At 63.8% G+C, this 41,886-nt stretch carries 36 protein-coding genes, 1 tRNA gene and 2 pseudogenes (1 of these 39 running past the window's edge); 32 read left to right on the top strand and 7 right to left on the bottom strand.

Annotated features, from left to right (window positions below; genetic code table 11):
* The 23 genes from RM2_RS07220 to RM2_RS25080 form a co-directional block, all read left to right on the top strand.
* Window positions 1-1,619 (top strand): Rv1355c family protein (locus RM2_RS07220; RefSeq protein WP_072688134.1); only part of this gene is annotated, 1,619 nt, incomplete at its 5' end.
* 14 nt (window positions 1,620-1,633) lie between these two features.
* On the top strand, window positions 1,634-3,490 hold the full coding sequence (locus RM2_RS07215) for a bifunctional diguanylate cyclase/phosphodiesterase (protein WP_072688133.1): 1,857 nt from the start codon (window positions 1,634-1,636) through the stop codon (window positions 3,488-3,490).
* Window positions 3,491-3,656: 166 nt separating this feature from the next.
* Window positions 3,657-4,070 (top strand): holo-ACP synthase, encoded by a 414-nt coding sequence (acpS, locus tag RM2_RS07210; protein ID WP_072688132.1) that lies wholly within the window; start codon window positions 3,657-3,659, stop codon window positions 4,068-4,070.
* Between the two features lie 20 nt (window positions 4,071-4,090).
* Window positions 4,091-4,333 carry an acyl carrier protein gene (locus RM2_RS07205; protein WP_072688131.1) on the top strand — a complete coding sequence of 81 codons (243 nt, stop codon included), beginning with the start codon at window positions 4,091-4,093 and terminating at the stop codon, window positions 4,331-4,333.
* Window positions 4,330-5,538, top strand: coding sequence for an acyl-CoA dehydrogenase family protein (locus RM2_RS07200; protein WP_072688130.1), 1,209 nt, complete (start codon window positions 4,330-4,332; stop codon window positions 5,536-5,538). Before RM2_RS07205 ends, RM2_RS07200 begins: the two co-directional genes overlap by 4 nt.
* Complete coding sequence (locus RM2_RS07195; RefSeq protein WP_072688129.1) at window positions 5,535-6,485, top strand: amino acid--[acyl-carrier-protein] ligase; 951 nt, start codon at window positions 5,535-5,537, stop codon at window positions 6,483-6,485. Before RM2_RS07200 ends, RM2_RS07195 begins: the two co-directional genes overlap by 4 nt.
* A complete protein-coding gene (locus tag RM2_RS07190) occupies window positions 6,482-7,447 on the top strand; it encodes a DUF1839 family protein (protein ID WP_072688128.1) in 966 nt (321 codons plus the stop codon). The genes RM2_RS07195 and RM2_RS07190 overlap by 4 nt, the downstream gene beginning before the upstream one ends.
* Entirely contained in the window at window positions 7,447-9,930 is a 2,484-nt protein-coding gene (locus tag RM2_RS07185) for a glycosyl hydrolase 2 galactose-binding domain-containing protein (protein ID WP_072688127.1), read from the top strand. Before RM2_RS07190 ends, RM2_RS07185 begins: the two co-directional genes overlap by 1 nt.
* Window positions 9,931-10,049: 119 nt before the next feature.
* A complete protein-coding gene (gene mfd, locus RM2_RS07180; protein WP_072688164.1) occupies window positions 10,050-13,700 on the top strand; it encodes a transcription-repair coupling factor in 3,651 nt (1,216 codons plus the stop codon).
* Window positions 13,701-13,704: 4 nt separating this feature from the next.
* Entirely contained in the window at window positions 13,705-14,571 is an 867-nt protein-coding gene (locus RM2_RS07175; RefSeq protein ID WP_072688126.1) for a nucleoside triphosphate pyrophosphohydrolase, read from the top strand.
* Between the two features lie 284 nt (window positions 14,572-14,855).
* Window positions 14,856-15,719: a glycosyltransferase family 2 protein gene (locus tag RM2_RS07170; RefSeq protein ID WP_084721667.1), complete on the top strand. Its 864-nt coding sequence runs from the start codon at window positions 14,856-14,858 to the stop codon at window positions 15,717-15,719.
* Window positions 15,720-15,725: 6 nt separating this feature from the next.
* Complete coding sequence (locus RM2_RS07165) at window positions 15,726-16,676, top strand: glycosyltransferase family 2 protein (RefSeq protein ID WP_072688125.1); 951 nt, start codon at window positions 15,726-15,728, stop codon at window positions 16,674-16,676.
* The gene (locus RM2_RS07160) at window positions 16,673-17,983 is read left to right on the top strand and encodes a glycosyltransferase family 2 protein (RefSeq protein WP_072688124.1); all 1,311 of its coding nucleotides are present in this window, start codon (window positions 16,673-16,675) and stop codon (window positions 17,981-17,983) included. The genes RM2_RS07165 and RM2_RS07160 overlap by 4 nt, the downstream gene beginning before the upstream one ends.
* Window positions 17,967-19,766 (top strand): serine aminopeptidase domain-containing protein, encoded by a 1,800-nt coding sequence (locus RM2_RS07155; protein WP_072688123.1) that lies wholly within the window; start codon window positions 17,967-17,969, stop codon window positions 19,764-19,766. The genes RM2_RS07160 and RM2_RS07155 overlap by 17 nt, the downstream gene beginning before the upstream one ends.
* A gap of 2 nt (window positions 19,767-19,768) precedes the next feature.
* Window positions 19,769-21,142 (top strand): lipopolysaccharide biosynthesis protein, encoded by a 1,374-nt coding sequence (locus tag RM2_RS07150; RefSeq protein ID WP_072688122.1) that lies wholly within the window; start codon window positions 19,769-19,771, stop codon window positions 21,140-21,142.
* Entirely contained in the window at window positions 21,129-22,391 is a 1,263-nt protein-coding gene (locus RM2_RS07145; RefSeq protein ID WP_245813759.1) for a hypothetical protein, read from the top strand. The genes RM2_RS07150 and RM2_RS07145 overlap by 14 nt, the downstream gene beginning before the upstream one ends.
* A 2-nt stretch (window positions 22,392-22,393) precedes the next feature.
* Entirely contained in the window at window positions 22,394-23,065 is a 672-nt protein-coding gene (locus RM2_RS07140) for a DUF998 domain-containing protein (RefSeq protein WP_072688121.1), read from the top strand.
* Window positions 23,058-23,894: a glycoside hydrolase family 16 protein gene (locus RM2_RS07135; protein ID WP_072688120.1), complete on the top strand. Its 837-nt coding sequence runs from the start codon at window positions 23,058-23,060 to the stop codon at window positions 23,892-23,894. The genes RM2_RS07140 and RM2_RS07135 overlap by 8 nt, the downstream gene beginning before the upstream one ends.
* A complete protein-coding gene (locus RM2_RS07130; RefSeq protein ID WP_072688119.1) occupies window positions 23,887-25,992 on the top strand; it encodes a hypothetical protein in 2,106 nt (701 codons plus the stop codon). Before RM2_RS07135 ends, RM2_RS07130 begins: the two co-directional genes overlap by 8 nt.
* Window positions 25,993-26,049: 57 nt before the next feature.
* A complete protein-coding gene (locus tag RM2_RS07125; protein ID WP_072688118.1) occupies window positions 26,050-26,874 on the top strand; it encodes a glycoside hydrolase family 16 protein in 825 nt (274 codons plus the stop codon).
* Window positions 26,875-27,276: 402 nt separating this feature from the next.
* On the top strand, window positions 27,277-27,579 hold the full coding sequence (locus RM2_RS25090; protein WP_245813758.1) for a hypothetical protein: 303 nt from the start codon (window positions 27,277-27,279) through the stop codon (window positions 27,577-27,579).
* A gap of 7 nt (window positions 27,580-27,586) precedes the next feature.
* Window positions 27,587-28,264: an RNA-guided endonuclease TnpB family protein gene (locus tag RM2_RS25085; protein ID WP_245813756.1), complete on the top strand. Its 678-nt coding sequence runs from the start codon at window positions 27,587-27,589 to the stop codon at window positions 28,262-28,264.
* 9 nt (window positions 28,265-28,273) lie between these two features.
* A complete protein-coding gene (locus RM2_RS25080; protein WP_245813766.1) occupies window positions 28,274-28,435 on the top strand; it encodes a zinc ribbon domain-containing protein in 162 nt (53 codons plus the stop codon).
* A 41-nt stretch (window positions 28,436-28,476) separates the two neighbouring features.
* On the opposite strand, the gene efeB is transcribed toward RM2_RS25080, so the two are convergent.
* Window positions 28,477-29,757 carry an iron uptake transporter deferrochelatase/peroxidase subunit gene (efeB, locus tag RM2_RS07115; RefSeq protein WP_072688117.1) on the bottom strand — a complete coding sequence of 427 codons (1,281 nt, stop codon included), beginning with the start codon at window positions 29,755-29,757 and terminating at the stop codon, window positions 28,477-28,479.
* A 110-nt stretch (window positions 29,758-29,867) separates the two neighbouring features.
* Between efeB and RM2_RS07110 the strand changes: the two genes are divergently transcribed.
* The 6 genes from RM2_RS07110 to RM2_RS07085 all read left to right on the top strand — a co-directional run bounded on the left by RM2_RS07110 (window position 29,868) and on the right by RM2_RS07085 (window position 34,500).
* Complete coding sequence (locus tag RM2_RS07110; RefSeq protein WP_084721666.1) at window positions 29,868-30,653, top strand: lytic transglycosylase domain-containing protein; 786 nt, start codon at window positions 29,868-29,870, stop codon at window positions 30,651-30,653.
* Between the two features lie 193 nt (window positions 30,654-30,846).
* Complete coding sequence (gene eno / locus RM2_RS07105; protein ID WP_072688116.1) at window positions 30,847-32,133, top strand: phosphopyruvate hydratase; 1,287 nt, start codon at window positions 30,847-30,849, stop codon at window positions 32,131-32,133.
* Window positions 32,134-32,158: 25 nt separating this feature from the next.
* Window positions 32,159-32,869 carry an FtsB family cell division protein gene (locus RM2_RS07100; RefSeq protein WP_072688115.1) on the top strand — a complete coding sequence of 237 codons (711 nt, stop codon included), beginning with the start codon at window positions 32,159-32,161 and terminating at the stop codon, window positions 32,867-32,869.
* Window positions 32,866-33,420, top strand: coding sequence for a DUF501 domain-containing protein (locus RM2_RS07095; protein ID WP_072688114.1), 555 nt, complete (start codon window positions 32,866-32,868; stop codon window positions 33,418-33,420). Before RM2_RS07100 ends, RM2_RS07095 begins: the two co-directional genes overlap by 4 nt.
* The gene (locus RM2_RS07090; protein ID WP_072688113.1) at window positions 33,417-34,361 is read left to right on the top strand and encodes a Ppx/GppA phosphatase family protein; all 945 of its coding nucleotides are present in this window, start codon (window positions 33,417-33,419) and stop codon (window positions 34,359-34,361) included. Before RM2_RS07095 ends, RM2_RS07090 begins: the two co-directional genes overlap by 4 nt.
* Before the next feature lie 65 nt (window positions 34,362-34,426).
* Window positions 34,427-34,500, top strand: a tRNA-Leu gene (locus RM2_RS07085).
* A 15-nt stretch (window positions 34,501-34,515) separates the two neighbouring features.
* Here RM2_RS07085 and RM2_RS07080 read toward each other — a convergent pair.
* From RM2_RS07080 to RM2_RS07070, 3 genes and pseudogenes are all read right to left on the bottom strand, one after another.
* A pseudogene (locus tag RM2_RS07080) lies at window positions 34,516-34,842 on the bottom strand (tyrosine-type recombinase/integrase); the annotation flags it as partial.
* 266 nt (window positions 34,843-35,108) lie between these two features.
* Window positions 35,109-35,705: pseudogene (locus tag RM2_RS07075) on the bottom strand (hypothetical protein); the annotation flags it as partial.
* Window positions 35,706-35,939: 234 nt separating this feature from the next.
* The gene (locus tag RM2_RS07070; RefSeq protein WP_072688111.1) at window positions 35,940-36,353 is read right to left on the bottom strand and encodes a VOC family protein; all 414 of its coding nucleotides are present in this window, start codon (window positions 36,351-36,353) and stop codon (window positions 35,940-35,942) included.
* Window positions 36,354-36,526: 173 nt separating this feature from the next.
* Between RM2_RS07070 and RM2_RS07065 the strand changes: the two genes are divergently transcribed.
* Together RM2_RS07065 and RM2_RS07060 are read left to right on the top strand one after the other, a co-directional pair.
* The gene (locus RM2_RS07065) at window positions 36,527-36,727 is read left to right on the top strand and encodes a hypothetical protein (protein WP_072688110.1); all 201 of its coding nucleotides are present in this window, start codon (window positions 36,527-36,529) and stop codon (window positions 36,725-36,727) included.
* A gap of 123 nt (window positions 36,728-36,850) precedes the next feature.
* A complete protein-coding gene (locus tag RM2_RS07060; RefSeq protein ID WP_072688109.1) occupies window positions 36,851-37,648 on the top strand; it encodes an alpha/beta fold hydrolase in 798 nt (265 codons plus the stop codon).
* 133 nt (window positions 37,649-37,781) lie between these two features.
* Here RM2_RS07060 and RM2_RS07055 read toward each other — a convergent pair whose 3' ends face one another.
* The 3 genes from RM2_RS07055 to RM2_RS07045 all read right to left on the bottom strand — a co-directional run bounded on the left by RM2_RS07055 (window position 37,782) and on the right by RM2_RS07045 (window position 41,257).
* On the bottom strand, window positions 37,782-38,423 hold the full coding sequence (locus RM2_RS07055) for a hypothetical protein (RefSeq protein WP_169846684.1): 642 nt from the start codon (window positions 38,421-38,423) through the stop codon (window positions 37,782-37,784).
* Complete coding sequence (locus RM2_RS07050) at window positions 38,420-40,384, bottom strand: multicopper oxidase domain-containing protein (RefSeq protein ID WP_084721664.1); 1,965 nt, start codon at window positions 40,382-40,384, stop codon at window positions 38,420-38,422. The genes RM2_RS07055 and RM2_RS07050 overlap by 4 nt, the downstream gene beginning before the upstream one ends.
* A 408-nt stretch (window positions 40,385-40,792) precedes the next feature.
* Window positions 40,793-41,257, bottom strand: a complete 465-nt coding sequence (locus RM2_RS07045) for a hypothetical protein (RefSeq protein WP_072688106.1) — start codon at window positions 41,255-41,257, stop codon at window positions 40,793-40,795.
* A 490-nt stretch (window positions 41,258-41,747) separates the two neighbouring features.
* Here RM2_RS07045 and RM2_RS07035 point away from each other — a divergent pair, with 490 nt between their 5' ends.
* On the top strand, window positions 41,748-41,886 hold the 5' end (the start) of the coding sequence (locus RM2_RS07035; protein ID WP_072688104.1) for a hypothetical protein. The gene runs 545 nt beyond the window's last position; 139 of the gene's 684 nt are visible here — the first part of the coding sequence; the start codon lies at window positions 41,748-41,750; its stop codon lies beyond the right edge, outside the window.

Here is a 41,886-nt window from a genome sequence, read left to right as displayed (position 1 = left end):
ACATCGCCGTCACGTTATGGGAAGACGGACTGAACACCGAATCGGTGGCCGAATTCCTGAAGGGTGCTGACGTGGTGATCGACGAGTGCGATTCCCTAGACGTCAAGGTGTCTCTGCGACGAGAGGCTCGGCGCAGGGGTCTCCCGGTCCTGATGGCGACCAGCGACAGAGGTTTGCTGGACGTGGAACGATTCGACGAGGAACCGGATCGTGCGATCTTCCACGGCATGGTCGGCGATCTCGATGTGGACATGCTGGCGGACCTCGGCTCTCGCGACAGGATCCCGCTGATTCTTCAGATCCTCGATGCCGATCAGTTGTCCCCGACGATGGCGGCGTCCCTGGTAGAGGTGGACGAGACCATATCGACTTGGCCGCAACTCGGCGGAGACGTGCTGCTCGGCGGAGCAGAAGTCGCGGCGGCCGTTCGTCGTATCGGGCTCGGACTGCCGCTCGCGTCGGGTCGATGCCGGATGGATCTGGACGAAAACCTCGAAGAACTCACCGATCCGCCGCGGCCGGCCGTGCTCCCCAGTTCGGAGGTGTCGGAGTCCGCAGCGAGGGATGCGCCGAGGGGCGACGTCGAGTCGATCCTGAACTCGGCGGCCCGGGCACCTTCCGGCGGCAACGCCCAGCCTTGGACGATTATCGCGGCGGACGAGGGGCTGAGCCTGTCCGTTGCTCCGGAGTGCACGACGGCCATGGACGTGGGCTACCGCGGGAGTTGTGTCGCCGTCGGCGCTGCACTCCACAACGCCCGGATCGCCGCGTCCGCTGCTGGACTGCTCGGTGCCGTGACGGTTCACGATGCGGAACCGGGGCGGCCGATCGCCACCTTGAAGTTCGGCAGCGGGAACGATCGAGAACTGTCGGGCCGATACGAGCACATGCTGGACCGGACCACCAATCGAAGGTTGGGGGTGCCGCGTCGACTGGACGACGACCAGGCGGGCGCCCTCGCGGAGGCGGCATCTCGTGAGGGTGCCCGTCTGTGCCTGGCGACCGACCGTGACGACATCGCGTCGATCGGCGCCATTTTGGCGGAGTCGGATCGAATCCGATTCCTCACGCCGACTCTGCACCGCGAGATGATCGGTGAGTTACGGTGGCCTCCCACCGATTCTGTCGATACGGGCATCGATATCCGCGCACTCGAGCTTGATCCTGCGGAACTGTCGACCTTTGCGTTACTCCGTCGGCCGGAAGTCATGGAACACTTGGGTGTGCAGGACGGGGGGCGCACGCTGGGCAGGTTCACCCAGGATCGGGTGGTGTCAAGTTCGGCCGTCGCCGTGATCGCCGTTCCGGGCAACAGCGCCCGCGACTACGTGCGCGGCGGGGAGGCGACCGAAAGTGTGTGGATTCAGGCTCAGTCGCTTGGACTGGCCGTCCAGCCCATTTCCCCGGTTTTTCTCTACGCCGTGGAAAGAGCGGAACTTGAACAACTCTCACCTCGATATGAGGCATCATTGGTTAGCCTGCAGCAAGAACTCCGCGATGTCGTTCGGGCGAAGCCAGGTGAGACCCTCGCCATTGTGCTACGCCTCAGCCATGCCCCGACTCCGTCGGTGCGGAGCGAGCGCCGCGCCGATCGAGTTCGAAGGCGGAGATCGTTATAGTAACTGGAGGGCCAGTGCACAGCGAGAAGCGAACCGAGAAGCGAACCGAGAAGCTCGAGACCCTGGTAACGACTGTTGCGTCCCGGCTTACACCTGTCGATGCGGTCTCGTTCGTGTCTGTGGCCACGCGGGTGCTGCAGGATCTCGTCGAACATTTCGAGGTCGACACCTGCTTTCTCCGGTTCACCGATCACGAGATTGCGGCGACCGTGCTGATCGCGGAATATCCGCCCAGACCCTTCATTCCCGACCCGGATCCCCTCGGTGTCGTGTACTTCGAAAACGCGGACTCGACGTTCGTGCAGATCGAGCGCCAGAAGGAAGTTGCCATCTTCCGCCCAGAGAAGTCCGGCCCCGACTACAACGATCGGGTACGTGAGGCGTCGGGCGTGCCCCAGGTGTCACTCGCGGCGGTTCCGCTGCTGTCGGGGGAGACGACGACTGGCACGCTCGGATTTATCAAATTCGGCGACCGCGACTGGACGCCGCCGGAACTAGACGTCCTCAAGGCGATCGCCGCCCTGCTTGCACAGGTACAGGCGCGCATCGTGGTCGAGGAGCAGTTGCGGCACTCGGCCGATCACGATTCCCTCACCGGACTTTGTAACCGGCGAGCGCTCTACCGTCACCTGGACGCCCGGTTGAATTCTTCCGAGCCCGGTCCGATCGCGATTCTCTTCCTGGACTTGGATCGACTGAAACCCCTCAACGACTTCTTCGGCCACGGGGCCGGCGACGGGTTCATCTCGACGATCGCGGAGCGGCTCCGTGCGACAAGCGCGGCCGACGACCTCGTCGCGAGACTGGGCGGCGACGAATTTGTGCTCGTTCTAGGTGGTTCCGTCGACCTCGACGATGCGGAGGCGCGGGCACGGCGCATCCGCGATGTGGTGACCGAGCGTGTCCATCTCGGCCGTGAGGTGGTCAGTCGCAGTGTCAGCATCGGCGTCGCCGCGGGATATCCGGGTGCGGCCACCACGAGTTCTCTCCTGAGTCAGGCGGACCAGGCCGTCATGCTGGCGAAGACCAAGGGCGGTAACGCGATCAGCGTCTTCACCGACGAGATGCAGGAGAAGAGCGAGAAACGCAACATGGTCGAACTCAGTCTGCGCGCCGCCATCGCAGACGAATCGCTGTTCCTCGAGTATCAGCCGGAGGTCGACCTTCGGACTGGGCGGATACTCGGGGTAGAGGCTCTGGTCCGCTGGAATCACCCGCTCCTCGGATTGCTGCAGCCCGCATCGTTCATCGACGTCGCCGAGGCCACCAATGTGGCGGGGGAACTCGGCCGCTGGGTGATCCGGACCGCTTGCCGACAATGGGCTCAATGGCGGTCGCAGCTACCCGGGCTCGATCTCGGCCTTCGTGTCAACGTGTCCCCCGGACAGTTGGCCGGGCTGGATTTCCTCGATGTCGTCGCGAAGTCGTTGACGGAGTTCGATCTTCGGAAGGGTGCGCTGTGCCTGGAGATCACCGAGAACGCTGTGCTGAGTGATCTGACATGGACCCGTCAGGCACTCGAAGGATTGCACGCGATGGACGTGGAGGTTGCGATCGACGACTTCGGAACTGGTTACAGTTCGCTCAGCCACCTCAAGGCGTTGCCGGTGAGCACCCTGAAGATTGACAAGGGTTTCGTGATGAACCTGGACAGCAATCCCGAGGATCGGGCAATCGTCAAGTCCATCGTCGGGCTCGCCGAGTCTTTCGGACTCGAGTTGGTGGCGGAAGGTGTCGAGAACGTCGAGTCTGCCCGCCAACTGCTCGACATGGGATGTCGCCGTGCGCAGGGATTTCTGTTCAGCCGTCCGGTCTCGGCGGAGAAAATCGGGAAGTTGCTGGCCGCCGGATCGATCGAGGTGGGGCTGTAACTGGTTGCGCGGTGGTCCTGAGCGTTTCCTACGCGACGCAACCGCAGACTTAGGCTACGTTAGATGCATTTCACCGCGTTCCTAGCCGTGAACTGCCGTTATGTGGCGCCCGCTCGCACAGTTTGTCCGCACAGTTTGCCTTCGAGTAGTCGAGGAGTGGAACAGGATGTCTGATGATTCGGGTCCGTCGACCCATGAGTCCCGCATCGGGTGCGACGTGATGATGGTCGAGCATGTCAGGAGCAGCGTCGAGCGCTTCGGTGATCGCTATCTGACCCGGATTTTCACACGCCACGAATTGGAGACCTGCGGAGGACCTGCCCGAGATCAAAGGCTGGCCGCCCGATTCGCCGCCAAAGAGGCCGTCGTCAAGGTGTTGCGGCCCGGGGATATTGCGCTGCCGTGGCAGTCCATTGAGATCCGGCGCGAGAGTTGGGGAGGTTGCGGCGTGTACCTGTCCGGCAATGCGTCGAATCTTGCCGAACGACAGGGTCTCGGCGGATTCCATGTGTCGATATCGCACGAGGCCGACGTCGCGTTCGCTATGGTCACCGCATCCAGGTTCGGCACGCCCGACTAGTACCGAGGAGAACCCCGACCATGAGTGAGCTGACGATCCGTAAGGTTCTGGGCGATCACGCCCGTTTGTCGATCGATGCCGGTGGCGTCGCTGTCGGTGCCGATCTCTACGAACTGGGTTTGACATCGCACGCGAGTGTCAACGTTATGCTGGCGCTGGAAGATTCGTTTGACATCGAGTTTCCCGACGAGTTGCTGCGCAAGAGCACGTTCGCCAGCGTCGAGGCCATCCGCGATGCACTTGTCGAACTCGGTGTGGCGTGAGTATCGCTGTCACGGGCGGCTCGGGAATTGAGTCGGCCGAGGCGCTCGGACCGTTGGGACGGGCCGAGGCCGGAGTCGCAGCAGCGGCTGCACGCTGGGCCGGAGACGTCGATCGCGACGCGCGCTTTCCGCAGGAGTCGGTCGACGCACTTCGTGACCAGCGCTTGTTGGCGTGTGCTGTTCCGCCGGAACTGGGCGGCGAGGGCGCCTCACTCCAGGAACTGTGTACCATCGCTCGGATGCTCGGTCGGCACTGCGCCGCTACCGCGATGGTGTTCGCTATGCACCAGACTCAGATCCTCTCACTGGTACGGCATCACAGCGGCGGCCCCGTCGAGGACTTCCTACGCGAGGCTGTCGCCAGACAGTACCTGCTGGCCTCCGCGACAACGGAACTCGGCATCGGCGGTGACGTTCGCCGCAGCACGTGTGCGGTCGAGCAGTCGGACGGAGTGGTGTCGCTGGTCAAGAACGCGCCCGTGATCTCCTACGGGGAATACGCCGACGCGATCCTCGCGACGGCACGCCGCACGCGCGACAGCCCCCCGAGCGACCAGGTTCTCGTCATCTGCCGCCGCGCCGACGTAACGCTCGAACCCACAGGCGACTGGAACACTCTGGGGCTTCGTGGAACCTGCAGTCCCGGATTCGTGCTGCGGGCTACCACCACACCCGACCTCGTCGTCGGCGCCTCCTATTCGGAGATCTCGGCCGAAACGATGCTGCCGGTTTCACATTCGGTGTGGTCGGCGGTGTGGCTCGGTATCGCCGACGCGGGGGTGGAGAAGGCGCGCCGATACGTGCGAGCGGCGGCGCGGAAACAACCGGGTGTCACTTCTCCGGCCGCGCTTCGGTTGGCAGAGGCGGCGGCTGTGCACCAGCAGTTTTCCGACCTCGTGTTCTCGGCGGCCCGCAGATTCGACGACGCGATCTCCGCGCCTACGGGGTCAGCTGAGTCCGAAATTGCAGGAGGGATGGGCTATTCGCTTGCGATGAACAACCTGAAGGTGACCGCATCGACCCTGGCAGTCGATCTGGTGGGCAGGGCTCTGTTGATCTGCGGAATCGCCGGATATCGCGAAGACACGGAGTACTCGCTCGGCCGGCACCTGCGCGATGCGCACGGAGCGGCCATCATGGTCAACAACGACCGAATCATGGCCAATTCGGCGCAAATGGCCACGGCGTACAGGGGGACTATATGAGTGTGGGTTCAGCGGTGGGACGAGAAGACACCAGCGAACTCGAACGAGTCCGGCGAGACTTCCGGGCGGAACTGCTCGAGTCGGGGCTTCTCATAGGCACGTCCGTCGCGGGACTCTACGGACGGTCGGGATTGTTCGAGGACATCGTCGACGGCATAGACCGGGCCGTCAGCGATGTGGGTCCGGGGAAAGCCGCCGCACGGTTCCGGTTCCCTCCGGTGTTTCCGCGCACGACTTTCGAGCGCACCGACTACATCGCGTCCTTTCCTGACCTGACGGGCGCCGTCCACACGTTCACCGGCACCAACGCCGAGCACGCCCAACTGCTGGCGGCGCGAGCCGTAGGCGACAGTTGGGACAGGTGGCTCGAGCCCGCCGACACCATGCTGGTGTCGGCGGCGTGTCATCCGGCGTATCCGATGTTCACGGGTGTGTTGCCCGGCGATGGCGCGCTCCTCGACGTGTACGGCTACTGCTTCCGGCACGAACCCGCCTTCGATCCTGCACGCATGCAAGTGTTCCGAATGCGCGAATTCGTTCAGATCGGAACGGCAGATCAGGCAGTGCGGCATCGTGATTTGTGGATCGAGCACGGTCTGGAAGTGTTGTCGGATCTGCGACTCGAGGCCACACCGGTGGTCGCCAACGACCCGTTCTTCGGCCGCGTCGGGCGTATGCTCGCAGCCAACCAGCGTGAGGAGAACCTCAAGACCGAACTCACGGTGCGTCTGTACGGCGATTTGGACGAGGGAACCGCGGTGGTCTCGTGCAACTGCCACCAGGACCACTTCGGTGGCACCTTCGGCATCGCCACCGCGGACGGGAATGTCGCCCACAGCGCCTGTGTCGGATTCGGGATGGAACGGATCGCCCTGGCCATGCTCCGAACCCACGGCACCGACCCCTCGCGCTGGCCGAGCCCGTTGAAGTCGCGGATGTCGTTGTGACCTCCCGTCTGATTGACATCTCGCCGGAGGGGTACGAAGCGCACGCAATCCATGCCGATGGCCGGACCTGGGCCGAGACCAACTGTTACCTCGATCTGTGGGTTGAGATACTTCATTCGCTCGGCCTTGACCCGGTTCCCGCCGCTGCATGCGCGCTTTCCGCCCGGTTCGACGGATCTCAGTGGACCTTCATCAAATTCAAGACTGAGGACCTCTTCGCGCTGTACGGAATCGACGTGGGGGAGATGAACGTCTGGCGCCCGGTCCTCGCGCATGTCGAGGACAATCTCGCGGCCGGAATGCTGTCGACCGTCGAAGTGGATGCGTACTGGCTTCCTGATACGGCGGGCATCGGATACCACGAGGCGCGCACCAAGACCACGATCGTGGCGAATTACGTCGACCGGGAGGCCCACGTACTCGAGTACTTCCACAACAGCGGCTACCACCGGTTGGTGGGCGAGGACTTTCGCGGGGTGTTCGGTCTCGATCACCCAGGCGAGACGACGTTCACGCCTTACGTCGAGCAGATCAGGTTCGAGGGGAACCCTCGATATCACCCGGAGCGTTTCGACGCCGTGGTGCGACGTCACGTCGATATGAGACCGACCGGAAATCCGGTGCGTGATCTCGGCAAGCGGGTGGTCGCGGACGTACCCTGGATCCGCGAATCCGGCGTCGAGACCTTTCATCTGTGGACGTTCGGAGTGCTACGTCAGTGTGGCGCCGGCGCGGAACTTGCTGCGGACCTCTGCGAATACCTGGGGCGCAACGGGTTCATCGGCGCAGCAGAGTTCGCGCCAGGATTCCGGGAGGTCGCGCAGGGGGCCAAGAGCGTCCAATTTCAGGTGGCACGTGCCGCTCGGGGACGCAGTGTCGACCCGTCCGCTCAACTCGATGCGATGGCCGACGCGTGGGAGTGTTCGATGGACGGCGTGGCGCACACACTCGGACGCGTCTAGTGGATCTGCTCGTTGGTGCTCGATGGAGCTGTGTTGCAACAGAACCCGGGGAAATTACGGACCCGGCAGGGCTTGCGAATACCACGGGTCGGTGGTATCCCGCCGAGGTACCAGGTACCGCGGCGGGTGCTATCCGCGCGAGCGACGGCGTCAAGGCGGCGCGAGCAGCGAAGACCGACGCGATGGACTGGTGGTTCGTCGCCGAATTCTCCCGCGGCGGGCCGGGACCGTGGCGGCTCGAATTCGACGGACTCGCCTCGCACGCGGACGTGTGGGTGGACGGCGACCGAGTGCTGTCGTCCGAGTCGATGTTTGTACCTGCCGTGGTCAAACTCGGCGATCTCCCTGGCACCGGTACGCTCGCGATTCGATTCGGCTCGCTCGACGCCGTGCTGCGTAGGCGTAGGCCGCGCGGGCGGTGGCGCTCTACGTTGGTGCATACACAGGGGTTGCGTTGGATTCGAACGAGCCTGCTCGGGCGCGCGCCACTCTTCGCAGGTGTGCCGGCCCCGGTCGGACCGTGGCGGGCAGTGCGGCTGCTCGACTCCTCCGAGCCCGTTCTGTCAGATCGCCGCGTGGTGGCGGCGGTGCAGGACGGAACCGGCGTGCTGGACCTCGAGTTGCGGGTTCACGGCGCAGTCGGATCGAACCCCGTCGGATCGAACCCCGTCGTGAGACTCGGCGACCAGACCGTGGAGGCGACTGTTGTGAAATCCGGACCTGGTGTGCAGGAGGTACGCGCGCACATCCGCGTCCCCGACGTCCGGTTGTGGTGGCCCCACACGCACGGTGCCCCGGCGACGTATCGACTGAGTTTCGTACTGGGTGAATTCGTCGTGGACCTGGGTGCGGTGGGTTTCCGCACCGTGTGCGCCGACCGGGGCGACGGCGGGTTCCGGTTGTCCGTCAACGGGGTCGACGTGTACTGCCGCGGCGCCGTGTGGGTCCCCGTCGATCCGGTCGGACTCGGTGACAAGGCGCGGACGCGGGCTACCCTCGAGCGGGTCGTCGAGGCCGGGCTCAACATGATCCGGGTGCCGGGCACGAGCCTTTACGAGGATGCCGCGTTCTGGGATGACTGTGCCGAACTCGGCATCATGGTGTGGCAGGACGCCATGCTCGCCACGTTCGACCCACCAGACGACCAGTCGTTTCTGGACCTGGTGGGCGCCGAGGTCGAGGCGCTGCTGAGGCCACTGTCAGGGAACCCTGCGCTCACCGTCTTCAGTGGGGGCAGCGAAACGGAACAGCAGCCGACGATGCTCGGTTTACCCGCCCCGCACATGGCGGCGGTGCACGACGTGATCCCTGCCGCTGTCGCCGACATCGTGCCGGGTGTGGTGTCAGTGTCTTCGTCGCCGACCGGGCCGCCGGGTACGGATGCTCTCGCTACCCATGTGGGTTCGGGGATCGCTCATTACTTCGGGATCGGTGGATATCGACGCCCGCTCGAGGATGTTCGCGGTGCGGGGGTGCGGTTCGCGGCCGAGTGCCTGGCGTTCTCGATCCCTCCGTCGGACACCGTGATCGAGAACGAGTTCGGCGGCCTCGCCGTCGTTGGGCACCACCCTCGATGGAAGGCGGCGGTGCCCAGGGACAACGGTTCGCCCTGGGACTTCGAGGACGTTCGCGACCATTACGTGCGCATGTTGTTCGGCGAGGAGCCTTCGGCGGTCCGCTGGGGTGACCCCGCGCGGTATCTCGACCTCGGCCGTGCCTCGATCTGTGAGGCCTTCGCTGCGACGCTCGGGTACTGGCGTCGGCCGGATTCCGGTTGCGACGGCGCACTGGTGCTGTCGCTGCGTGACCTCGAACCCGGCGCCGGGTGGGGATTGCTCGATTCGGACGGGCATCCGAAGGCACCCTGGTACGTGATGCGACGGATGTCGCAAGCGGTCGCTGTGCTCGTCGGCGAGGACGGGATGGACGGTCTGCGAATCGACGCGGTCAACGACTCCGTGCGTCCGATTGTGGGGGCGCTGCGGGTGCAGGTGCACACCCGGGCGGGCACGTGCGCGTTCGATGTCGTCGAGCCGGTGACCCTGGCTGCGCACGCCGCCCGCCGATGGTCGCTCGATGCATTGTTGGGGCACTTCACCGATGTCACGCACGTCCACCGGTTTGGTCTGCGGGGGTACGACAGCGTGACGGTCACGCTGTCGGGTGAAGACGGGGTCGTCACCGAAACCGTCCACCTCGTCGGAGGCATCTCACGTCCACTCGAACGCACCGTCGGTCTGACGGCGGTCGCTCGGCGGACGAGCGCTGGAGACTGGGTCGTGGTGGTCGCAACCGACGGTGCAGCGCAGTACGTCCGTCTCGAACTGGGCGGCTTCGAACCGCTGGACTCGTGGTTCCATCTACCACCCGGAGGCACCCGAGTGGTATCGGTGCCCGGGAGCGGGACAGCCAAGGAGATCACCGGGCGCGTGGGGGCCCTGAACTCGATTGCGACGACGCAGGTCGTCCCGGCTCGGGACTGATACGGACCCCGGCTCGCTCGTGTGCGATATCGACTAGGCTGGCTCAGTCCGCAACTAGCCGTTCGTCCCGGCCCAAGCTGTTCGCCGGCAGTTCGTCATCACTGCTCAGGAGTGTGTCGTTGTCTTCCCCGCTCATCGCTGCCGAGCCCTCGTCCGTCGACACGCCGCTCGCCGGTTTGGCGAAGATTGCGCTGGGCGACGGCGTCATCGCGCAGGTGACCCAGGCGCTCGGGCGGCAGCATCTGGACGTCGTCGCGCCTCGATCCGTCCGTCCGTTCGTGGCTGCGGCGCTCGCCGAGCGCACTCACCTGCTGCTGGTCACCGCGACCGGCCGAGAGGCCGACGACGTCACCGCCGAACTGAAGGAGATGATCGGCGACGGCGCGGCACAGTTCCCCTCGTGGGAGACGCTGCCGCACGAGCGGTTGTCACCGAGCGCTGACACGGTCGGTCGTCGCATGGAGGTACTCCGCAGACTCGCGCGGCCCGATGACCGCGTCTACGGTGCGCCGCTCCGGGTCATTGTCACGACGGTCCGGTCACTGGTGCAACCCATGGCGCCCGGGCTCGGCGAGATCGAACCCATCACCCTGCGTGTGGGTGTCGAACACGACTTCGACGGGCTGATTCAGCGGCTCGTCGAAATGGCGTACACCCGGGTCGACATGGTGGGTAAGCGCGGCGAGTTCGCCGTCCGCGGCGGCATTCTGGACTTGTTCTCGCCCACCGCTGACCACCCGGTCCGCATCGAGTTCTGGGGTGACGAGGTCACCGAACTACGCGCATTCTCAGTGGCTGACCAGCGGTCGCTGCCCGAACTCGAGATTGAGGCCGTGGTCGCGCCGCCGTGCCGCGAACTACTTCTCACCGAGGACGTCCGGGACCGCGCCGCCCAACTCGCGGTCGACAACCAGGCCGACGCCTCGCTCGTCGAGATGCTCGACAAGATGTCGGGCGGCATCCCGGTGGAGGGCATGGAGGCGTTGCTGCCGGTACTGCGACCCGGCCAACTGCAACTGCTCACCGATGTGCTGCCCGATGGCGCACACGTACTCCTGTGCGATCCGGAGAAGATCCGGACACGGGCCACCGACCTGGTCCGCACCGGTCAGGAATTCCTCGAGGCGTCGTGGACGGCGGCTTCGATCGGCGGCGCCGCGCCGCTCGACACTTCGGTACTGGCGGGAGGCGGCATCGACCTCGGTGCCTCCGCGTATCGCTCGCTACGCCAGGTTCGCGAGTCGGCGGAAGCTGCCGGAATTGCGTGGTGGAGCCTGAGTCCGCTCGCCTCCGGAAGTGGCGAGGAACTGGAGCTGGCGGTCACCCCGGCACCGCAGGTGCGAGGCTCCGACGATCTGCTGTCGGAGCTGTTCGTGAGCCTGCGGGCCCATGTGACTACCGGCGGGCGGGCCGTCGTCGTGGTCGCCGGTTCCGGCACCGCGCATCGCGTGCTCGAGCGGCTTCGGGAGGCGGAGGTGCCCGCGGCGGAGCTCGCGCCCGGATCGGAGCCCGCCCGCGGTCAGGTAGGGGTGCTGCGGGGTTCGCTCCATGATGGACTCGTGCTGCCCGGGGACGACTCGACTCCGGGTCTGGTCATCGTCACCGAGGCCGATCTCACCGGCAACCGGGTGGCTGCGGTCGGCGACGGCAGGAGGCTGCCGGCGAAGCGTCGCAACCAAGTGGACCCGCTCGCACTGACGGCCGGGGACATGGTGGTGCACGACCAGCACGGAATCGGACGGTTCGTCGAGATGGTCGAGCGGACCATCTCGGGCGCGCGCCGCGAATATCTCGTGATCGAGTACGCAGCCGGCAAGCGTGGACATCCGGGCGACCGTCTGTTCGTTCCGATGGAGTCCCTCGACCAACTCTCGCGGTATGTCGGCGGCGAACTTCCTGCCCTCAGCAAGCTCGGCGGTTCCGACTGGGCGAACACCAAACGCAAGGCGCGAAAGGCGGTCCGTGAGATCGCCGGGGAACTCGTGCAGTTGTATGCGGCGCGGCAGGCGGCACCCGGCCACGCGTTCGGGCCCGACACCCCGTGGCAGAGGGAGATGGAGGACGCTTTCTCGTTCACCGAGACCCACGATCAGCTGACCGTGATCAGCGAGGTCAAGGCCGACATGGAGAAGGCTGTCCCGATGGACCGCGTCGTCATCGGTGACGTCGGCTACGGCAAGACCGAGATCGCGGTGCGGGCCGCATTCAAGGCTGTGCAGGACGGCAAGCAGGTGGCGGTTCTGGCACCTACGACGCTCCTCGCGCAGCAACACCTGCAGACCTTCACCGAACGCATGGCGGCGTTCCCGGTCACAGTGCGCGGGCTGTCCCGCTTCACGCATGCTACCGAGTCCAAAGAGGTCATCGCCGGTATGGCCGATGGCGATGTCGACGTGGTGATCGGCACGCACCGGCTACTGCAGACCGCGGTTCGCTGGAAGGATCTCGGTCTCGTGGTCGTCGACGAGGAGCAGCGCTTCGGTGTCGAACACAAGGAGCACATCAAGGCGCTGCGCACCCACGTGGACGTTCTGACCATGTCGGCCACTCCGATTCCGCGAACCCTCGAGATGAGCATGGCGGGCATCCGAGAGATGTCGACGATCCTGACGCCGCCGGAGGAGCGGCACCCGATCCTCACCTACGTCGGCGCGTACGCCGACAAGCAAGTGGCCGCGGCCATCCGGCGCGAACTGTTGCGCGACGGGCAGGTGTTCTATGTCCACAACCGCGTCAGCTCGATCGACAAGGCGGCCCAGCACATCCGTGAACTCGTCCCCGAGGCGCGCGTGGTGGTGGCGCACGGCCAGATGAACGAGGGCACCCTCGAGCGGACCGTGCAGGGGTTCTGGGAACGCGACTACGACGTGTTGGTGTGCACCACCATCATCGAAACAGGTCTCGACATCTCCAATGCCAACACCCTCATCGTCGAGCGCGCAGATTCTCTCGGGCTCTCGCAGTTGCACCAGTTACGGGGCCGGGTCGGGCGTAGTCGCGAGCGCGGTTACGCGTACTTCCTGTACCCGCCGGAGAAGCCACTCACCGAGACTGCTTACGACCGCCTCGCGACCATCTCGCAGAACTCCGATCTCGGTGCCGGTATGGCCGTCGCGATGAAGGACCTCGAGATCCGGGGTGCTGGAAACGTGTTGGGGGCCGAACAGTCCGGCCACGTGGCAGGTGTGGGATTCGACCTGTACGTCCGATTGGTTGGGGAGGCCGTCGAGGCGTTCCGTGCGGCAGCAGATGGCAAACCGATCGACGCCACGGAGCCCTCTCGGGAGGTCCGCATCGATTTGCCCGTAGACGCGCACATTCCGCCCGACTACGTCACCAGCGACAGGCTCCGCCTCGAGGGCTACCGCAAGCTCGCGGCGGCGGCGGAACTCGACGCCGTCACTGCGGTGGTGGACGAACTGGTCGACCGGTACGGACCGCTGCCCGAGCAGGTACGTCGACTGGTGTCCGTGGCCAAGCTGCGCTTGCTGTGCCGCGAGTACGGCCTGGAGGAAATCGCGGTGGTCGGCACTCAGTTGAAGATCTCCCCGATGGCGTTGCCGGATTCGAAGCAGTTGCGTCTCAAGCGGATCTATCCGAGCGCGCAGTACCGTGCGACGACCGGAATGGTGCAGCTCCCGCTACCCAGAGCCGGTTCGGGCGGAATCGGTGCGGATCGGGTGCGCGACGTGGAGTTGCTGCAGTACATAGCTAATCTCGTGCTCGCGGTGGACGGCAAAGCCGCCGGGTCCGTGGTTGTGGAGGCTTGACTCGATGACGGTGGTTCTGCTCGATCCTCTGCGCCCGACGATGATCCCGATGGAGGCCGTCGGGGTCATCGGTGACGGTGTGGAGTTCACCGCAGAGGTGCCCGAGCAGGTGCGGCGGTTGCTGACCTCGGCGCCCGGAGCGAAGGTCCTGGTCACTACCGATCCCGACCATCCTGCCCTTCACGCGCTGGCCGCGGCGGGGGCCCGGGTCATCGCGGCACCGAAAGTTCCCGGCGACAATCTTGTCGAGGCAGTCGACGTCATGGACAGGTTATGGAGTTACGGCGGTTGGGAAGTCACGCAGACACACCGCACCCTGTCGCACTACCTCGTAGAGGAGACTTACGAAGTACTCGACGCCATCGAGTCCGCCGACTCCGATGATCTCCGGGAAGAGTTGGGTGACCTGCTGCTGCAGGTACTGTTCCATTCGCGCATCGCGGCGGCGGCCGGCACATTCGACGTCGACGACGTGACTGCGACACTGGTCGCGAAACTTGCGAACCGCAGTCCTCACCTCGGTGAGGATGTCGTCGGGCCGATCGACATCGCCGAGCAGGAGCGGGCGTGGGAGATCCGTAAGGCCGCAGAGAAGGCGCGGAGTTCGTGCCTCGACGGTATAGCGGCGAGTCAGCCGGCTGCGTCCCTCGCGGCCAAGGTAGTGGCCCGTGCGAACAAGGCCGGCCTGCCGCCGGAGTTGGTGCCGGTCGAACTGGAGGCCGGACTATTGGTGGAGGCCGAGGCCGAGGCGGCGCTGCGTGCCACCACGCGCGCGTTCATTGCGCGAATCAGGGCGGCCGAAAATTCCGCTCGAGAACAAGGGAAATCCGTGCTCCGAGAGGCAGACTGGGCCGACTACTGGCCTTCGTGAGGCCAGGCTGATTCGCACATCCACCGTCGTTGGTTGAAATGTAACTCATCCAGGATTTCTCCGTGTTGCAGACCAGAAAATGGCCGCATTCGATATACCTTTTGTCTCGTAGTGAAGTCCGACGGCTGCAGCGGGGGGAGGCTTCTAGACCGCGGGATCTCCGCTGGTCTTTGCACGCTGAACATTGTGAAGACGTCGCTCCCGACGTGGGGATGACTGGTGCTCGAATGGGCTGACTGTGATGCAGACGGACCGATTCGGCCCAGGGAAGAAAGGACGGCCATATGAGTTTGCACTCGCCCGATCGCCTGGACCTCTCCAACAGTACGGCCCGGGTCGAGGGCACCAACGGCGACTACCACCTGCGCTGCGACGGAGACCGCACTCGGCGACCGACGGTCACCGTCATCGTGCCGGCCATGAACGAAGCCAAGAACCTCCCGCACGTCGCGGCGCGCATGCCTGCCGGCATCGATGAGATCGTGTTCGTGGACGGGCATTCGGTGGACAAGACGGTTGAGGTGGCCAAGAGTCTCTGGCCGTACGCCACATTCGTGACGCAGACCCGAACGGGTAAAGGGAATGCGCTGGTTTGTGGTTTCTCGGCCGCGACTTCCGACATCATCGTGATGATCGACGCCGACGGTTCCACCGACCCGGCCGAGATCCCGCTGTTCGTCGACGCCCTTGTGGCAGGTGCGGACTTCGCGAAGGGAACCCGATTCGCCAACGGCGGTGGAAGCTCGGACATCACGTTTGGTCGCAAACTGGGAAACAAGGCGTTGAATACGCTCGTCAATCTCAAGTTCGGCTCGAAGTTCAGCGACCTGTGCTACGGCTACAACGCTTTCTGGCGCCGACACGTACCGGTGATGTCACTACCAGCGATCGACGAGCCCGAGTCGCAGTGGGGTGACGGATTCGAGATCGAGACTCTCATCAACGTCCGGGTCGCCAACGCGGGCCTGCAGATCGCCGAGGTGCCGAGTTTCGAGAAGGATCGCATTCACGGCGAGAGCAACCTCAACGCAGTCCGGGATGGGTTTCGCGTGCTGCGCACTATCAGGAGCGAACAGCGCGTCGCCGCGACAACCGGCGGAGCCATCACCGTTGCTGACGCTGCAACGGCTACCGCACGGCAGATCTGAGTAGTGATGACAGTGTCCACACTCGTATCTTGTTCCGTCGTCATCTGCGCCTACACCACCGAACGGTGGAGTGATCTGTGTGCGGCGGCCGACTCGGTTCTCAAGCAGAGCTTGCCGGTGCTCGAAGTTATTCTGGTGGTGGATCATTCCGACGAACTGTTTAGTCGGGCAGATCTGCACTTCGCGGGCGAACCCCGTGTCGCGGTGCTGCGCAATACCGACGCGCCGGGTCTGTCGGGCGCCCGCAATACCGGCGTCCGCGCCGCACGTGGTGACATAGTCGCCTTCCTCGACGACGATGCGCGCGCGGAGCCTGATTGGTACCGCGTGTCTGCCACTCACTACGCCGATCCCGACGTCGTTGGGGTCGGGGGATACGCGACTCCGGTATGGCCGGACGTTCGCCCAGTGTGGATGCCCGCAGAATTCGACTGGGTCGTCGGCTGCAGCTATGTCGGTCAGCCGACACGGATCGCTCCGGTCCGGAATTTCATCGGCTGCAACATGTCTCTGCGGCGATCGGTCTTCGATGCCGTGGACGGTTTCAACGACGGAATCGGTCGGGTCGGTAGGACACCTGCGGGGTGCGAGGAAACCGAACTGTGCATCCGGATCCGGGCAAATGAGCCCACCTCGCGGCTACTGTTCGACCCCGCGATGAAGGTAGCGCACCGCGTCACTGACGACCGAACCAAGTTCCGCTATTTCCTCTCCCGATGCTTCCACGAGGGCGTGTCGAAAGCGCTGGTTTCCCGCCTCGTGGGGGCCCGCGACGCGCTCAACAGCGAACGCACGTACACGGTGCGCGTGCTCCCGCGGGCGGTCGCCGCAGGGGTTGCATCCCCACGAAACGGAGGGCTGGTCCGCGCCGGTGTGGTGATCGCCGGGCTGGCGGTGACCCTCGCTGGCTACGCCCGCGGACTGGCCGGTCTCCGAGGGAAGAGGGTGCTGGCATGACCGGAGCGCTCGATCGCCGGATCCCCCTCGTCCCAGCGCTCGCGAGCGAAGAGGCCCCCACTTGGAACGGGGCTGTTTGGGTAGGCGCACTACACCTCCCTGCCCCGGAGAATGCCGAATATTACCTCGAACGGGCCGAGGGGTACCGGCGCGCCCGGTTTCTGGTTCGACAAGAGCGCATGGTTCTGGGGTTCGTCGAACTGGGAATCGAAGGCGGACAGATCGACACTGCAGAGTTGCGACGTGAAGTAGCCGGTCTGCTCACGGCCACGGTTTCCGACCCTGCCTGTGCAGAAGCCGGAATCGACCCAACCGTAACTGTGGTGGTGTGCACCCGCGACCGGTTGGAGAGTCTGAAGGTCGCGCTCGCATCGATCCTGATGCTCGACCACCCCGACTACGAGGTGATCGTGGTCGACAACGCCCCGCGTACGGATGCGACACTGCGGTACGTGGCCGAACTCGGCGACCCGAGGGTGCGGGTCGTCACGGAGGCCAGGCCAGGACTGTCCCGGGCGCGCAACGCGGGAATCGCAGCGGCGAAAACGGAGATCGTCGCCTTTACCGATGACGACGTCGTGGTTGACCCTCACTGGCTCACCGAACTCGTGGCCGGATTTCGCATCGGCGATGCGGTGGGGTGCGTGTGCGGGATCGTTCCGAGCGGTGAGATTCGAACGCCCGCACAATCGTACTTCGATCAGCGCGTGGGATGGGCGAGTTCCTGCGTTCCGCGGTTGTTCGATCTTGCGGACCCGCCGGCTGACGTTCCGCTCTTTCCGTTCCAGGTCGGCATCTATGGCACCGGCGCGAATTTCGCCGTCGACCGGCGGGTCGTATTCGACCTCGGCGGTTTCGACGAGGCACTCGGGGCCGGAGCCCCCACCGACGGCGGAGAAGATCTCGACATGTTTTTTCGCGTACTCCACTCCGGCCGGCAATTGGTCTACCGGCCGTCTGCGGTGGTGTGGCATCGGCACCGAGCGGACAACGACGCGCTCGCCGTCCAAGCACGCGGATACGGACTCGGTCTCGGTGCCTGGCTGGCCAAGATTGCTCTGAACCCCCACACGAGGTGGCTCGCACTACGCCTCGCGGTGACGAAGGCGCCGACGTTTTTTAGTCTGTCAAGGAAGATGTCTCACTCGGCAGCACCTCCGAGCGGTCTGGCCGGCGAACTCCCCGCGGGAATCGGTGCGACCGAACTTCGGTCGATGGTGCGTGGCCCGTATGCGTACCTGAAGGCGCGACGGGAGGGCCGAGACCCGGCACCTATGAGAGGGGTGGCGCATGACTTTGCGTCCTGACATCGGCTGCAACACTTCTCGTGGCGGACGCTCCGACGGCACGAGGTTCGCGACCTGGTTCGGGGCTGAAGACACACCGCTGTTCGGTGTCGTTGACCTGCCCGCAGAAAGGAAATGCCGTGGTGCGGTAGTACTGTGCCCGCCGATCGGTAAGGAACAGGTCGATGCGTACCGCGGATTGGTGTATCTCGCCGAGCGCTTGCGGTCCCATGGCTTGCTGGTGCTGCGGTTCGATTACCGCGGCACCGGTGATTCTGCCGGGAACCAGGACGACCCCGACGCGGTCGCCGGGTGGCTCGACAGTATCCGGACGGCTGTCGGCTACGTGCGCAAGTGCGGCATTACCGATATCGGACTCGTCGGCCTCCGCGTCGGTGCCCTGCTGGCCGCGCAGGTTGCGGCGACGTGTGGTCCGGTGCGCGCTCTGGCGCTGTGGGATCCGGTGCAGCGCGGCCGCGCCTACGTGCGCAAGCAGACCGTGCTCCGCCAAATGGTCGCCGGAGCCGAGGCCGAGGACGACCCTCGGGTCACCCTCATCGGTACGGTACTCGCGCCTGCTGCGGCAGCGGGACTGTCCGCGATGAGCCTGCAATCGGCGATCCCGCCCCCGGGCGCGCGAGTCCTTATGGCGTTGCGGCAGAGCGAGTCCGATTCCAAAGTGACGAGTGAATCTGTCGCAACCTGGAATTGCGACGAATTGATCGTCCGCGATCACGAACTGTTTCTCGAGCCGCAGGATTTCATGGTCCAAACACCATTCGACGACATCGACCGGATCGCGGCTTGGATGGCTTCGTCCTTCGGTGACAGCCTCATCGATGCCGATCTCGATATCTGCACCACAGCCGCGGTGGATCGGACCGCCGACGGCCGCCAGATGGTCGAGACACTGGGTTTTGCGGGCGCATCGGAACTCTTCACCATCTGCACGTCTGTCGCGGCCGTACCGGACTCGCAGGTGATCGGCGCAAGCGCGACGCCCACCGTCATCTTCCACGGCACTGCCAACGAGCACCGTGTCGGACCGGTCAGGTTGTGGGTCGAGGCAGCGCGTGAACTGGCGGCCCACGGCATCGTCAGTGTGCGCTTCGATCGCCGCGGGACCGGCGACACCGGCGTCGTACCGTACGGCGAATGCACCACGACGTACACGGATGAATCCCGCGCCGATGCCGTCGAGGTCATCTCCGTCAGCGGGGCGCAGCCCGATTCGCTGGTACTTGCCGGCATGTGCTCGGGTGCTTGGCATTCGAGCTACGCCGCACTCCAGCGACCGGTTCGGGCAGTGGTCCTGGTAAACATGGCGGACTGGGCCGTCACCCGCAAGGCATTCGTGAAGCAATCGATGGTGAGTGCCGACCAGAAATCCCCGAAGGGCCGAGCGCTTGGGCTGCTACACCGGAATGCGGCGGAGACGAAGAAGCATCTGCGGTCGTGGTTGCCGTACCGAGGCTGGATGTGGTTGGGCCGTGCAGGTCTGCTGCAGGTACCTGAATTGATGCTGGGTCCGCTGAACGATCGTGGTGTGCGCACCACCCTCCTTTTTTCACCCGGTGACTACGCGTCTTTCACGGCGAACAGCGGCGAGCGCAGTATCCGCCGACTCCGACGTGCCGGCTGGAAGGGGCGACTGGTGACATACCGAACCGGTGACCATTCGCTCTACAGCACGGCGTTGCGGGAGCAGATCCTGCCGGACGTGGTCGCGACCGTGCTCGGAGAATTTGCCGAGGACCGTGCCGACGGATTTCCTGGCGAATCCAGATCTGCGTTGGTCGGGTAGCCATGGCCCATCCGACAGCAGCGAAGGTGCAAACACAGGCCGAGCACCGCGCGGAGCGGCCACCGCGCTCCGCTGGGCGGAATTTGCAACTCAACTCGCTGGCGTTGATGATCTCGAGTGTTGTCACCGGTGCGCTCGGTCTTGTCTTCTGGGGCGTGGCGGCGCGATTGTTTCCTCCCGACCAGGTGGGCGTGGCGTCTGCCCTCATCACGACGGCGATCATGCTGTCGACCCTGTCGAATCTCAGCCTCGGGTCCATGTTCGAGCGCTTCATTCCTGTTGCGGGTCATCGGGCAGGACCGCTGTTGGTCAAGGGTTTCGCCTCCGTAGCCCTTCTGGCTCTCGCCGCTGCCGTCGGATTCATCGCTCTGGGACCTCGGGACACGCTCTTCGAAAACCGGCTGGAAATCGCGATCTACCCGCTGTTCGTTGTCGTTCTCGCCCTGTTCGCGTTACAGGATCAGACGGTCTCCGGCCTGGGAGTGGCCCGATGGGCCGCGCTGAAGAACGTCTTCCACGCGTTGGCCAAATTGCTAGCGGTCATCGTACTGGCAGCCACTGGATCGGCTCTTGCGATCGTCGCGTCCTGGGGAATCACCGCAGCAATCGCCGTGATCGTGCTGCTGGTGTCGATGGGTTTGCGTATCCGTTCCGACTCGAGGTACCGGCAGGAGCCTGCTCTCCCGTCCAACAAAGAGCTCGGCGCGTATTTCGGTTCCTCGTACGGAATCACGGCTCTCGGTGCGATCGCACCTCTCGTCGTTCCGCTGATCGTGGTCACCAAGGTCGGAACAGCTGCGAACGCCTATTTCACCGTCACGTGGTCGATCGTCAGTGCCCTCTACATCATGATCTACATCATGGTGGGTCCGTTCGTCGCTGAGGTCGCCGCGCATCCCGACAAGATCGCGGACCTGTCACGCCGCTTCGTTCGCACCATTTCCGCGGTCGCGGTCGTCGGCGGTGTCGGCCTCGCGTTCGTCGCGCCGATCGCTCTCGGATTCATCGGTGACGAATACCGTGCGGAGGGAACACCTCTGCTCCATCTTGCTGCGGTATTCGTTCCTTTCACCGTCGTCGGCGCCGTCTACAGCGGTCTTGCGCGGGTGTACCGCCGACTTGCCCTCGCCGTCGTCACGCAGTGCCTGGCCGCAGCGGTCATCATTGTCGGAAGCGTGGTGCTCAGCGCATCGATCGGTGTAGCAGGCGTGGGGTGGGCATATCTCGCCGCGGAAACCCTCACCGCAGTGATCCTGGCGGGCCCGCTCATTTCCTGGCTCCGGCAACTGGAGCTTCGCTCGAGCCGGGAGCGGCGGTCGGCGAAGAACAATGCGAATCATTCACCTGTACGGAGGATGTCCGATGGCGACGCGTAGGACGACCAAGACCACGCATAGGGCTAGTACCCGAGACATGATGGGCAGCGGAAGCCGAATGATCACCGCGATCGGTCCGGTCCATCTGCCCGATACCGGCGAGATCCGGGACACGCTCATGCTTCTCGCACGCGCGGGCGGACGCCACACCCCAGTCGGAATCTTCCCTTCGATGCAATCGCGCCGGTGGGACTATCGGCCGCACGACTTTCTCGGCGATATTCAGGATCTGGGACCGTGTACTACGGCAGAGGTGCCGCGTTTGCTCACTCGACTAGCGCGGTCGAATGACTCGACGCGCCCGCTGAACGTCGCAGTCGCAGGAGACTTCTTGATGCTCGACATCTCGCACGGCCTCGGTGACGCCGCACTCGCGTTGTCGCTCCTCCGGGCAGTTGCCGGTGGATATGCAGGGACGGCGGTTCCGACGTGGGCGCAGACTCGTGACACCGCGGTCCCACTCGTCCGCGCGCTGGCGCGGACCTTCGGTTCGTCTCCGGCGCGCGTAGCCCGGGTCCTCGAATCCCGGCAAAGTATGGAGCACGCGCCCAGGCAGATGGGGGTCGTGCCCTGGCGTGCCTCGCCCGCGGTGGTCGTCGCCTCCGCGGTTGCGGGCACGGCTGCAGAACTGCGTCGTTGGCGGGATCAGGAACTGCCCGCAGCATCGGTGTCGTCGTTGCTGTTCGCGGCAATCGCGCGCTCGATGCAGAACCGCGGTTTCGGCATCGACAACACGGTGAACGTCATGTTCGACTGCCGTCGGTACCTGCCGAGGGACGCGACCGTGAACGGCAACTTCTGTGCGGGAGTGCAATTCTCCCTCACCGATCCGACGGACGGAGCTGAGATGAGCGCTGCCGTCTCGCGGGCCACGAGTTCGGGCCGACCACTCGCCTCGCTTGCGCTCAGCGCCGTCACGCCCCGCCGGCGACTCCGCGCGGGCATCGCGCACGAACGCGCCACCCACGTGGCTGCTGCGCCTCGGGCAAGGCTCATGCACTCCGACGTAGGGGAGGCCGCCATGCTGACTGATCTCGCCTGGACCGACGGGCCAGGCGAGCGCCTCGTCACCGCGCTCAGTGAGCCTGCTGAGCCGACGTCCATCGTCTTCACCTCGGTGCGCCGCGGCGTCGAACTAGACGTGTCGGCATCGCTGCACGACAACGTCTTCGATCCCGAACTCGTCCGCGCGGCCATCGAAGACGCGCTGTGTGACCCTTTCGCTCTACTGTCGCGAATGGCTGTCTAGTCATGCCCGCACACGCTGTGGAGACGTCGAACCGGACTTCAGTGAGTCTGACCCTTGCTGTACTGCAGTTCTTTGTCATCGAGTTCCTCGTCGCGGGAACCTGGCGCGGACAGTACAGCTATTCGGCCAACTCCATCAGCGACCTCGGGGTCCCATTCTGCGGCGCAGACGGGAACGAGCCCTGCAGCGCAACATCATTGATCATCGATGCAGCTTTCGTGACGGTCGGGATTGCGTTCGTCGTCGCCGCTCTTCTCTGGTATCGCGCCTACAGGCTTCATCCGCTCGTTCCGTCCGTTTTCCTGCTGGTGGCCGGGATCGGTGGAGTTGTGGTCGGTCTGACTCCGGCGAACACGCATTGGGATGTCCATTCTCTCGGCGTGACACTGTTCGTTCTCTTCGGCAGTCTCTTCACGCTGACCGCGGCATTCCACGTGCAGCCTCAGATGTCCGGTCCGGCACCGTACGTCGCGCTCGCCCTGGGGGTTCTCGGACTCGTCGGCTACATCAGTCTCACTCACTCTTGGGATCTCGGTCTCGGTACCGGCGGCATCGAGCGAGTTGGGGCCTATTCGATCCTCCTCGGGTTCATCGTCTGCGTTCATCTGATGACGCAGTTGCATTCGGTTCGGCGCGCGTCCGTCGTCTTGGTCGGAGGAGTTACCGGTGAGTAAATCGTTGAACCGCCCTGGAACAAGTCGCCTCGTCTCGACGTTGCTGGTGTTTATCGCACTCGCCTGCATAGGGGTCGCAGGGTGGTACGTGGGTAGTGAAATGGCGCAGGCCTCCGAAAACGGGGAATCGGTGCACATGTTCGACGACTTCTCGGGCCCCGCCGGCGCTCGGCCCGATCCTCGCTACTGGGGGTACGACCTCGGGGGTGGAGGATGGGGAAATGACGAGCAGCAGGTATACACCGACGATCGCGCGAATTCCCGCCTCGACGGCGAGGGGCACCTTGTCATCGAAGCACGCTCTGCCGGGGCTGAATATACGTCCGCCCGACTCGTGACGCTCAACCGTTTCGCATTCCAGTACGGACGCGCCGAGGCACGCATCAAGCTGCCGAGTGGTCAGGGACTTCACCCAGCATTCTGGCTGATGGGTACGGACCTCGAGCGGGTGGGCTGGCCGCAGTCTGGGGAGATCGACGTGATTGAGACGCTCAACGACGCCCCGTTCTATCACAGCGGTTTACACGGACCGTCAGCCGATGGCACGACGTGGGAGGTACAAGCAGAAGGCCCCGGAAACATGTCGGAGGACTTCCACAACTACTGGGTGGAGAAATCCGCAGACCGGATCACGGTCGGCATCGACGATTCCGTCACGGGCGAATTCTTGCGAGCCGATTTGTCGCCGGGGCAGGAGTGGGTGTTCGACAAGCCGTTCTCTCTGCTACTGAATGTCGCCGTCGGCGGACGTTGGCCAGGCCCTGTCGATTCGGGCACCTCGTTTCCTGCGACAATGCTGGTCGACTGGGTCGAAGTGACGGGTGAGTAGTCTGCTGACGCCGGAACTCGGCGATACGAAGACACCAGACCTACGTCGGTATTTTGATGTTGCAGCGCTGGCCGCCTCCGCCGCTGGACTCATGTCGCTTGCGCCGCTTCCCTCTCCGCTGAGCGCGGTGCTGCTCACGGTATTCGTGTTGAGCGGACCTGGTCTCGCCACCGTCACGTGGATGCGCATTCCGACTGTAGCGGCCCTCGCGGCCGTTCCCGTCATGGGGCTGTCGGTGGTAACTGCGGCCACTACCGTCCTGGCATGGTTCTACCGATGGCCGGCCACTGCACTGCTGCTGGTGATGGTCGTGGGTGTCGTCGCGTCTGCACTGAGACATCGGTGGCAAGACACCGGAACCGATCTACCCCGTCCGGTGACTGTCCTGGCGTCGCTGCGGACGGAACGGTGGTGGCACGACGCGCGTCGGAACGGGCCACTGATTCTCGTTGCCATGACACTGGTGCTGTGGGTGCCCGTGCTGTGGGGTCTCGATTCCACCGAGTATTCGCAGTTCGGTCTTCTGTTCGTCGGTAGCGGTCCCGGCCTGGTTATCTGCGCTGTCACCATGGTCTGCGCGTTCGTTTGGGCGCTTCGTGAGAACCGGATCGCTACCGCGGGTGCGGCCATCGTCGGCGTGATCGTGGTAGAACGCGTCACCCCGACGCTGATCACCGAGATCCCCATCTACGGGTGGACGTACAAGCACATCGGCGTCGTGGACTACATCCAGCAGTTCCAGACATTGCCGCCCAAGGGTATCGACATCTACAGTGAGTGGCCGGGCTTCTTCACTGCGGCCGCGTGGTTCGGGGATGTCACATCGGTGGACATCATGTCGATCGCCCACTGGTTCGCGCCGGTGATTCACCTGCTGCTCGCAGTCCTCGTCGGCTCGATCTCTCGCCTACTCGGCTTCGGGGTGCGCGTCGCGTTAACGGCTGCGATGGTGGCGGAGTTGGTGAATTGGGTAGGGCAGGACTACTTTTCGCCGCAGGCCGTGGCCATGGTCATGGCGCTGGGCATCATGGCGCTTCTCGTGGTCTCGACGGAGCATCGGTCGGCGGCGTATCTGTCGATCTTCGTCTTCGCGGCGTTGGTCGTCACTCACCAATTGACGCCGTACTGGTTGTTCGGCGTTGCAGCACTACTGGCGGTGACACGGAAGTTGCGTCCGTGGTGGCTTCCGGTTCCCTACTTCGCGATCCTCATCGCCTATCTGATACCCAGACTGGATATCGTGGCGCCCTACGGACTGCTGTCAGGCTTCAACGTCGTCGACAACGCCACCAGCAACGTAACCGCAGTGGGAACGTTGGGAAAGCTCTTCACCTCCACCGTGGTCCGTTCCCTCTCCGCGGGAATAGTCCTGCTCGCGGCGATCTGTGCCATCCTTCTGTGGCGCAGCGGGCGCCCCGCCTGGACTGCCACCGTGATGGCATTCAGTTCGTTCGCGTTGCTCTTGGGCCAGAGCTACGGCGGTGAGGCAATCTTCCGGGTATACCTGTTCGCGCTGCCGGGGTGCGCAATTCTGATCGCCCCGATCCTGCTGGACGCCCTCATCATCCGATTACGATCGGGGTGGCGCCGACGCGTCCTATCGATCGGACTCGCCGGCGGTATGTCGTATGCGACTTTCGCAGGCTTGCAGGGCTATTTCGGTCTGTGGTCGCTCGTGGTCGAGCACCCGTCCCAGGCGACGTTGGCAAAGGACCTCCTCGCGAACGCGACCGCGCCGGCCACCTTTGCAACCCTGGATCCGGCGGGGTTCCCGACGCGGGTCAGCGGCGACTACGTCAAGTTCGCCTCCGTCGACAAGAATTTCGATCTTCCGTTGTTGGCGCTCCCCCCGGAGATTCTCGAGGGTTTCGCGCGCGACCGCAAGATCGAGATGCTTACCGAAAGTGCGGCGTACAGGGAGGGCGAAACGTATCTCATCTTCGACACCCAGGGAAGAGCGGCAATCCAGTACTACGGCTATTTCCCAGATGGATTCGTCGACGAGTTCGAGAGACAGGTCCGGTCCAGCCCCGACTGGTCGGTGTACGCGGAGGACGAGAACAGCATAATTTTTGGGTACTTACGGTCAAACCGTTAGTCCTTCGTGCCGGGTATTCCGCCACGAACGAGGGTCGCGGCACATAGCGTACTTCTCATGCGGCGGATGCGCTCGGCCTTCCTCGGGATTGCGTTGACGTGCTTGGTAGCGCTGTCCCCTGCCATCGCCGTCGCTTCACCCAAGAATGCTGGGGTCGGGAGCAACTACCCTGGTTACACGGTGACCGCCAGCGACGAGTTTGACGGACCCGCAGGTGCGGCGCCCAACCCGAGATTCTGGGGTTACGATCTCGGTGGCGGGGGCTGGGGCAACAACGAGCAGCAGGTCTACACCGATTCCCGGGAGAATTCCAGACTCGACGGCAACGGTCGTCTCGTCGTCGAAGCGCGACGCAGCGGTGGCGGATTCACCTCAGCTCGTCTTGTGACGCGGGGAAAGTTCGATTTCACCTACGGCCTGGTCGAGGCGCGTATCCAGGTGCCGTCCGGTGCGGGACTACATCCCGCGTTCTGGACGCTCGGGAACAACATCGACCGCGTCGGCTGGCCGGCCTGTGGTGAGATCGACATCCTCGAGGTGGTCGGTGACGGTTCCCGCTACTCGGCAGGTGTACACGGTCCGACCGCTATCGGAGCTCGATGGAAACGCTCGATGGACGGTTCGATCGGCACGAACCTCAGCGCAGGATTCCACGACTATGCCCTGATCAAAGAGCCCGGCCGGATCTCGGTGGGCATCGATGGGAACATCGTCGGTACGTTCAGCGCCGCAGATCTGAGGCCCATGGAGGGTTGGGTATTCGACGCCCCCGCGCATCTTCTGCTGAACGTGGCGGTGGGCGGCGACTGGCCCGGCCCGGTCGACTCGACGACGCGCTTTCCCGCCCCCATGCTCGTCGAATGGGTGAGATTCTCTCGGTGACTTCGACAGTCGAATTTCGGTATGCCTAGAATTGGGTGCATGGCCGTATCGACTTCCGAGTGCCGTTGCGGCCACCAGTTCACTGCTCACGAGCACTACCGCAGGGGCACGTCCTGCTCGCTGTGCGAATGTCCGCGGTTCCGCCGCCCGTTTCCCGGGTTGATCCGAAAGATACTGAAGCGGTAGCCGCGGATTCCATGCAGGGATCCGTGGGCCTACGGTGCGCTCGACTTGGCGATCCGGGAATCACCGAATTCCGCCCGAGAAGCCCCCGGCTTCAGCCGCGGGGAGGTAAGGGCCGTTATACGTTTCTCGGGGCATGTTTTCGGAACCTTCGTTTGTGGTGAAATCTTTTGTGGGAGTGGACGATAGTGGTGCGCGCGGTGCGGTATTGTGCTTCCTGTGACCGAGGTCGTGCGCTACACCTGCCGGTTGCGCCCCGGTGTGCAAGCCGTGAGCGCACTGCAGGGCGAATGGCATCGTTGCCGGTTCCTGTGGAACGAAGCCGTCCACCAACACCAGTCCGGACGGAAGCCGACGTTCGCGAAGCTGTGCACACTGCTCACCGTCGCCCGCGGCAGGAACGCATGGCTCCGGGACGGTTCCCAGGTCGCCCAACAACAGGTGTTGCGCACCTACGGGCTGGCCCTCGGCCACTCCTTCACGGTGAAGGAGTGGCCGAGGGCCAGCGTTCAATGCCCGTAGGAAGACTTTGCCGTCACTCGGGTATACCACCCGCGGATTCTGCATCCGTGAGCGGCGTCTGGTGTTGCCGAAGGGTGTCACCATCCCGGTGGTGTGGTCCCGCGGGCTGCCGTCCGACCCGACCAGTGTCCGGGTGTATCAGGACAGCCTCGGGCACTGGTATGCCTCCTTCGTGGTGCGGCGCGACACCGAACCGGCCCCCGACGCGGACCCGGACAGCGGTCTCGGTATCGATTGGGGTGTGTCGACCACCGCCACCACCACCGACAGCGCCTACGACCTGCCGTATCTGGGGTATCGGCGGCGGTGCGCCGCCGAGTTGGCCAAGGCGCAACGGAAGATGGCGAGACGGCACAACGGGAAACGCGGCCCCCAAACCGGCGGATACGTGCGGGACAGGCGTGCGGCCGCGACGCTGCAGAAGAAGACTGCCCGGCAGACTCGGCACGACTCTCGGGTGTGGGCGAAACGGGTCGTCGACAACCACGACTTGATTGCCGTCGAAGACTTCAAACCCACCTTCCTGGCGAAGTCCACGATGGCCCGCAAGGCGGCGGATGCTGCGGTGGGTGCGGCGAAACGGGAGTTGATCGAGCGTGGCAGGCGGGTCGGCCGGAGGGTGGTGTTGGTGCGGCCGGCGTATACGACGATGACGTGTTCGAGTTGCTTCGCGAGAGCCAAGTAGCGACTCGAACTGCCGGAACGAACTTTCCGATGCGAGACCTGTGGGTTTACTGCGGGTAGGGATTGGAACGCTGCCAGGGTGATCCTGGCTGTGGCAGAACGGGGCCACACTTGTGTTGACGACGTCAGACATGTGCGGCCTTCCTCCGGGTTGGTTGTGTGTGCGGTTTGAGCTTGGAATCCCCCGGCTTCAGCCGTGGGGAACCGTTAATCCTAGGAGAAGAGGCCTTGACCCCAGTACTCGCCTTCGGCGAGGCCCGGTGGGCAGGCGAAGAGGGCGGAACCGACGTGCTGAATGTATTCGTTCAGCCCGTCGTGCCGCGCCAGGTTTAGCTGCATCGGCACGAACTGTTCCTGCGGGTTGCGACAGTAGGCGATGAAGAAGAGTCCGGCATCGAGGTGGCCGAAACCGTCTGAGCCGTCGGTGAAGTTGTAACCGCGACGCAGAATCTGGATGCCGCCGAGTTCCTGCGCGGACGCCAGTCGGACATGGGCGTCGACAGGAATCACCGGGTCGTGCACCTTCTTGGAATCGAGGTCGAGTTCGTCGAACTCCGTGTTTCCGCTCAGTGGTGCGCCGCTGCCCTTGAACCGTCCGATCACGTTTTCCTGCTCGCCGAGAGCGATGCGGTCCCACTGTTCTATGAGCATGCGAATGCGCCTCGACACGAGGTAAGCGCCGCCGCCCATCCACTCCTGGTCGTCGCCCGGGTCCACCCACGCGTGGTCGTCGAGGACGCCGGGTTCCTCTGCCTTGATGTTGTTGGTTCCGCCCGTGAACCCGAACAGGTTTCGGGGCGTGTCCTGGGTCGTAGACGTCGACGATGTCCGGCCGAAACCTAGTTGTGACCACCGCACCGAGGCCGTTCCGAAGGCGACGCGGGCCAGGTTGCGGATCGCGTGCACCGCCACCTGTGGGTCGTTGGCGCACGCCTGGATAGCGATGTCGCCACCGCTGCGTGCCGGGTCGAGGTTGTCGGCAGGGAAATGCGGAAGCTCCTCGAGCGCCACAGGTTTCTTGGACGCCAACCCGAAGCGGTCGTGGAACAGGGACGGGCCGAACCCGATCGTGAGGGTCATCTGCGACGCCGCCAGCCCCAGCGCTTCACCGGTGTCACTCGGAGGAGCGTAGGTGCCCTCGCCGACGGCGCCGTTGGGGGTGGCCTCCGCGCCGACCGTCATCCGCTCGGCCATCTCGGTCCACTGCCTCAGCAATGCCTCGAGGTCAGCGCGGGAGTCCGTGGTGACGTCGAACGCGACGAAATGCATCCGGTCCTGCGCGGGCGTCACGATGCCGGCCTGATGCTCGCCGCGGAAGGCGACGACGTCGGCTTGTGTGGAGGACGACTCAGGGGCGGTGGCACGCCCGACGAGCGCACAGGTGCCGGCGAGGTCGGCGCCGGCCCCGACGGCGCCGAACAGTCGCCGTCGGGACATCCCCCAACGCTTGTCGATCGGGGTGGGGGCTTCGGTCGAACCGGCCGAATCTGTCATGACTATGCAAGCCTCAGCGGGCATTGTGCATTTCGTCACCCGCGGACTGTTTCCTCGTTGTGACCGGCACCGCGTGTGGGCCGTCTCTCGTGTCGAAAACGTGACCCGGTATGGATGATGGAGAGGTGCCCCGATACCCCCCGCGTCCGATGCGTAGTTCCCGACGGCCGCGGTCGCTGTTGGCTTTCCTCTCCGGAGCCATTGTCGTGGTTCTCGCCGGTGGTGCGTGCTCGCTGGACCGGCAGCCACGGATCGCCGTGCCCGACGGCATCCCTCCCGGGCCGGGTGTGACCATCCCGCCGATCGACATCAACGCACCGGGACGATCGGCAGACCAGCTGCAGGATTGGGCCGCCGGGTTTGCGGGGTCGATCGGTATCGGAATCACGGCCCTCGAGGCTTACGGCTACGCCGCAGCGGTAATGGCGGAGACCAACCCGGCATGCGGAATCGGGTGGACGACGATCGCCGGAATCGCCAGTGTGGAAAGTGGTCACGGCACTTTCGGGGGATCGACGGTCGGGTCTGACGGGCAAGTGACCCCGAAGATTCGGGGCATACCTCTCGACGGAAGGCCGGGTGTCGCGGAGATTCCCGACACGGACGGCGGGACTATGGACGGCGACACCGAGTACGACCGCGCCATGGGACCGCTCCAGTTCATCCCGGAGACGTGGAAGATATGGGGTGTGGATGCGAATGGTGACGGGGTGGCCGACCCCGACAACATCGACGACGCGTCGCTGACCGCCGCCCGGTATCTGTGCGCTCGCGGTGGTGACTTGACGACGCCGGAAGGGTGGCAGTTGGCTCTGCTGGCCTACAACCTGTCCGGCGAGTACCTCTCGTTGGTCCGCGATCGGGCTTCGGCGTATTCCGTGGGTGTTCGGCCGTAATCCTTCCGCGATCCTGTCATCACGGTCAGATCCAGCGGATGGGAACCCGAACGAGACTCTGGTCGATCGCCCTCGGCGGGGCGTGCCATCCCGCGCCGGTTTCGGAGTGCCGTTACGCTGTTTGCAGGCACGATCTGGTGTCCTGGCACTATCGGACCGGTCAGTGCGAAGCCCATAAAAGGAGAATCAGCCAGTGTCCATCATTGAGCAGGTCGGAGCCCGTGAGATCCTCGACTCCCGTGGCAACCCCACGGTGGAAGTCGAGGTTCTGCTCGACGACGGAAGTTTCGCTCGTGCGGCGGTTCCGTCGGGCGCATCCACCGGTGAGCACGAGGCCGTCGAGTTGCGTGATGGTGGCGACCGTTACGGCGGCAAGGGGGTCGAGAAGGCGGTCGAGGCCGTCCTGAGCGAGGTTGCTCCGGCGATCATCGGTATCGACGCCGCGGAGCAGCGTACCGTCGACCAGGCACTGTTGGATGCCGACGGCACCCCGGATAAGTCGCGTCTCGGCGCAAACGCACTGCTGGGAGCCTCTCTGGCTGTGGCACGTGCCGCCGCCGAGTCGTCCGGTCTCGACCTCTTCCGATACATCGGTGGCCCCAACGCACACGTGCTGCCCGTCCCGATGATGAACATCCTCAACGGTGGCGCACATGCCGACACGGGTGTCGACGTCCAGGAATTCATGGTGGCCCCCATCGGCGCCGTCACCTTCAGGGAGTCGCTGCGCTGGGGTACCGAGGTCTACCACGCCCTCAAGGCCGTGCTGAAGGAGAAGGGCCTGGCCACCGGGCTCGGCGACGAAGGCGGCTTCGCTCCGGACGTCGCGGGCACGAGGGAAGCCCTCGACCTGATCAGCTTGGCCATCGGTAAGACCGGCCTGGTCCTGGGAACCGATGTGGCGCTCGCACTGGACGTCGCTGCCACCGAGTTCTACACCAAGGGCACCGGCTACAAGTTCGAGGGTTCGGATCGAACGCCCGCGCAGATGGCGGATTTCTACTCTGAACTGATCGACGCGTACCCGCTCGTATCCATCGAGGACCCGCTGGACGAGGACGACTGGGACGGCTGGGTCGCCCTGACCGATCAGATCGGCAGCAAGATCCAGATCGTCGGCGACGACCTCTTCGTCACCAATCCGGAGCGTTTGGAGGAGGGCATCGTCAAGGGTGCCGCCAACGCGCTACTGGTGAAGGTCAACCAGATCGGCACTCTGACCGAGACCCTCGACGCCGTCGATCTCGCGCACCGCAACGGCTACAAGACCATGATGAGCCACCGCTCCGGCGAGACCGAGGACACCACCATCGCTGACCTCGCGGTGGCGGTGGGCAGTGGTCAGATCAAGACCGGTGCGCCGGCGCGCAGCGAGCGCGTGGCGAAGTACAACCAGCTTCTGCGTATCGAGGAGAACCTGGGCGACGCCGCCCGCTACGCAGGCGAGGTCGCCTTCCCTCGGTTCGCGTTCGAAGGCTGACGGTCGACGTAGGGGTGTGGGGTAGGTGGCACAGCGCGGTAGGCCGCGGCCGTCCGGAGCCAGTCCGGGTGGCCGCGGGTCTGGGCGTGGTGAACGGGCTCGTGGACGTCGTGCGGACGGTGCACCCGGTGGTCGCCGTTCCCGTACCACCACGTCGACGTCGACGGGACAGGCCGACGGCAAGCAGGATGCTGTCGCCGACACCGGCAAGGTGCTTTCCGGTCGTGCCCATCAGAGACGGTTGGGTACGACCGGGGCGGCGCGCAGTTCGCGACCTGCGCACACGATTCTCGGGTTGTCGACCAGCCAGGCACTGATCCTCGTGGTAGTCGTGCTGCTCCTCGCCCTCACGCTCGCGGTTCCACTGCGTACTTACCTCACCCAGCGTGGGGAAGCGGACCGTCTTGCGGCGGAACGGGTTCAACTCGAAGAAGACCTGAACGACCTGCAGATTCTCGAGGAGCGCTACTCCGATCCGGCCTACATAGCCGCGGAGGCTCGCGGTCGGCTCCGGTGGGTCAACCCCGGAGACACACCGTTCCAGGTGCAACTCCCCGGCGACTACAAGGAGCCGCCGAAGCCGGAGGAGAAGGATCCCGAGACGGCGGGCCCCTGGTACTCCGATCTGTGGAACACCATTTCAGAACCCCCGGCCGCACCGGAAGTGCAGCCGTCCCCGGCGCCACCAGAGGCGCCTCCGCCCGTACCGCCAGAACCAGGAGAACCCACCGGGTGACCACTTTGTCCGACCAGTCCAGCCCCGTGCAGCAGGAAGACCTCGACGCTGTCGCGGCCCAGTTGGGCCGTGAACCACGTGGGGTGCTCGAGATCGCCTATCGAAGTCCCGACGGCAGACCCGGCGTGGTGAAGACTGCGCCCAAACTTCCTGACGGCACACCGTTTCCGACGTTGTACTACCTCACGGACCCGCGGCTGACCGCGGAGGCCAGCAGGCAGGAGTCTGCGGGTGTGATGCGGGAGATGACCGAACGCCTTGCGCAGAATCCTGAACTCGCAGCCGCGTATCTGCGTGCCCACGAGTTGTATCTTGCCGAGCGCGATGCCATCGAGCCTCTCGGGACGGACTTCACCGGTGGAGGCATGCCCGAGCGCGTCAAATGCCTGCACGTGCTGATGGCTCATTCGCTCGCGAAGGGCCCGGGTATCAATCCGCTGGGCGACGAGTCGGTGGCCCTCGCTGCCTCGGCGGCGGGAGGGAAGTTGAGGGGCACAGCGATTCGCTCCGATTGGCCGGGCATCGACGACACCGAGAGCGCCGAACAGTGACCCGGGTAGCTGCCGTCGACTGCGGCACCAACTCCCTTCGACTGCTCATCGCCGACGTGGACGATCACGGCGCATTGCATGACGTGCGCCGTGAGATGTGCGTGGTCCGGCTCGGGCAGGGAGTGGACGCCACCGGGCGTTTGGCGCCCGAGGCGATCGAGCGCACGCGAATCGCGCTGAGTGAGTATGCCGGGATGATCGCAGAAGCCGGCGCCACCGCGGTCCGTATGGTTGCCACGTCCGCTACTCGCGACGCATCCAACCGGGAGGATTTCTTCTCGATGACTCGGGACGTGCTGGGGGCGGTGATCGTAGGAGCCGGAGCCGAGGTGATCACCGGCGACGAGGAAGCGCGGTTGTCGTTCACTGGCGCTGTCGGCGAACTGGATGCGGCGCAGGGCCCGTTCGTCGTCGTCGACCTCGGCGGCGGCTCCACGGAGGTTGTCCTGGGCGACGAATCTGGCGTCCACGCAGCGTTCTCCACCGACATCGGCTGCGTACGAATCACCGAACGTTGCCTCCACGACGACCCGCCCACGCGAGTCCAGATCGAAGAGGCTCGCGCGTTCGCTCAGGATCGCCTGGACGAGGCCTTCGCCCGGGTTCCGGTCGAGCAGGCCCACACCTGGGTGGGGGTTGCCGGAACGATGACCACGATCGCAGCTCTCGGCTTGGGGTTGCCGGAGTACGACGCCGAGCAGGTGCATCTCTCCCGCATCGCGTTCCCACGGTTGCGGGAGGTCTGTGAATCTCTGATCGCGATGGCTCACACCGACCGGGCGGCGCTCGGACCAATGCACCCGGGACGGGCCGACGTGATCGGCGGCGGTGCCATCGTGACTCTGGCATTGGCCGAGGCGTTGGAGAAGAAGGCCGGCATCGATCACCTCGTCGTGAGCGAGCACGACATACTCGACGGAATCGCATTGTCCATCGGCTGAGCCGTCGATCGGCTGAGCTATTGTGATCTGCGCACGGTCGCCGGTCCGACACACCGCGACCGACAGCCCCCATAGCCCAATTGGCAGAGGCAGCGGACTTAAAATCCGCACAGTGTCGGTTCGAGTCCGACTGGGGGCACTGCATCAACGCAGGTCAGCGAACTATTCGCAGCTCCGGTGAACTGCTCTCAGCTCCTTCGGTACGCAGTCGGTACGCAGCATCTAACGACTGAGCTACCGCGTCCAGATCGTCGGGGAACAGGTGGCCGTATCGGTCCAGCGTCAGCGTGGCCGTCTTATGCCCGAGCATCCGCTGTACAACCTTCACGTTCGCCCCGGCTGCGATGGCCAGCGACGCCGCCGTGTGACGCAGTTCGTGCGGCACGAGTCCAGACAGGTCGACCGTCTCCGCTGCCTTGTCGAACTGCCAGCGCAATTCCCCGAGCGGTAGGAATCCACCTGAACGTCCTGGGAACACCAGCTCGCCGCCCGCCTTGCGACTACGCCATCCTCCTGAAAGACCCAGACTCGCCGAGGGACATGCAACGAATCACTTTGGAACACATGGTTTCGTACGGCATACAGGGGGCTGACGAAGTGTCAGAACGGCACCTCAACCGTGGATCGATGTGCCGATGGTCGTGCGGCTCCGTTGTCAGCCCCGAGCCGCTAACGATGTCCACCAGAGTGGGGGTGGGTGGCAGTGACTTGGTCAGGTGGAAGCGCCTTGCTTCAAACACGGGGCCACTAGCGCATGCCTTTTTCTGCCAGCTCTTTCTTGAAGGCCTCGATCTCGGGAATACCGATAATCGTTTCCTCGAGCCAGGGGGACAGGCCGTGCATCACACTCGGATCCTGGTTGGCGCCGCCCTTACTGGCGATGTAGGCCGGATCGGAGACCAGGAAGGGGGCGGGCTCGAAGGCGGCCATACGCGTGACGATCTGCTGGGGCGTCACGTTGATGATCGTGAAGTCCTGGGTGATGAGCACCGGCCCGTCGTAGCCCGTGCGGATGCCATCGAGGATCGGCTGCGGGGTCCCTGGGGCGATCATCGAGTGGAAGCCCACGGCCAGACCCGGTTTCGTCGATTCGAAGACCTTCGCAGCGGCCTGTGGCGACGTGTGTTTGGTCCAGGCCACGATCTTTGCCATCTGCTCGGTCCAGCCCATATTTTCGACGTACATCTCAGGTGGGTTGAAGATCTCGTGGATGAGCACGTCAACGTCCTGACTGTGCTCGACGGTCAGGGTCGATGGCTCGCAGTCGCCAGCGAACACCATCGAGAGGCCGTTCCAGTCCAGGCGGTAACCCACGGCGCCGTCGATGCCGTGCGGGACGGGGAAGGACGTGACCTTGGCGCCTTTCCCGTCGTAGACGACCTGCGGTTCACCAAGATCGGCTTCGCTTCGAACCTCGCTGCCCGGCTGCGTTCATATCCACCCACATGACCCTGCCCGCGGTAGAACAGGGCACCATGAAGGTCGAAACCGAGTGGCATCGCGAGTTCGAGCTATCTGCACTCATGGCCGCGGAAGACCGTAGGTCCTTCCTCAGGGAGATCATCTCTGCGGCGGGGTCTACGTCCATTGTCCGATCTCGATAAGATAGCCGTCGGGGTCGCGTAGATAGCACCGTATCTCGCCCGTGCGGTCAAGGGGCTCGGTAAGAAATTGTGCCCCTTTAGATTTAGCGTCGGAGTAGAAGGTCGCAATGTCGGCCACCCGCACGTTCAAGAATGACGAGATCGGATCACCAGGCTCTGGGGGAGCCAGGATGACATCGGGTTTGTCCGGGGTCGGGCCACCGCCCGGGTTCATGATGATCCAACCGTTCGCGACCTTGACGATGGCCGGTTTCTCCTCGCGCACCACCCGACCGCCGAGGATGTCGGCGTAGAAATCGCGTGAGCGAACCACGTCTCGCACGGTCAGGAAATGTGTCAGTACCATCCCATGTTTTTCGGGAACAGGTAGGTCGCGTGGGTTGGTCATGATCCTCCTCGAACGAATCGGCGTTCCATGTGGTCCCCTCCCTTGCATTCTTGCAGTGAGCGCGAGTAGGGGTGAGGTGTTTCTGACTTAGCCGCAGAGATGGCGTAACAAATGATCCAACGCATGCCATGTCCTTGGATGGTGCTGGTGCTGGTGCTGGTGATGGTGCTGGTGTGGCGGTTGTAGTCGAGCCGGTGTTGCCGAGCACGGTCGAGACACCTGTCCCCAACACACCCGCCGCGGTTGCAGACCTGCCGCCATTGACGGCGAAGCGAAGTCGACCGCAGGGGCAAGAACCATGTCTATGCGTGCTGGTCGCGCTCGGTGTGCTCGGGGAAGGTCTCGACTTCCTCGCCCGTCCTGATTTCATCTAGCCGCGCTCGGAGGGGAGATTCTCGAGAAGTTGGGGGACGTTGCACATCCGCCAGATTCTCGACGTTCCGCAGCGCATCCGGGGCGTCTTGTCAGGTCAAAGTGGCGGTCGGTAGCGTGCGCGCATGCCACACATAGAGACTGCTGGTGCCCGAATCCATTACACGGATACCGGTGGGGATCTTCCGGTGATCATCTTCATGCACGGGTTCTTGCTCGACACAAGGTTTTTCGAGCATCAGGTGGCTGCGTTGTCATCGGGGTACCGGGTGATCTGCCTCGACGCCCGTGGCCATGGGCGCACTGTGGACTCGGGTTTTCCGTTCACGTTCTGGAATCAGGCCGATGATGTGCTGGCGATGATGGACGCACTCAGGATCGAGACAGCCATCCTGGGCGGCATGTCGCAGGGTGGTTTCACGGCTTTGCGTGTGGCTCTCACAGCTCCGCACCGGGTCGCCGGCCTCATCCTGATCGGGACGGACGGTGCTGCGTACACGCCACGACAGGTGGCCGAGTATCGGTTTGCGTTCGGACAGTGGGTCACTGAGCCGGTGGTCGATGATCTTGTGGTCACCCTCGCGGCCTCGATGATCGGTGGCACCCGCGACCAGCAGCAGGTGTGGATCGACCGATGGCGGGCTGATGATCGCACCCGGCTGGTGGAGGCGGTGGAATGTCTTCTCGGCCGGGACTCGATCGAGTCCGCGGTCGGCGCAATCACCTGTCCGGCACTCATCATCCGAGGCGGCGCCGACCAGGCCTTCTCCGATAGTGCCGTGGGGGCACTGCGCAGCCAACTCGGCGGCGAGACACAGCTCGAGACGATAGACGCCCCGCTCGCCTCCCATTCCGTGAATTGGACGCACCCAGAGCTCGTCACTCCTTTGATACAGGAGTGGCTGAAAACCGCCGCAGCATGATCTGATCTGCCATTCGGGTGGTCTTCAGCACGAAATCTACGACCCGGGCAGCGGGTTGCTGACCTATTCGGATAAGCGTGAGCACCCGGCTCGGTATCGGCCGGGGATGCTGACAGGTGCTAGGAGCGCCGGCTCATTCGCTCCCGACATAAGTCAATGCCCACAGTGGACTACCAAATGCCTGGACCAGGAGTTTCGAACCCACGGTTGCCGAACCGATGTTTCCGATATGCGGGCGGACTCCGCTGTAGGTTCCCAGCCATCCTTGCCCCTCATCGGGGCAACGCAGCGTCAGCGTCAATACTTCTCCGTCGTCGAGTCTGTGGCGATTGACGAATTCACCGCCGGCCAGCAACTGAAACACCTCGTCGACGCCCTTGCCGCTTGGTGCGGTATTCACGTGGAATCTGTCGAACCTGCTGTAGTCGATACCTTCCTGGACTTGATGTAGCTGGGGGTAGCCGTAGCCCTCATTGGTGACAAACGTAGTGAGGGAACCTCCCCCAGGAACTTCCGGCGCGCGCCCGGCCTGCGAGACGATCTGTAGCAACCGATCCATCGGGAGCAGGAAGTGCTCTTTGACGCGTTCGATTTCTGCCTCGTCGAGCATGGGTTTCGCCAGGAGGGCGCGTGTAGCCGCGTCTCGATTCCGCAGATCGAGTCGCCAGACACCGACGCCGATCTTCAGTAGTTCCGCGTTGATGTCCGGGAGTGTCTCGGGCTCGGCGCGGCGATCGGAGAATTTCAGCGATAGTCCTTTTTCCATGGAAATCACGAATTCGGTGTCACTTGGAATTTGCGCATCATGTCATAGTCTTCATGAGTGATGATGTGGCAATGCCAGACAAAAGTCCCCGGCCGGTCGAAATGGGCCACAAAACGGGTGACCTGTCCGGCCAGTGCCAGAGCAGTATCCTTCCTGCCCTGCTCGTTGGGTTGAGGCGAGACAGGGTCGCCCTTCAACCCGTGAAAATCGAGAGTTGCGCCTTGGAAGGTGCGATCCGGGTCATCCATGAATTGCTGGGTTCTATTGACGAGATCACCGTCGTATTCTTGACGGTTGACCACCTCGAACTGCACCTGATGAATATGCATAGGGTGCGCAGAACCGGTAGTGTTGTAGATTTCCCAAATCTCTGTGGAGTCCTGCGGGACGATCTCGGTAATTTCGTCCATATAGAATAACGATCCCGCTTCCATCGTGCCCATCAGCACCAGGGTTCTATCCATGTCGTCGTGGAGATTGAACAGCACAAGTTGTCTGACCGTTTGCGGATTGTCTCTGGGAAGCAGTTGGAGCGGCTCACGCAGCGAGACCGTGGGATTGAAGTTGACAGCCTGCACGTTCGATTGCGTAACTGCTTCGCCAATATCAAATCGCATCACCAAACCTGTTGATTCGGGATCGGCGATGGCGGCACGACCACCCATGCCATCTGTAATAACTCGATCGCCACCGTCGTTGTAGACCAGTTTCATGGAATTCTCCAGGTCATCCGGATCAACATACCCACGGAACGGCAATTCAGGGCCAAGGTTCTTCAGAACAATCTGCTGGCCGGCGCAACTGGTAAAGTCGACGACTATATCCATCCGTTCCGCCGGAGCGATCACCAGTTGGGTGAGCCGAACCGGAGAGTTCAAAAACCCACCGTCGGATCCGATCTGGAAGATATCCAGCCCGTTGTCGAACTCGAGAACATAACTTCGAGAGCTGGAGCCGTTGAGCAGTCGCAGACGGTACCTGTTCGGTTCAAGTTCCACTTTCGGCCAGGCCATACCGTTGACCAGAATATGAGTTCCGAAAAATTCATCGAGAACCGTCGGGTCCGGCCAATTATCGGCAATCTCTTTCTCAATGATGGGGTTTATAGGCTCACCGTGGCGGCCAGGATAGTAAAGGTTGCCACTGTCGTCGAATAGTGCATCGTGAATAACGATTTCGATCATGTGATCGTCATCGGGGATGATCGAGCCGCCAATTAGACGGTCTTCATTCGCGTCCTTTATGAGATACATTCCAGCCAGACCCGAATAAACGTTGAGGCGCGTCATACCCACCGTATGATCGTGATACCACAATCCGGCAGCTTCCTGCGTATTATCATACAGGTATTCGGGCTTGTCCCAGTCCGGTCCGGTCGTTTGGTAATCCTGCGTGTACCACGATTCTGGATTTCCGTCACTTTCTGGCTCGGTGTGGCCCCCGTGCAAGTGGATGACAACGGGTTTCTGCTCGATGAATTCTGCCGTGGAGTCGGGGAGGTGGGGAGTATGTAATGTCAAGTCTATTGGCAGAATGTACGGTTTATCATTGGGCAATTGATTCTGCCATTCGACCTGAAAATTTTCATTTGACCTGACAACAATGGTAGGTCCGGGTGACGTCACTTGACCTTGATGTTCAAATCCGTAAACGGTAGTCACCATCTCGCTGCCATCGGGCGCCCGCAACCCGTTCCACTGCCGGGTCTCCTTTATGGGTATCGTCAGGGCAGTGCCTGCTTCAGCATAAATTCTGGCCGGCATCGGAAGTAGATTACTGAACTTCTCCTGGGTTGCAGGATCCAACAGCGTTACGGGCGTTGCATTCCCACCATTTCCAGCTTCGTCGGTCGAGGTACTGCATCCCGCGATGCCGAGACCGACGAGGGCCCCGGTAGCGACTGACCCCTTCAAGAATGTCCGTCGTCCCACCATCGGATTTGCGGGTGCGAGTTTCAGCCTCTTTTTCATCTTGCGGTTTCTCCGAACCTGTGAGGGGCGCGAGTCACTTCCGAGTGTAGGTGTGGTCGGGGCTAGCGCTTGTAGTATTGATGCCGGTGAATCGAGGTATGCGCGATTCTGAGCATGGGCCGACCGCCGCCCCGCAGTCCCGTAGTGGTGCGGGCAGGGGTGTGCGCCAGCCTTGACCTGGCAGATCTGGGCGGAGTCGTGGGCGTTGATGCACGCAGCGCGCACTACTCGGGCCCGCACCGAATTATCAGCGAGTTCTCAGCTGAGCCGATTCAATATTCGGCGAGAATGACGCAGCGTGGGTCGCCCCTCCAGTGAGCGTGGATGGGAAACGCGGGGGGCATTTTGCCTACCCGACTCGACTCGACTCGACTCGACTGGGGGAGCGGACGACCCGAGGAGTCTTTGTCAGCTTCCATATAGATTGCCCAAGGATCCCAAGGATCCCAAGGATCCGGTTCCCGGTCCCTCCGTGACGGTAACGGTGGTCTGCTCAACTGTGCCCGAACTCAGAGGTGGGGTGGTTCCCCACTGCTCGTCTGACAGCACCCCCAATGGTCCCCCAATGCACCCCCACCGCACTGTGTACTGGCCGGGATCAACCCTGGCGCGCAGCTCGACCTCTTCTCCCTCCAGCACGACGTCCGGGCCGACGACGGCGACGGGAACGGCCGCGTCGACGGGTGTGACCCACATAATGCAGATCACGGCACCGACGGCATCGAACTGAGCCGCCATGACCACCTGCCCTGCTGTCCCCGAGATGTCGACAGTGAGGTCATCGGGATCCGCGTATGCGGTAGGCGCGGAAAGGAGAGTCAGGCCTGTGGCGGCTGCTGCAACTCCCATGGTTCGGGCGATGATGCTCTTCATTGGTGTATTCCTCCGGACGTCTGGTTTCCCATTTGACACGAGGCAGGACCCACGGCGTGAGTATTGCACCTCGAACCCGGATCCATCGGTAAGCGGGCGGACTTCCCAGTGGTGAATCCATCGACTGTCATCGACCACTGTAGGAGAGCCGGGCATGGTGGGCGATGCAGCAACGCGAGATCCGGGAACTGGCCGCGGGCAGTGTTGGTGACGAACGCGGTCAGCCGGAGTCCGTCCTGGTCGGTGAGCCGCAACTGCGCACCGGGAGGCCTCCGGGTGCGCCCGCAACTGCGCGGGGGCTTCTCGAGCCGGCGTTGATTCAACTGCCGCAAGTTGAAATTATCCCAGGTCAGGGTGCCATTATTCAATTCCGGCACGGCTGCTCGCAGACTTCCTGCAAAAGCCCGAGGCAAGTGTGGACGACATCTAGGCTGGCCGACATGGTCAAGCGAATGCTCACCGTGGTCGTGCCTGGCCTGGCTTGACGCTCGTGCCGACTGCTGCGGAACCGGTACCCATCGTGCTGCCGGAGAAGCCTGCGCGAATCGTGCGGTCCGGCGCCGATCCGCTGCCCGTCGCGCTACCCGAGGGAATCGTCCAGTCCGTCACCGCGGCCGCGGACGGGTTCT

The organism is Rhodococcus marinonascens NBRC 14363 (assembly GCF_001894885.1).
Lineage (GTDB): Bacteria > Actinomycetota > Actinomycetes > Mycobacteriales > Mycobacteriaceae > Rhodococcus_F > Rhodococcus_F marinonascens.
This window is presented reverse-complemented; position numbering and strand designations above follow the sequence as displayed.

What these genes read in the sequence shown, in the direction of transcription:
- RM2_RS07110 (WP_084721666.1), top strand. Translation starts at nt 29,868, where the DNA reads ATGGATGATGGAGAGGTGCCCCGATACCCCCCGCGTCCGATGCGTAGT.
- RM2_RS07155 (WP_072688123.1), top strand. Translation starts at nt 17,967, where the DNA reads ATGACTTTGCGTCCTGACATCGGCTGCAACACTTCTCGTGGCGGACGC.
- efeB (WP_072688117.1), bottom strand. Translation starts at nt 29,757, where the DNA reads ATGACAGATTCGGCCGGTTCGACCGAAGCCCCCACCCCGATCGACAAG.
- RM2_RS07150 (WP_072688122.1), top strand. Translation starts at nt 19,769, where the DNA reads ATGGCCCATCCGACAGCAGCGAAGGTGCAAACACAGGCCGAGCACCGC.
- RM2_RS07045 (WP_072688106.1), bottom strand. Translation starts at nt 41,257, where the DNA reads ATGAAGAGCATCATCGCCCGAACCATGGGAGTTGCAGCAGCCGCCACA.
- RM2_RS07125 (WP_072688118.1), top strand. Translation starts at nt 26,050, where the DNA reads ATGCGGCGGATGCGCTCGGCCTTCCTCGGGATTGCGTTGACGTGCTTG.
- RM2_RS07140 (WP_072688121.1), top strand. Translation starts at nt 22,394, where the DNA reads ATGCCCGCACACGCTGTGGAGACGTCGAACCGGACTTCAGTGAGTCTG.
- RM2_RS07165 (WP_072688125.1), top strand. Translation starts at nt 15,726, where the DNA reads ATGACAGTGTCCACACTCGTATCTTGTTCCGTCGTCATCTGCGCCTAC.
- acpS (WP_072688132.1), top strand. Translation starts at nt 3,657, where the DNA reads ATGTCTGATGATTCGGGTCCGTCGACCCATGAGTCCCGCATCGGGTGC.
- RM2_RS07205 (WP_072688131.1), top strand. Translation starts at nt 4,091, where the DNA reads ATGAGTGAGCTGACGATCCGTAAGGTTCTGGGCGATCACGCCCGTTTG.
- RM2_RS07195 (WP_072688129.1), top strand. Translation starts at nt 5,535, where the DNA reads ATGAGTGTGGGTTCAGCGGTGGGACGAGAAGACACCAGCGAACTCGAA.
- RM2_RS07175 (WP_072688126.1), top strand. Translation starts at nt 13,705, where the DNA reads ATGACGGTGGTTCTGCTCGATCCTCTGCGCCCGACGATGATCCCGATG.
- RM2_RS07060 (WP_072688109.1), top strand. Translation starts at nt 36,851, where the DNA reads ATGCCACACATAGAGACTGCTGGTGCCCGAATCCATTACACGGATACC.
- RM2_RS07170 (WP_084721667.1), top strand. Translation starts at nt 14,856, where the DNA reads ATGAGTTTGCACTCGCCCGATCGCCTGGACCTCTCCAACAGTACGGCC.
- RM2_RS07145 (WP_245813759.1), top strand. Translation starts at nt 21,129, where the DNA reads ATGGCGACGCGTAGGACGACCAAGACCACGCATAGGGCTAGTACCCGA.
- RM2_RS07070 (WP_072688111.1), bottom strand. Translation starts at nt 36,353, where the DNA reads ATGACCAACCCACGCGACCTACCTGTTCCCGAAAAACATGGGATGGTA.
- RM2_RS07160 (WP_072688124.1), top strand. Translation starts at nt 16,673, where the DNA reads ATGACCGGAGCGCTCGATCGCCGGATCCCCCTCGTCCCAGCGCTCGCG.
- RM2_RS07050 (WP_084721664.1), bottom strand. Translation starts at nt 40,384, where the DNA reads ATGAAAAAGAGGCTGAAACTCGCACCCGCAAATCCGATGGTGGGACGA.